This window comes from Zobellia barbeyronii (assembly GCF_018603515.1).
Classification (GTDB): domain Bacteria; phylum Bacteroidota; class Bacteroidia; order Flavobacteriales; family Flavobacteriaceae; genus Zobellia; species Zobellia barbeyronii.
Map to the genome: position 1 here is coordinate 980,415 of NZ_JACATN010000002.1, position 45,662 is coordinate 1,026,076.

Annotated in this window: 33 protein-coding genes and 1 other RNA gene (1 of these 34 only partly in view); 18 read left to right on the forward strand and 16 right to left on the reverse strand. The window is 38.6% G+C overall.

What is annotated here, in order from left to right; translation table 11 throughout:
• The 5 genes from HW347_RS08610 to HW347_RS08630 all read right to left on the reverse strand — a co-directional run.
• Nucleotides 1–254, reverse strand: partial view of a sugar phosphate isomerase/epimerase family protein gene (locus HW347_RS08610; protein ID WP_214611465.1) — the 5' portion only. 568 nt of this gene lie to the left of the window's left edge; the window shows 254 of its 822 coding nt (coding positions 1–254); its start codon is at nt 252–254; the stop codon falls past the left edge of the window.
• 49 nt (nt 255–303) lie between these two features.
• A complete protein-coding gene (locus tag HW347_RS08615) occupies nt 304–1,023 on the reverse strand; it encodes a gluconate 2-dehydrogenase subunit 3 family protein (RefSeq protein ID WP_214611530.1) in 720 nt (239 codons plus the stop codon).
• Nucleotides 1,024–1,025: 2 nt separating this feature from the next.
• Nucleotides 1,026–2,744, reverse strand: a complete 1,719-nt coding sequence (locus HW347_RS08620; RefSeq protein WP_155595635.1) for a GMC family oxidoreductase — start codon at nt 2,742–2,744, stop codon at nt 1,026–1,028.
• 90 nt (nt 2,745–2,834) lie between these two features.
• Nucleotides 2,835–4,853: a thioredoxin domain-containing protein gene (locus HW347_RS08625; RefSeq protein WP_317195306.1), complete on the reverse strand. Its 2,019-nt coding sequence runs from the start codon at nt 4,851–4,853 to the stop codon at nt 2,835–2,837.
• A 161-nt stretch (nt 4,854–5,014) separates the two neighbouring features.
• The gene (locus HW347_RS08630; protein WP_214611467.1) at nt 5,015–6,403 is read right to left on the reverse strand and encodes a sialate O-acetylesterase; all 1,389 of its coding nucleotides are present in this window, start codon (nt 6,401–6,403) and stop codon (nt 5,015–5,017) included.
• 119 nt (nt 6,404–6,522) lie between these two features.
• On the opposite strand from HW347_RS08630, the gene HW347_RS08635 reads away from it, so the two are divergent.
• From HW347_RS08635 to HW347_RS08645, 3 genes are all read left to right on the forward strand, one after another.
• Nucleotides 6,523–7,899, forward strand: coding sequence for a Gfo/Idh/MocA family protein (locus HW347_RS08635; RefSeq protein WP_214611468.1), 1,377 nt, complete (start codon nt 6,523–6,525; stop codon nt 7,897–7,899).
• Between the two features lie 207 nt (nt 7,900–8,106).
• Nucleotides 8,107–9,219, forward strand: coding sequence for a GDP-mannose 4,6-dehydratase (gmd, locus tag HW347_RS08640; RefSeq protein ID WP_214611469.1), 1,113 nt, complete (start codon nt 8,107–8,109; stop codon nt 9,217–9,219).
• Nucleotide 9,220: 1 nt separating this feature from the next.
• A complete protein-coding gene (locus HW347_RS08645) occupies nt 9,221–10,306 on the forward strand; it encodes a GDP-L-fucose synthase family protein (RefSeq protein WP_214611470.1) in 1,086 nt (361 codons plus the stop codon).
• Between the two features lie 88 nt (nt 10,307–10,394).
• On the opposite strand, the gene HW347_RS08650 is transcribed toward HW347_RS08645, so the two are convergent.
• From HW347_RS08650 to HW347_RS08680, 7 genes are all read right to left on the reverse strand, one after another.
• Nucleotides 10,395–11,546 (reverse strand): Gfo/Idh/MocA family protein, encoded by a 1,152-nt coding sequence (locus HW347_RS08650; RefSeq protein ID WP_214611471.1) that lies wholly within the window; start codon nt 11,544–11,546, stop codon nt 10,395–10,397.
• A 39-nt stretch (nt 11,547–11,585) separates the two neighbouring features.
• Entirely contained in the window at nt 11,586–12,398 is an 813-nt protein-coding gene (locus HW347_RS08655) for a sugar phosphate isomerase/epimerase family protein (protein ID WP_214611472.1), read from the reverse strand.
• Nucleotides 12,399–12,484: 86 nt separating this feature from the next.
• A complete protein-coding gene (locus HW347_RS08660) occupies nt 12,485–13,297 on the reverse strand; it encodes an alpha/beta fold hydrolase (RefSeq protein ID WP_214611473.1) in 813 nt (270 codons plus the stop codon).
• A gap of 24 nt (nt 13,298–13,321) precedes the next feature.
• A complete protein-coding gene (locus HW347_RS08665) occupies nt 13,322–14,350 on the reverse strand; it encodes a sugar phosphate isomerase/epimerase family protein (RefSeq protein ID WP_214611474.1) in 1,029 nt (342 codons plus the stop codon).
• Between the two features lie 91 nt (nt 14,351–14,441).
• Entirely contained in the window at nt 14,442–15,653 is a 1,212-nt protein-coding gene (locus HW347_RS08670) for a class I mannose-6-phosphate isomerase (RefSeq protein ID WP_214611475.1), read from the reverse strand.
• A 17-nt stretch (nt 15,654–15,670) separates the two neighbouring features.
• Nucleotides 15,671–16,741 (reverse strand): aldose 1-epimerase family protein, encoded by a 1,071-nt coding sequence (locus HW347_RS08675; RefSeq protein WP_214611476.1) that lies wholly within the window; start codon nt 16,739–16,741, stop codon nt 15,671–15,673.
• Between the two features lie 36 nt (nt 16,742–16,777).
• Nucleotides 16,778–19,555 (reverse strand): c-type cytochrome, encoded by a 2,778-nt coding sequence (locus HW347_RS08680; RefSeq protein WP_214611477.1) that lies wholly within the window; start codon nt 19,553–19,555, stop codon nt 16,778–16,780.
• Between the two features lie 386 nt (nt 19,556–19,941).
• Between HW347_RS08680 and HW347_RS08685 the strand changes: the two genes are divergently transcribed.
• The 13 genes from HW347_RS08685 to HW347_RS08745 all read left to right on the forward strand — a co-directional run bounded on the left by HW347_RS08685 (nt 19,942) and on the right by HW347_RS08745 (nt 39,310).
• A complete protein-coding gene (locus HW347_RS08685) occupies nt 19,942–20,826 on the forward strand; it encodes an AraC family transcriptional regulator (RefSeq protein ID WP_214611478.1) in 885 nt (294 codons plus the stop codon).
• A gap of 151 nt (nt 20,827–20,977) precedes the next feature.
• Nucleotides 20,978–22,279 (forward strand): GntP family permease, encoded by a 1,302-nt coding sequence (locus HW347_RS08690; RefSeq protein WP_214611479.1) that lies wholly within the window; start codon nt 20,978–20,980, stop codon nt 22,277–22,279.
• A 147-nt stretch (nt 22,280–22,426) separates the two neighbouring features.
• Nucleotides 22,427–23,434, forward strand: coding sequence for an L-rhamnose/proton symporter RhaT (locus HW347_RS08695; RefSeq protein ID WP_214611480.1), 1,008 nt, complete (start codon nt 22,427–22,429; stop codon nt 23,432–23,434).
• Nucleotides 23,435–23,468: 34 nt separating this feature from the next.
• Nucleotides 23,469–24,635: a mandelate racemase/muconate lactonizing enzyme family protein gene (locus HW347_RS08700; RefSeq protein ID WP_214611481.1), complete on the forward strand. Its 1,167-nt coding sequence runs from the start codon at nt 23,469–23,471 to the stop codon at nt 24,633–24,635.
• Nucleotides 24,610–26,052: an aldehyde dehydrogenase family protein gene (locus HW347_RS08705; RefSeq protein ID WP_214611482.1), complete on the forward strand. Its 1,443-nt coding sequence runs from the start codon at nt 24,610–24,612 to the stop codon at nt 26,050–26,052. The genes HW347_RS08700 and HW347_RS08705 overlap by 26 nt, the downstream gene beginning before the upstream one ends.
• Nucleotides 26,053–26,057: 5 nt before the next feature.
• A complete protein-coding gene (locus HW347_RS08710; RefSeq protein ID WP_214611483.1) occupies nt 26,058–27,011 on the forward strand; it encodes a 2-dehydro-3-deoxygalactonokinase in 954 nt (317 codons plus the stop codon).
• Nucleotides 27,001–27,648 (forward strand): bifunctional 4-hydroxy-2-oxoglutarate aldolase/2-dehydro-3-deoxy-phosphogluconate aldolase, encoded by a 648-nt coding sequence (locus HW347_RS08715; RefSeq protein ID WP_214611484.1) that lies wholly within the window; start codon nt 27,001–27,003, stop codon nt 27,646–27,648. Before HW347_RS08710 ends, HW347_RS08715 begins: the two co-directional genes overlap by 11 nt.
• Nucleotides 27,649–27,677: 29 nt before the next feature.
• The gene (locus HW347_RS08720) at nt 27,678–29,753 is read left to right on the forward strand and encodes a DUF5696 domain-containing protein (protein ID WP_214611485.1); all 2,076 of its coding nucleotides are present in this window, start codon (nt 27,678–27,680) and stop codon (nt 29,751–29,753) included.
• 40 nt (nt 29,754–29,793) lie between these two features.
• Nucleotides 29,794–31,575 (forward strand): arylsulfatase, encoded by a 1,782-nt coding sequence (locus HW347_RS08725; protein WP_214611486.1) that lies wholly within the window; start codon nt 29,794–29,796, stop codon nt 31,573–31,575.
• A gap of 251 nt (nt 31,576–31,826) precedes the next feature.
• Nucleotides 31,827–33,908, forward strand: a complete 2,082-nt coding sequence (locus HW347_RS08730) for a glycoside hydrolase family 127 protein (protein ID WP_214611487.1) — start codon at nt 31,827–31,829, stop codon at nt 33,906–33,908.
• 39 nt (nt 33,909–33,947) lie between these two features.
• Nucleotides 33,948–35,522, forward strand: a complete 1,575-nt coding sequence (locus tag HW347_RS08735) for an MFS transporter (RefSeq protein WP_214611488.1) — start codon at nt 33,948–33,950, stop codon at nt 35,520–35,522.
• A 51-nt stretch (nt 35,523–35,573) separates the two neighbouring features.
• On the forward strand, nt 35,574–37,562 hold the full coding sequence (locus HW347_RS08740; protein WP_317195307.1) for a glycoside hydrolase family 127 protein: 1,989 nt from the start codon (nt 35,574–35,576) through the stop codon (nt 37,560–37,562).
• Nucleotides 37,563–37,828: 266 nt separating this feature from the next.
• Entirely contained in the window at nt 37,829–39,310 is a 1,482-nt protein-coding gene (locus tag HW347_RS08745; protein ID WP_214611489.1) for a sulfatase family protein, read from the forward strand.
• Between the two features lie 72 nt (nt 39,311–39,382).
• Here the strand turns inward: HW347_RS08745 and rny are convergent, their stop codons facing one another.
• The 4 genes from rny to HW347_RS08765 form a co-directional block, all read right to left on the reverse strand.
• Nucleotides 39,383–40,951 (reverse strand): ribonuclease Y, encoded by a 1,569-nt coding sequence (gene rny / locus HW347_RS08750; RefSeq protein ID WP_214611490.1) that lies wholly within the window; start codon nt 40,949–40,951, stop codon nt 39,383–39,385.
• Between the two features lie 122 nt (nt 40,952–41,073).
• A non-coding RNA gene (ssrS, locus tag HW347_RS08755) (6S RNA) lies at nt 41,074–41,184 on the reverse strand.
• A gap of 55 nt (nt 41,185–41,239) precedes the next feature.
• Complete coding sequence (locus HW347_RS08760; protein WP_194535733.1) at nt 41,240–41,536, reverse strand: cell division protein ZapA; 297 nt, start codon at nt 41,534–41,536, stop codon at nt 41,240–41,242.
• 15 nt (nt 41,537–41,551) lie between these two features.
• A complete protein-coding gene (locus tag HW347_RS08765) occupies nt 41,552–41,842 on the reverse strand; it encodes a hypothetical protein (RefSeq protein WP_214611491.1) in 291 nt (96 codons plus the stop codon).
• Nucleotides 41,843–42,035: 193 nt separating this feature from the next.
• On the opposite strand from HW347_RS08765, the gene HW347_RS08770 reads away from it, so the two are divergent.
• Both HW347_RS08770 and HW347_RS08775 read left to right on the forward strand, forming a co-directional pair.
• Nucleotides 42,036–43,727 (forward strand): M23 family metallopeptidase, encoded by a 1,692-nt coding sequence (locus HW347_RS08770; protein ID WP_214611492.1) that lies wholly within the window; start codon nt 42,036–42,038, stop codon nt 43,725–43,727.
• Between the two features lie 7 nt (nt 43,728–43,734).
• Nucleotides 43,735–45,657 (forward strand): TonB-dependent receptor, encoded by a 1,923-nt coding sequence (locus tag HW347_RS08775; protein ID WP_214611493.1) that lies wholly within the window; start codon nt 43,735–43,737, stop codon nt 45,655–45,657.
• Nucleotides 45,658–45,662 lie beyond the last annotated feature (5 nt).

Here is a 45,662-nt window from a genome sequence, read left to right on the forward strand (position 1 = left end):
TCGCCAAATTTAGCTCCTACACTTACCACATCCAGACTATTTGATTTCAATAATTTCTTGAATTCATCTAGCGGCAAACCGTAAGTTTCGCCTCCTTCAATTTTCGTGATTCCCCACCCCTGAATAGTTTCAAGTGTTCCGGGTACATCTGTCTTAAACTGATTTCGTAAACTATAAAGTTGCAAACCTACTTCTTGTGCCGATAGTGATACCGTGAAAAGGGCGGTTGCAATAAAAATATTTATTTTTTTCATTTTCTTGTATTTTGATTAAAAGCTGATGGTTGTTCTAAACCAGGTTTATCTATGTTAGTAAATTTCCCTTTTCGTCCCATTCAGCAATATCGTTTCTCTTACTTTGATCCACACATTTTGCAATCCATTCTGGATCATATGCTACACCATGCTTTTTAAGAACCTCATCTGGAACACCGTCCCAAACATTGGGTGAATTACCCTTGTACCCCAAATCTGCAATTCCCACTTTAGACGTGTAGTAACCTGTAACCACAAGATTACGCATCAATGCGAAAAATTGAATTTCTAAGGGTTGTTCATCCAATGGTATATCCAAATCATGGTTACAGATTGTATCCAAAATCTGTTTTTGTTGCTCCAAGGTAGCTTCTTTAAACTCTATTTCATTATCTGAATTAGATCTGTGGTCTAACCACATTAGACCTCCCAATAACGTATTCTGCATATCGGGCATATCTTTACCAATAAATTCAATAAATGCTGGAACATCTGCTTCAATAGGACCACCGTGCGGTTCTTTTGGCGGAAGGATAACGGTGCTTAAAACAGCAATGGTTTCCATCTCATGTTCGTTGAACAATTGCTCCGCATTCAATTTTTCTACACGCTCAATTTCTTTAGGCGTCCTGCCATAATAATTGGTATCTGTAGTAACTGCTGTTTCTGGCAATACGGGCTCGTCTCCTTCGGTCTTACATCCGTGAAAGGCAAGCGCCGAAGCTCCTGCACCAAGAATCATGGTCTGTATACTCTTTCTTCTGTCCATCATTACAGGTTTTGTTGTTTCAATTGTTCAATAATATAATCCGATGCTCTCCAAGACAAGGCCAAGATGGTCCAAGTACAATTTTTATCGGCTTGAGAAACGAATGGTCCTGCATCAACTATAAAAACATTGTCCACATCGTGCAATTGGTTGAACTTGTTGGTTACAGAAGTTTTGGGGTCATTACCCATTCGGGTAGTTCCTACCTCATGGATAATTTCTCCTGGAGCATGAAGACCATAGTCCTTATCCTTGCCTGGTTTATTCAAATAGATTCCACCCATATTATGGGAAATCTCTTCAAAAGTATCCTGCATATGCTTCGCTTGGCGAACCTCAATATCTGACCATTTATAATTGAATTTTAGTACAGGAATACCATAATCGTCTACAGTAGTCGGGTCTATCTCACAGTAATTTTCCTTTACCGCTAAACCTTCTCCTCTACCGCCAAAACCTACTATTGCTCCATAATACCGCTTAACGTCATCACGCAGTTTATCTCCATAACCACCAGTGGGTTGTCCCACCAATTTATTAAAACTGTCCTGATCAAAACCGAAGCCGTAATTAGGTTGCCCCATACCGCCCCAAACTTCAATATGATATCCTCTAGGAAAACCTAATGCTTTATTGTCTCCCCACCAAGGTGAATAAACGTGCATACCTCCTACACCATCTTCGTTATAAGAAACATCTCGATCCATTAAGTCTGGTACGAAAGCCATACCACTACTACCGGTAGAATCATGTAAATATTTACCAACAAGGTCACTACTATTTCCTAGACCGTTTGGATGTTGCTTGCTCTTACTATTTAAAAGAATACGTGCCGAACTACAAGCCGATGCTGCCAGTACAACTACTTTAGCTTTTAACTTATACTCTTTTCTATCTTCTTTATTGATGTACGAAACACCAGTTGCCTTACCTTCTGCATTGGTAGTTACCTCACGTACCATAGCATTCACGAAAATCTTTACTTGACCACCGTTCTTTTGAGCAGGAAAAATTAAACAACTACCAGCTGAGAAATCTGCATATACAGAACATGACCTTGAACATTGTCCGCAATAAAAACAGACTCCACGCTCATTATTAATTCGTTTCGTAAGCATTGAAAGCCGACCAGGAATTACAGGAATACCAGATTTTTTAGCTCCTTTTATATAAAAAAGTTCATGTAACCTTGGTTTTGGTGGAGGGAGAAAAAAACCGTCTGGGTCATTTTCTAAACCTTCGTTGGTACCAAAAACCCCAATTAATTTATCAACTTTATCGTAGTATGGTTTTACATCATCATAACCTATTGGCCAATCCTCACCATGACCATCACGTGTCTTTCCTTTAAAATCTTTTGGTCCAAATCTTAATGAGATTCTTCCCCAGTGGTTCGTTCGCCCACCTAGCATTCTAGAACGCCACCATCTAAAATTAGTGCCCTCTGCCTGAGTATACGGTTCACCGTCAACCTCCCAATCACCATAGGACATATCCCACTCACCAAAGGCACGTGTGGTACCTGCACCACGACGTGGAGAATCATAAGGGTTCTTTAATTGAGTCATTGTTTTGGGATCTGCAGGATCGAAGAAAGGACCTGCTTCTACAACGGCTACTTTTAAACCGGCATCTGCCAGTTGTTTTGTAGCCATACCTCCACCTGCCCCGGAGCCTACGATAATAACGTCGTACTCCTCAGGGTTTTCCTTTATTTGCATATGTTGTTTGTTAGTTTGTTTGCACAATTTAAAATAAAAAGTGTATCCCTACCACTTTTTTAACACTGGGTTTCACGTCTACTTTTACAACTAGAAGTTTTTTAATTGCCTAAGAGCTTCATCTATAGTTTTTACAGGAAGTTTACATGTTGTATTCTGACATACATAGATAAATGTATTATCTACCACATAACGATCTTTAAAAAGAGGCGCTTCACTCTTTGCTTTGCTTCCCACTATCAAAGAATTTGATAATTGAATTTCGTTTAAAGCCTTCACCAAAATATCTGCGTCTTTACCCACTACTGCAATCTCAAAATAAGGATACGTATTATTTAATAGAAGCGAATTCCATTTTGAATAACTTGGTGCACTTTCTTTAATCGCTGGCACCATTGCAGATAACATTAGTTTTGACTTTGCAGTGTAGTCCGTATTATACTCCAAATGCCCCAATTGAAAAAGATTATTTGCCATGACTGCATTGGGAGAAGGGATTACACCATCATCGGTCTTAATTATTTTAGCGATGAGATTATTGCCTTCATTATAATGGTACATACCGGATGCTTCATCTGCAAAATCTTGTTCTACCGTCTTATTCAACTCCTTGGCAAAATTGAGGTATTCCGTATTTAAAGTAACTCCATAAAGTTGAAGCGAAGCATCTATCATGAAAGCATAATCCTCAATAAAACCTTCTTTACGCTGACTTCCTTTTTTATACGTATGTACTAGATTTCCGTTTTGATAGGAATTCGATTTTATGAAAGAAAAAACACTTTCGGCTTTTTCTAAAAATTCATTCTGACCAAAAGCCTTGTAAGCATCTACCAATCCATTAATTAAAAGAGCATTCCAAGATGTTATAATCTTATCATCGCTTCGTGGGCGTACTCTTTTACTTCTTGCTTCTAACAGTTTTTTATTCCATTCGGATTTTATAAAATTTAGCTTACTCTGCTCTATACCGTGCTCCTTTACGAACGTAACATCATCTACCTTTCTGTGTAAAACATAATTTTCATGCTCCCAAACAGCTTCTTTGTTTATAGTGTAATAGTCCGAAAAAAGTGCAAAACCATCTCCCAAAACCGACTTTAATTCTTCTTCTTTCCAAACATAGAATTTACCTTCTTCCCCTTCACTATCTGCATCCAAAGCGGCATGGTAGCCTCCATTCTCATCTTTCATTTCCCTGTCTAGAAAGTCTATAGTTTCCCAAACCACATCTTTGTACGCATCATCTTTAAAAATAGTATATGCTTTGGAATACAGACTTAATACCTGAGCATTATCGTAAAGCATTTTTTCAAAGTGTGGCACTTTCCAAAAGGCATCTGTGCTATATCTATAAAATCCACCACCTATCTGGTCGTAAACACCACCCAAGGCCATTTTATCTAACGTATTTCTAACATGATTCTTGGCTTTTTCGTCTTTTACTAAATCAGCATAATTTAATAGAAAATCTAGATTTGTGGGAATCATAAATTTCTGAACGCCCTTTTCTCCACCTTCTTCTAAATCCCAGTTCTGACTCCAATTTTCAACACTGGTTTTTACAGCTTCTTTGGTTATAGCTTCAAAATCCTTTGCAGGCTCTACTAAATTAGCTTCGGCAATACCAGCTGCCACCATATCCGAATATTCTTCGGCCTTTTTAGGATCATTTTTATATAGCTCGCTTATTTTGGTCAGTACTTTTGTCCACTGGTCTTTAGTATGATAAGTTCCCCCGTAAAGAGGTTTTCCGTTGGGTAATGTAATGACATTTAAAGGCCACCCACCATTTCCTGAAATCAATTGCAATGCAGTCATATACACTTGATCAACATCTGGGCGTTCTTCACGATCTACTTTAATATTGATGAAGTTATCGTTCATGATTTTTGCGACCTCCTCGTTCTCAAAAGTCTCGTCTTCCATTACGTGGCACCAATGACATGAAGAATAGCCAATACTAACCAATACCAATTTGTTTTCTTTTTTGGCTTCCTCTAATGCTTCTTGGCTCCAAGCTCTCCAATTTACAGGGTTATGGGCATGCTGCAGCAAGTAAGGACTTGTTTCCTCAGCAAGGGCATTTGTGTATTTATGTGTTTTCACTTCCTGCTCGGTTTTATTCTCTTTGCATGAAACATTAAAAAACATGACTAGCATTATAAAACCGGTCAAAAATCTAGAAAATATTAAGGTCATAGTACGCTTCTTATTCCACGAAATTATATGAATACCGTGCGTTGAATTAAAAATTAGTTACTTACCAATTACTCACTTTTAAAGGACGAAGCCGGCAAACCTGCTGCATTGAAAAGATTTGGTTCTGCAATATTGTCCCATGCAAAACGCACATTTAAAGGTTCCTTAACTTCTTTTGAAGACAAAATAACCTTATCATTTTTAATTATCGCCTTCGCGGGATGGTATGTTCCATCAGCGCCAGCTACTTCAAAATGAGTGACTTTTTTCCCTTTAGACATAAGTCCGGCTGAATGGTCAAAAATCACCTCTATCTTTTTTCCTTGCGGATGCACCTCTTTAAAAAGCGGGCCGTAAACTTCTCCTTCAAAACTATTATAGGTTTCCTTTAAAGCTAAATTCGCAAGACGTAAACCTACGTCTTGTTTGTTGGTTGGATGAATATTATCTATTGTAGCTATATCACTTACGACTACCATACCAGAATTTGGTATCGTTTTCAGAACACGCCTCTGTGCATCTCTAATCAGTACCCCTTGTTCTGGTTCTTTATAGTTAAATGGCGCAATTTGCACGTAATAAAATGGAAATTCAGAATCCCACGCGTCTCGCCATGAGCCTACCATTTCAGAAAAAAGTTTACCATAAACATCAGACCTACCTCTATTAGACTCCCCTTGGTACCAGATAGTTCCGGCAATTTTAAAAGGAGTAATAGCATGTACCATTCCGTTATATAAATGTGATGGAGAAACAGGGCTCCATTGCGTTTCTTCCACACTTTCGGCAGAAGTTTTTAAATCTTCATTTTCATCAAAAACCGATTTAGGCGTCCAAACTTCGGCAGGAGTACCTCCCCAAGCATTATCAATAAGTCCAATTGGAACATTTAATTCCCCTTGTAACCTTCTTGCAAAAAAATAAGCAACTGCACTAAAATCTTTCATAGTCTCAGGAGCACAAACTTCCCAAGTACCCGGTATATTATCTTGAGGATAGTCTGAAGTACGTCTAGCAATTGTAAAAAATCTAATGTTAGGGTAATTAGCGTTTTTTATCTCCTCTTCTGCATTGTCAATACCCTTGTCAGTAGTTGCGCTCCACTGCATATTAGATTGGCCGGAAGCTAACCAAACCTCGCCAATCATAATATTTTTCAATACTATCTCAGTATCATTGCCTTTAAAGTTAATTTCATAAGGACCGCCAGCTTCAGGGGTATTTATTTCAAGATTCCATTTTGCATTTATGGTTGTTTTTACTTTGTATTCCTTGTTGTCCCAACTTGTAAGAACGGTAACTTCTTCCCCTGTATCTGCCCATCCCCAGAGCAAAACTTTATCATTTCGCTGTATCACCATATTATCTGAAAATATATTGGGCAATTCAATTTTAGCCCATATGGGTTGACAAGCGAGTGCTAATAAAAAAGTAACAATAAAAAATTTAGGTTTCATATAAATAGATATTAGTTTGATCAAGATTTAAATATACCAAATTATTAAAGTACCCCAATACTATAGTGATAATTGTAATGATTTAAATATCTTTAGAAAGCGAACCGAACACAAAACCAATGCACAAAAAAATCAGTTCTTTAAGCCGAAGGAATTTTATTAAAGGCACCTCTAGTCTCATGGCATTATCCACCTTTGGAGCTTATGGACTAGACTTTGCAAACAGAGAGAAACCATTACGAGTTGCACTGATAGGAACAGGTTGGTACGGAAAAAGTGATCTTTTCAGGCTTATACAAGTAGCTAATGTAGAAGTGGTATCATTATGTGATGTGGATCAGCACATGCTTGCTGAAGCAGGGAAATTAGTTGCCCTTCGCCAGAAATCCAAAAAGACCCCTCGCCTCTACGCCAACTATAAAGACATGCTTGCGGAGAAAGATTTAGATATCGTTCTTGTGGGAAGTCCTGACCACTGGCATGCGCTCCAAGGTATAGATGTATTAAAATCAGGAGCTCACCTCTACCTTCAAAAACCCATAAGTGTAGACGTAATGGAGGGCGAAGCTTTAATTGCAGCTGCAAATAAGTACGGAAAAGTTATTCAAGTGGGCACCCAACGGAAAAGCACACCTCATTTAGTAGAGGCAAAAAAGAATATAGTAGATGCCGGTTTATTGGGTAAAATCTCTCATGTAGAAATTTGTTGCTATTACCATATGCGGTCCAACAAAAACCCGCCTGTTCAAGAAGTACCCGATTTTTTTAATTATGATATGTGGACAGGTCCTGCCCCATTAAGACCTTTTGATGGATTACCTCATAGAGGGTGGTGGCGTGCTTTCATGGAATATGGAAACGGGATAATGGGTGACATGTGCGTTCATATGTTAGATACGGTACGATGGATGCTTGATTTGGGATGGCCAAAAAGAATAAGCTCTACAGGTGGTATTTATGTACAAAAGAATGGGAAGTCCAATATTGCCGATACCCAAACTGCCATTTTTGAATTTGATGAGCTAGATTGTGTTTGGAACCATAGGTCTTGGGGAACATCCTCCGACCCTGAATATCCATGGTCCTTTAAACTCTATGGAGAAAAAGGAACACTTTCTGGAGATGTTATGAAATATGATTTTGTTCCAACAGGCAAAGATCAAAAAATTCACGGTGACGTAATCTATGAAAGAGAACAATACCCCGAAGACTTAACAGAAAAGGGAATTGAACTACATGCCGCACCTGCTACAAGAGCTCACATGTTAGATTTTTTAGCGGCAATAGAAAATGGAACGCAACCAATAGCTAACATTCAACAAGCGCATATTTCCACTGCCAGTTGTATCCTTGCCAATATGGCCATGAAACTTGAGAGGCCTTTGATTTACGATCAAAAACAGATGATTGTAATGAATGACCCTGAAGCCACCAAATTGCTACAACGCAGTTACAGAAAAGGTTGGGAGCATCCTCTTCCGGAGATGTTTAGGTAAATATTATACACTGTTATCCGAATTGATAAAAAATCAATTCAACTTTTGACATAAAGCGAAGATCTTAATAGAGCTTTCTCAAAGTATGTACCTTACAACGATAATATCCTCATTTTTAAATAATTTTAAAGCCGATGTTACTCTTGTAAGAATATAAATCGACATCTTTGCGCAAGTAAATAAAAAAAACCATTAGAACTCGGCATTATGAAAAAATGTTTGATTACAGGAATTACAGGACAAGATGGAGCATACTTGGCTGAATTTTTATTAAAAAAAGGATACCAAGTTCACGGACTTAAAAGAAGATCCTCTCTTTTTAATACTGATCGAATTGACCACTTATATCAAGATCCTCATGTTGAAGGTAGAAACCTTCATCTTCACTACGGTGACATGACAGATAGTACAAACCTTATTCGCCTTATAAAGGAAATAGAACCAGACGAAATTTACAACTTAGCGGCAATGAGCCACGTTGCGGTTTCTTTTGAGACTCCTGAATATACTGCAAACGCAGATGGTATAGGTACTTTGCGTATTTTAGATGCTGTGCGTCTTTTAGGTCTGGAGAAAAAAACCAGAATCTATCAGGCTTCAACTTCTGAGCTATACGGAAAGGTACAAGAAGTACCTCAGTCAGAAACTACTCCGTTTTACCCTCGTAGCCCTTATGCTGTTGCAAAAATGTACGCATATTGGATTACGGTAAACTATCGTGAGGCTTACGGCATGTATGCTTGTAACGGTATACTTTTTAACCATGAATCTCCTATTCGTGGGGAAACTTTTGTAACTCGTAAAATTACAAGAGCTGCTTCTAGAATTGCATTAGGTCTTCAAGACAAGATATACTTAGGTAACCTTGATGCTAAAAGAGATTGGGGTCATGCAAAAGATTACGTAAGAATGATGTGGATGATTCTTCAGGCCGATGAGCCAGAAGATTGGGTAATTGCTACCGGTAAAACCACCACTGTTCGTGATTTCGTGAAAATGAGTTTTGCGCAAGCAGGAATAGAAGTTGAATTCAAAGGAGAAGGTATTGATGAAAAAGGAACAATTGTTTCTTGTAGCAATCCTGATTACCAAGTTGAAATAGGAAAAGAAATCGTTTCTGTAGACCCAAGGTACTTTAGACCTACAGAGGTTGATTTACTTATTGGTGACCCAAGCAAGGCTAACAATAAATTAGGATGGATTCCTAAATATGATTTGAAAGACTTGGTTGAAGATATGATGCAAAGCGATTTAAAATTGATGAAGAAAGACACTTACTTAAAAGAAGGTGGCTACAGAATCATGAACTATTTCGAATAGCATGAACAAGGACGCAAAAATTTATATTGCAGGACATAGGGGTCTTGTTGGTAGCGCCATTCTTAAAAAGTTGAAAGCAGAGGGTTTTTCTAATTTTGTATTGAAAACTCATGCTGAGCTTGATTTGATTGATGCTAACGCTGTCGCTTCATTTTTTGCCGAAGAAAAACCTGAATACGTTTTTCTTGCAGCGGCTAAAGTGGGTGGTATTGTTGCCAATAATACCTATAGGGCAGATTTTATTTACGCTAACCTTATGATTCAGAATAACATTGTTCACCAGAGTTATGTGAATAATGTGAAAAAACTTCTGTTTTTAGGTAGTACATGTATTTACCCAAAAGAGTGTCCGCAACCAATGAAAGAGGATTATCTTCTTACTGACACTTTAGAATATACTAACGAGCCATACGCCATTGCAAAGATTGCAGGTATTAAATTGTGCGAGAGCTACAATTTACAATACGGAACAAATTTTATTTCCGTAATGCCTACTAACCTTTACGGCCCTAATGATAATTTCGATTTAGAGAAGTCGCATGTATTGCCTGCTCTAATTAGAAAGATGCATTTAGGTAGAGCATTAGAAGCTCAAGATTGGGACAATGTTCGAAAAGATTTGAACGAACGTCCAATTGAAGGTGTAGATGGTAAATCTAGTGAATCTGATATCTATACAATTCTTGAGAAATACGGTGTAAAAAAGACCGGTGACAAGATGAGTGTGGAGATTTGGGGAAGCGGGAAGCCTATGCGTGAGTTTCTGTGGTCAGAAGATATGGCCGATGCATGTATTTTCATAATGAAAAGTAGAGATTTTAAAGACACCTACGATTCTGGTGAGAAAGAGATTCGTAATACCCATATCAATATAGGTACAGGTAAAGATCTTTCAATTCGAGAATTAGCCGAATCAATTAAGAATATGGTTGGTTTTGAAGGTTCTTTAAATTTTAATGCTGACAAACCTGACGGCACAATGAAAAAATTGACGGATGTCTCTAAACTTCATGGTCTAGGTTGGAAACATAGCATTGACCTTAAAGAAGGTATAGAAAAAATGTACAGCTGGTATCGTTCAGCCTAGTCATTAAAAATAGTAGATAAATAGAAATCCCGCTAAGCAATAAAGTTTAGCGGGATTTTATTTTGATAAAGAATTTGAAACTATCTTTCTAAACTAATCCGGTATCTTTCCAGCTTTTAGAATTGGCCGAGTTAATGACTGCTTCGCAAACCTTTTGTGTCATTAAAGCGTTTTCAAAACTAGGCTCGCAAGGTTCACCTGTTTCCAAGCTCTTTAGAAAATCGGCCACTTGGTGTACAAATGAATGCTCATACCCGATAGACGTACCTGGTATCCACCACTTATCCATATAAGGTTGGTCACTATCTGTAATTAGTATTCTTTTCCATCCTCTTACTATTGCATCATCTGCATGGTCATACATTTCAAGATAGTTCATATCATGCAAATCCCATCTCAGCGAAGCATGTTCTCCGTTTATCTCAAGGGTATTCAAAGCTTTGTGACCACGAGCATAACGAGTAGCCTCAAACACCCCTAAAGCTCCATTCTCAAAGTGACAATGAAAAATACATGCGTCATCTATAGTCACTTTTTGAACTTCCCCAGTTCCTTGGTGTACGCGTTCTTTGATAAAAGTCTCGGTAACTGCAGATACATCTTTTATTACACCATTCAACCACATGGCACTATCAATACAGTGTGCCAAAAGATCTCCCGTTACCCCAGAACCAGCTGCTTCTGCATCCAAACGCCATAAAGCTTCACCTCCTTGTGGTAATTCCGGACTAATAGTCCAATCTTGTAAAAAGTTAGCCCTATAATGGAATATCTTACCCAACTTACCGGAATCTACAATTTGCTTAATCAAGGTTACTGCGGGTATACGACGGTAATTATAAAATACGGTGTTTGCTACACCCGCTTTTTTAATTGCATCCACCATAGGTTGCGCTTCTGCTACAGAGCGTGCCAATGGTTTTTCACATAGAACCATTTTACCTGCTTCTGCAGCTGCAATTGCAATATCAGCATGCATGTCATTGGGAGTACAGATATCCACAGCATCAATATCATCTCTAGCGATAACTGCTTTCCAATCTGTTTCATAAGATTCAAAACCCCATTGCTCAGCAAAAGCTTTCACCTTTTCCTCTGTCCTGGCACACACCGTTTTTAAGACCGGGCGATATTCAAGTTCAGGGAAAAAATCACCACTACGCTTGTAGCCATTTGTGTGCGTCCTTGCCATTAAACCGGTCCCTATCAATCCTATACGGAGTTCTTTTTTGTGTGCCATTCTACTATAATTTTAAGTTTAAAAAATGTTCATATTCGTTTATATCAAAGGTCTAAGAACCTCTTCTATGTAAATACCATCTTTTAAAGTAACCCCATCTGGATCCGTAATTGCAGCATCACATTCGTCCTCTACAATAATCCATCCTTCAAAATCGGTTTCTTTTAGATAAGATGTTATTCCCTTAAAGTCAATTATACCATCACCCATTGCAGCCCATTTACCGTTGTCATACATATCCTTATAATGGACACAGTTAACCAGTTCACGGTACTGTTTAATAATAGGTAATGGGTCCATACCACCTTTGGCCATGTGTCCAACATCTGGTGTGTATTTAATCACGTTACTATCCAGACCGTTCAACAAAATTTTATAATCCTCTTCTGTTCTATATATTGAACCCATTGGAGAATTTGGATGATACGAGCATATTACACCTTCTCCGGCCGCTCTGGTCGCCACCTCATTTACACAAGTCAACAAATTCTGTTGGCGCTCTTGTAGATGCTCACGATCTTGTCCCGGCATTTGTACTAACAGCAATACAGCTTCTGGAAAATACTTCATGAACTCGATCCACTGATCTGAATTTCTTTTTTCCGCATCAGTTTCCCTTGGATTTCTCCAGTCTTCCACATGACACAAGACAGATAATTCAATATTATTTTTATCTAAAGTTTCTTTAAAAACTTTTGGATTTGTAAACCCGTTCATAAAACCTGTATCAGGCTCAATACCTTTGAATCCTGCTTTTGAGGTTACCTCTATAATATGGTTTAAATTATTTTTATATTTTTCCCCGGACATTGCCCAAGTATAGGTCTCGCAACCAATTTTTATTTTTGACATCGTTGTGTTATTTTTAGTTAGGATTGGATAGTCATTTACATCAAAACGATATGAGTTATTCACAAACGTTCTGAAAGTAGTCTGACTTAATAGTTGGCTTTTAACCAGTTCAACACTCTCGGATTGAAATCATCCAATTTTTCCCAATGGAAAGCATGACCTGCATTATCGTAAAGATGGAGTTCACTATTTGGAATTCCCTCAGATACCTCACGCACCATCCATTCTGGCACGAACATATCCTGCTTACCTCCTATTACAAGTGTAGGCGATTTAATTTGAGGCAATTGTGCTACCACATTGTGGTTGATACAGGCTTCTGCCTGAGCTTCCAATCCATGTAACGGTTGCTGTATAGCTTCTAAAGCTGCCCCTTTTTGCCCGCTTACCAATCCTTCATACTCTGCATCATCATCAAATGTAGGCTTGTCAAAAATTAGCAATTGCATAAAATGCGCAAACTGCTCTGGCCTTAAATGTGCTTTTATATGTGTTATATGTCTAAAAATAGCTTCCCCTTTTCTATCGCAACTTGCCCAAGGGCACATTGCCACCATAGCCGAGACTTTTTCAGGATGTCTAATGGACATCTCTAAAGCTATTGCTCCACCCATAGAAACGCCAACAACGGCTGCATTAGGTATGTTCAAGGCTTCTAAAAGTGCTGCACTGTCATCGGCCATTTGAGCCGTAGTATAGGGTCCTTCTGGCTTATCGGACATTCCTACTCCGCGATTATCAAAAATAATACAGCGGTATTCCTTCTCCCAATACGAAACGTGTTTTTCCCAAACCGAACACGCAGCGGTAATCCCCATAATTAGCAATAATGGTTTAGCTTCAACCGGACCTCTAGTTTCGTAGTATAATTGTATTCCGTTAACTGTAACAAATGACATAGTATATATATTTTCGTTTGTTAGTTAACTCCATCCATGTAATTCACGAACCTTGATAAGGGTTGCCAAAATATCATTCCATGTCTGTTGTTTCAGCATCACATCATTATCAAACATGCAACCATCCCAACAAATATGCTTAACAGCTTTTGTCAATTCTCCATTCCCATCTCTTAACCAAAATCCGGCATCGTTGGCAACATCTAATTTACCATTAGGATCAGTGGCCAAACAATGACGTCCTGTTTTATCATGCGATCCAGTTCCATGAGCTGTACCATCATTTTGAGCAACATGAAAATCTATAGTCCACGGTCTTAATGCATCCGTAACTGTTTTCAATCCAGCTTCCAATGCTTTTCTATCGGACCAATCAAAATCCTTTGGCAGAATTCTATCCTCTGGTGCGTTATAACCCAATAGGTAAAGTAATGTATGAGACATATCTGCTTGAAAACCAATATTAGGTCTATCCACAGCTTCTAAAGTTTCTACCATAGCCTTCCAACTATGCATACCTCCCCAACATATTTCTCCTTCAGCAGCTAATTTCTCATCATAATCGGCAGCTACATCGCAAGCCTCGCGAAACGTTTTAGCTATCAACTTAGTATTGCTTACTGGATCTTTGGCCCATTCTTCCGGACTTGAAGCAGAGTCAATTCTAATAACTCCATATTGTCTTACGCCATGTTCTCGGAAAATTTTACCAAAATGACATGCTCTTTGCACCATAGCTACAAAGGTCTTACGATCTTCATCGGAACCTAATGTGGGTCCTCCCCATATAGGAGCTACCAAAGTACCAATGTTCAGATTACGACCAGCAACCTTATCTGCAAGTCTTTTTATGTCATCATCAGAACTATGAATATCAACATGTGGATCAAATAGCCCAATATCTATACCGTCAAACTTAATACCATTCACTTCTGCATTTGCAGTCATATCAAGCATTTGGTCAAAGGAAATAGGTGGCTCTGAATCTGGTCCTTTACCAACAATACCAGGCCAGGAGGCATTGTGGAGTTTTGGAAAAGTGTTGTCTTTCATACTTCTGTTCTTTTAAATTAAACGTAACTACTTTTTAAGTTTAGTGTGTTTTTAAACGTAAAAAATACACTTGCTCTAAAATACGGTTTATTTATAATTTAAGGTCAGGATTTTTAGGTCCAAAGTGTTTTAGCATTACAATAGGGTCTGTTTTACTATGATTTACGATAGTAACACCTTCTTTTGCAGCTTTTTCTGTCACAAAATATTCATCATGTGTTAATTGTCCGTATCTAATAAGCGACGGTGTTTCAATATCCCAAACACCCATCTTACCATGCCCTTGCATCATAATCATTCCGTAACAGGCACTATCTTTAATAGTAACCGTTTGCCCTGGCAACACAGTCAATTCTTTGGCACTAAAAGCATCGGAACGATAACAAATCCATTTGTCAACATAACCTTCTGCTTCCATTTCCTCTAAAGATTTTACCGGAATAGGTCTCATGAAACGTGTTTCCAACATATTTGGGTCTGTATTCAACTCCCAGTCTATCACCTCCATAAGCTGGTCAAAATCTCCCATTCTATCTTCTGGTGTTCCGTTCCACAATAGTTCCTCTGGAATAATGGCTTCGTTAACCAAAGACTGGTACATAGCAAAAACATCAGATGCTTTTTGAGGTTCATAGGTACACATACTACCAGGAGCATGAAGCATTCCTGGTGGTACATCCCAGCCTGTTCCCGGCTCCAACCTAAAAGCTGATGAAAAGTTAGTAATCTTATTATCGCCTTTTGTAAAATTCTTCAAACATTCTTTTATCTCTTCTTTGGTTGTACCTGGAGTTATCCCAAAGAAAGTATATGGAAAATCGCCTCCATGGTTGTTTACTTGAGGTGGAAAATAATACGCTTCCGGTTTTCCCTTTTGACCAATTTTAGCTGCATGCTCATCGTTATGATGTATGTGATGTGGCAATGGCCCCATATTGTCAAAAAACTTAGAATACATAGGCCAACTTTGATACTCGTCCCAAAGACGGTCACCAATAATTTCTCCTTTTAATTCATCAATAACATCTTTTAAAAGAATCTGCACTTCTTTGCCATCTTCCTCTAGAACAACTGGACTTAAACCTTCATTCTTGCCCGTTAAAGGACCATTTTCAGCGGGAGTCGTTGATGAAAACCAACGTTCATCTATACCGCCACGTTCTCCACCCAAAACGTAATAATCGTCTGGGTGCAATTTTATTCTTCTACCCGGAACACAAAAAGAACGCGGTACCCATGTTGGTGCCAAACGTAAAATTCCCTTCCCCTGTTCCAATGCTTTTTTAGCTGATGAATTTGCCATACTACTCAATATTTATTTTATAAAAAAGATGTTATAAATGATTTTATTTTTTCAGGTGATAGCACTTCTAATTCCAGTGAATAGCTCCTACTTTCATTTGGTTCTAGTAAAATAAGAGTGCCTTCTTCCCTTGCTTTTTTTTGACCTATTGGTGGATTTGTTGCTGGCTCCAGAGCTGTCACATATTCGTTTTCACCCCAATGTTGCCAATTAATCAACCAAGGCAATTGTTTTTTAGGAAAGCGAAGTGCTACAGCCAGATTCAATTTTTCGTTATAGATTCCGCAATTACAATTTCCTTCTGTATCCTCTTCTGCATCAATAAATGCCACATCCTCACCCGTTCCGGAATGCGCCTCCATAGGCTCAGGGCATTTTCGAAAATTAACTTCGTCCTTAAAAATTTTTCGTTCAGAATCCGGTGTCGGGGATTCCCAATTTCCTTTCCAAAGTAAATCAGTGCCTTCATCTACTAAAGGCCAACCAAAATTCACATGATATAAAAGCATATGTGGCGCCTTCTGATTTCCGCGATTAACCACCTCATCGTGTATACTAATTTTAGCTTCACCCAATTTACCAGAAATAGTTCGCTTCAATTCCAATACAGGTCCAAAAACTTGAGTTTCTCGGATGATACCCGTTATGCTCATTTCCATTTTTCCCGCAGCTGGGTTAGGTTGTTCAATAGAAATAATTTCTGCGGGCGTGTTACTAATAAGACCATGCAGTCCTCTTGTTCCGTGCTCATCTTCCTCTGGCCCACCTACGTGAGAAAGTCCACAGGTAGTTAAAAGTCCACCGCCAAAATTCCGTATCCAGCTCATACCCTTATCAGAAAAACGATTAGGAGGCACAACTCCTGTTTGACTCAACCACGCCAAACTATATTCATTATAAAAGGCATCTGCAATATCCATCCCTCGGTCAATAACAACCTTGTAACGAAGTCCAGTACCTGTATTAATCCACGCAATGCGTGTACCACGTCCCAAACCATTATCCAAAACAGAAGTCTCAATACCACCCACCTGAGTAGTGTTGCCTATTTTGTCTTTTCCGTTACGTATAAAATTTTCTGTGGACATTGCTATTTCAATTCTATTTCCTGAACTCTTAACTTATTATTTTTTAGAAAACATCTCATTCTCTGCATCAGCACCAGAAATAAGGTACGCCAACAAATCTTTCACCTCATCATCACTTAAACGATTAATACTACCCGGTGGCATCAAAGAAATTGAAGACATCTTCATTCCCGTTACTTCTTCTTTGGAAATGGATCTTATAATATCTGGTGCATACGGATTCTGAGAAACTTTATACTCTGCTCCTTCTTCACTTATCAACCTACCTACAACAGAGTTCCCATCTTTTAAAGAGAATACGGTTGTATTGTACTGATCTGAAATAACATCACTTGGATCAATAATTGCCCTAAGGATATCTTCTGGTGAAAACCTATTACCCACTTGACTTAATTCTGGACCTATATTCTGACCTTCGCCACGCATACTGTGGCAAGTCACACAATTAGTAGCCAAAAACATATTTCTTCCGGTTTCAAAATTTCTGTTGTTTAAGCCATCCGCCAATAAAGGTGAAATGTCTTTCTCTTCCCATCTCTTGCCTGGTCCTTTTGGTTGCACAGCACTTGAAGCCAATTCATTTCCTGACTTACTAAGCAAAGAATCGCCAGACATTTGATTATATAATTCCTTTTTATTTGCAGCAACATGGGTCAACGCTTTTTTCCTGGCCTTATCAATAAAACCTATATAGCTACGACCAGCTTTAAATGAGAAGGCTTTATAAAACCATTTGAAATACTTTTCTCTTAACTCTGGTGTCCAACCAGTAGTAGCATCCTGTAAAACTAAGCCGTAATAGGTATGCTGTGCCAATGGCATATTTTTTAATGTTTCCGCGATATCCATTCCGTATTGCGGATTTCTCAAGATTAAATCTGCTGCCTCGGTTGCCGTATTTGCCATTACAGAGGCATTTTCTCCCTCTTCAGATTCCAACAAAGCAAGTGTTTTTGATACTACAGAAGCATCATCTACAAACACCAATGTTTTACTTAATAATTGATTCAGCACATCTGTATCTGCCGGATAATGAGCTGAAAGATATGAGCTGACTTTTCTTTTAACATCAGCATTCGGTTTTCCGAATCGTGACAATGTAAGTTCAATAGCACGAACTAAGTCTACCTGATTTTGCTCAGAAAGGCTTACATAATCTATGTTAACGAGTGAATTAATTACTCTGCCTTGTTGACTTTTATCCCCCTGTCTTGCTAAAGCAACTGCGCCTTGAATTTTCCTTACTGCATCTGTCTCTTTATAAACCTTTTCTTGCCAGCTACTCACCGGTTGATGCTCTACGGCAATACGTGCCGCATATTGAACAAAGCGGTCTTTACTATTTAAATAAGGCCAAGCAAATTCCAATGCTCCGTCTTGCGGTGCACCGTGATAAGTCTCTAGCTTTTTACGGATTTCATTTTCCGTAGTCTGTTCTAAATCCTTGACATTACCAGCTAGTTCTTCTTGATCATTGTAATACACGCGGTACAAATCAGATTCTAACCTACGTCCACCTGTCATGAAATACATGGCTCCATCAGGCCCTATAACACCGTCCGTTAAAGGAAGTGGAATACCCGATAGAAATTCTTCCTTCTCACCACGGTAAGATGAACCTTCTGTTTCCATCTCAATGGCATAGATAATACCAAAACTCCAGTCGAAAGCGAATATACTATGTTGATATTTCTCAGGGAATTTAGATCCTCTTCCTGACAATACGTTGGTTGGAGAACCTTGACCTATATTTAAAACAGGAGGCAGATTATCAGGATACGCTGCAGACCATTTTCCGTTACCGGTTCGCCATCCAAACTCGGCTCCACTGGTAACATGGCAAATTCGTGTTGGACGATACCATGGCATTCCCAAATCCCATTCCATATCCGAATCATAAACGAACATATCACCTAACTCATTGAATGCTAAGTCAAACGGGTTCCTAAAACCGGAAGCCATAAGTTCCCAATTCTCTCCTTCTGGATTAAGTTTTGCCACCCAACCCCCTGGAGCTCCACGGTCATTGGCGTGACCTCTTGGGTCTTTTATCTGAGGAAAAAGATTATCATCCTCCCAATTCCTAGGAAGATGGTATTCATCCATTTCGGGTAAATCTGTGTGGTTACCAGCAATTACATAAAGTGATTTACCATCTGGAGATAACACTATACTATGCGGACCATGCTCCCCTGCTCCATTCAATGATTTTAGAAGAGTTATTTTATCATATTGATCATCGTTATCTGTATCCTGTAAGCGGTAAAGTCCACTTGTTTTTTCAAATTCATCACTGCCCGTATGGTTTACCATAACATATAGACTGTTAAAAGCATACAATAAACCTTGAGCGTAGCCCATTTGTATTATTGAATCCGCAACCTGAGTACCGGTCTGGATTTTTAGCTTTTCTATTTCCGGCACAAGGTTATCAGAACCTATTGAAGCAACTTCCATGCGGTACAATGTACCATACTGATCAGAAGTAATTAACCTACCCTTATTATCAAAAGTCATGGCAACCCAAGACCCCATGTCATTATCTCCGGGACTATATAAATGTTCCGCACTAAAACCTGGTTGCAGTTTAAGCTTTGCTATTTTAGGGTTTTCAGATTCAGCATTTGCTCTTTCCTTCTTTGTATCGGTTGTACAAGAAGTTGCTAAAACTAAAACACAGGAGAGATAGAGAAATAACTTATCAATTTTCAACGTTTTTATGGCCATACCTTCGTTTTGTTTTAATAGAAATACATTGGTCAAAACCAATAAATCCTCTATTATGAGTTGGTTTGAATGAAAAGCATTGGTCATTTTTAATTAACAATCTATGCTTCTAAGTGTCTAAAACTAATGAAGCATTTTTTGTTTACTATCCTGTAGTGTACTGCTCAATTGGAGCTGAAAAAGTTAAAAAAGAAACTATTTAACTGAATATCATCCTACTAGACAAAAACCACATAACTACTAAAATTTATCTTCCCTTATTACATACTATTACTATACTAATGAACCTTGGAACAATAGATTTAAATGTAAATTCAATTTACACTATTCTATCTCTAAAAATTAATAATCATCAATAATTCAGGTAATTTTATATCTTTATAAGAATCTTCTTCTCATAAAAAAGAGATTATCCAAATTTTGAGAAGCCATCTTTTGGCTTTTAAATCGAGGAAATAAAAAAGAAAGAGACTATGAAGCTGACATACAAACAAACCGAAAAACGACCTGAAAATTCCTTTTTAGCACGACAAGACCGATTACCTTGTATAGAGCAGAACTGGCATTTTCATAAAGAACTAGAGTTAATCTACTTTATTAAAAGTAGCGGAACGCGCTATGTAGGCAATTCCATTGGAAGTTTTGCCCCCGGTGAATTATACCTTATTGGCAGTAACATTCCGCATCTGTTTAAAAATCATAAGGAGTATTATAATGACCAACAAGAAGCCGAAGCTGTTAACCTGATTGTCATAAAATTTGAACCCAATTTTTTAGGAAGCGAGTTTCTTGACTTAACGGAATCAAAACGTTTAAAAGGTCTTATGCAACGAGCAGACAGAGGAGTTAAATTCTCCGAATCTGCCACGTATATGGTTCATAACCTTATCTCTGGACTTGTTGGAGACCAAGGATTATCTAGTATTGTAGGGCTTTTAAAGATTTTGGACATCTTATCTATGAGTGAAAATTATGAGTCTTTATGTTCCGAAGTAATTGCCAATACTTACAACAGCAATGAAAAGGACAGAATGCGTAAAATCATAAATTTCCTGACGGAAAATTTCGAAAAGAAAATAGAGTTAGAAGAAATTGCATCTATAGCGCATATGACTCCAAATGCCTTTTGTAGGTACTTTAAAAAGAAGACAAGAAAATCATTTACGCAGTACCTAAACGAAATTCGTTTACGAAATGCTTGTAAACTTTTAATAGAAGGAGAAATGCAAATCTCAACTGTTTGTTACCAATCTGGTTTTAACACCCTCACCAATTTCAACAGACAGTTTAAAGCGCTAATGAATATTACTCCAACAGAATACATGCAAAAATACAATCAGCAGAAAGAAATGGTTTAAGCTAAATTAAATGCTAATGTCGCAACTTCATTTCTTTAGAATAAATCAGAAGGTTACAATAGTGCCTACAAAGGTTAATACACGCATTTTCAAGAACATATATTTCAATTATTTTTGTTTGGATAGCTTTACCTAACTTAAATACAACCGCGTGACCAGCCTTATATTTTTACTCCTTTGTATTGTTTTGCTCATTGTTGCGGTAACCGTATTCAAAGTACACCCAATTCCTGCATTGCTTATTTCAGGATTGATTCTTGGGTTAACCACAGGCAGTTCCGTAGAATTGGTTACTGACAGTTTGTTGAGCGGTTTTGGAAACACCCTAAAATGGATTGGCCTTATCATTCTATTTGGCACTTTATTGGGTGAAATTCTGGCGCAAACCGGTGGCGCAGATGTAATAGCAAATACCATTATAAATTTATTTGGCACAAAGTACCTTCCGTTGAGTATGGCCGTAATCGGTTTTTTAATTGGTATACCTGTTTTTATGGATGTTGCTTATTTGACCTTATTACCAACCATATTCGTCCTATCAAAAAAATCTGGTCATTCGGTTCTTACTTTAGGACTTTCTTTAGCTATAAGTCTTACCGTTGCTCACGCATTGATTCCTCCAACACCAGGACCACTTGCCGTAGCGGCCATTCTTGAGATTAATATTGGAGACATGATTCCCATTAATATTGTGGTAGCCTTAGCCGCAATAGCTGGAGGTTTACTATGGATAAAACTGAACAAGAAAAACCTTGACCTTAAATTACCCGAGACAAATATTGATGACACACCCCAAATAAAAGAATTGACAGGGCTCAAAAGAGTATTACCTTTTGCCGCTTTATTAATACCCTTATTTCTGATGTCCATTGGCACTATTTTCCCATCGGAAAACGGATTTATCTCATTTATCAAAAACCCTGTATGGGCACTTCTTATAGGTGTCCTTTTCGCACTCCCTTTACTCCCTAGAAAAGATTTTTCTACCCGTTTGAATACGTTTTTTAAAACTTCGGGAGAGAAATCAGCTATTGTTATTCTCATAACAGGCACGGGTGGCGCTTTCGGGCAGGTAATTAAAGACACGGAAATAGTAGGTTCTATGTTTTCCGATGTAGGTGATATTGCTGCTATGGGCGTGGTTATTCCTTTCTTACTGAGTTTTCTCTTTACTACCGTTACAGGGTCAATTACTGTTTCGCTTATCACTACGGCCTCTATTGTTGCACCATTAGTTTCTAATGGCACCCTGCACCCTACTTTTACCGCTGCGGCAATTGGTGCTGGTTCTCTTGGGATTATCCATGTAAACAGTAGCTTCTTTTGGTTATTTAAAGAAGTACATGAGGTTTCTGTATCGCGGTTGCTAAAATCTTTCAGCCTATTATCTGGCGTGGTGGCTTTAAGTGGTGGACTTCTTGTGTTAGCATTATATTATTTCACCGAACTCTAACCTACCCACAACTCGGTTAAAATAATGTCACACTAGGGTAAAATCCGAGAATCCATCTGCTTCATATTCAATTTTCTTTGTGTCATATGAGGATTTGAGCACATCTCTCTTCAGTATTACTGATTCCAAAGAAAATAAAAAACACATATGGATACCTATCTATTAGCTATCGTTTTAATACTATTCGCTAGTTTCTTTCAAGGAACTTTCGGATTAGGAATGAAGCACATTGCACCTTTAAAATGGGAAGCTTGGTGGTTAGTCCACGCATTTACGGCCATGATATTATTCCCAATTATCTGGGCATTAATAGTGATGCCCAACCTTTTTGAAATCATTTCCAAAACAGATAGTAACACTTTATTCTTAGCTGCCTTCTATGGTTTCCTTTGGGGTATTGGCGGTATTCTTTTTGGTGTTAGTGTAGAAAAAACCGGTATCTCCATTACATATGGTATTGTTATGGGTCTTGCTGCATCAGTTGGCTCTATTATTCCTCTTTTTCAGATTGAAGGAGCGTTTGACCAACCGTCTTTCCCTATCATAATGGTAGGAGTTGCATTGCTGCTTGTGGGCGTTGCAATTACCGCGGTAGCAGGTGTCCAAAGAGATAAATTACATAGTAATTCTACAACAACTACTAAATCTATAAAAATTGGGGTATTAATTGCCGTAGCATCAGGTGTGTTATCCGCCTTTTTAAACGTTGGTTTTTCTAACGCGGCACCGGTTGCAGCAATAGCTGTAAACGATTATGGTGTAGGTGCCCAAAATGCTAGTTTAGCATCATGGGTGGTTGTTTTATTGGGTGCGTTTGTTATGAACGGTGGTTATGCACTCTACCTTTTTATCAAAAATAAATCATGGAACGCCTATTCAATTCCCAACAAGGGCAAGGCTTTAAAATGGGCCATTGCAGCAGGTATTTTTTGGTTCGCAGCACTCGGCGTCTATGGTCAAGGGGCAGCACTTATGGGCAACTTAGGTCCTGTAGTGGGATGGCCTATACTTTTAGGGCTCGCTTTGATTATTAGCAATATTTGGGGGTTTAGAGAAGGGGAATGGAAAAATGCAGACAAACCATTTAAAATTTTACTCACGGGTCTAGCCGTTCTCATCATCGCCATTTGTATTTTAGGGTACGCCAATTATTAAGCCAACCATTAATTAAACTATAAGCACTTTTATTATGAAAATCCAGAAGATAGAGCCTTTTGTTATTACACATAAATTAGACACACCCTTCTATTTTTCGCAATGGCAGTATGATACCCGTAAAATATGTATCGTAAAAATAACACTGGATGATGGCACTTACGGATGGGGAGAAGGCTACGGACCTGCAGCGGTCATAAAATCCGGGATAGACTTTTTTACTCCTTTTCTTTTAGGAAAGAGTGCTTTAGAACATGAAATCCTTTGGCAAGAAATGTACAGGCGCTCTATGGATTACGCTAGAAGTGGTGCTTTCCAAGCAGCTATAAGTGCTATAGATGTTGCTTTATGGGATATTAAAGGGAAATTACTAAATCAACCGGTATCTGTTTTATTGGGCGGAATTAAAAACCCAATTATTGAACCCTACGCTACAGGACTTTATTTTACACGAAACGAAAATCTTGAAGAGCTTTTGGTCAATGAAGCCTTATTGTATAAATCCCAAGGGTTTAAGGCTACCAAAATGAAAGTCGGACTGGGTATTCAGCAAGACTTAAAATACATTGCCGCAATTCGCAAAGCCATTGGGCCAGATATGCGCTTAATGATAGATTCCAACCACGCTTATTCTTATAAAGAGGCCATAGAATTAGCTCGAAAAGCTGAAAAATATGATATTTCTTGGTTTGAAGAACCGGTATCACCAGAGGATTATGATGGTTACCGCAGACTAAGAGAAAACACAACTATACCTATTGCAGGTGGTGAATGTGAATATTTGAAATTTGGTTTTAAACGTCTTTTTGATAATGATTGTGTAGATATAGCACAACCAGACATTTGCGCTACGGGAGGCTTAACCGAAGCTAAACGAATCACCAATCTAGCACAAGCGTATAACAAAGATGTTGTACCACATACTTGGGGCACTTGGATTGCCATAAGTGCAGCTATTCATTTAGTGGCCAATTTAGATAAGAATCCAGGCAGAATGTACAACGACCTGCCTACAATGGAATTGGACCGAACAGAAAATGCCCTTCGCGACGAGGTTACCCTTCACAATGTAAAACTAGAAAACGGACATTTAGAAGTTCCGCGTACACCTGGCTTGGGCGTTGATGTTGATATGGACAAATTAGAATACTATTTAGATAAAGAAATACATAAAGATGGAGCAGTTAAAATTCGGTCATAAAAAATTATATATTGATGGTGCACTTGTTGAAGCCTCAAACAATAAAACTTTTGAGGTTATTTGCCCAGCAGACGAAAAGCCCACTGCCACAATTGCTTGGGCTAGTTTAGAAGATACCCAAAGAGCTTTAAAAGCTGCAGAATCAGGTTTTAAAACTTGGTCAAAACTTCCCATACAAGAGCGCCTAGATTGGATAGATAAGCTTAGAAATAAAATTATAGAAAATAGCGACTTGCTACGTGAAAGCATCATGTATGAAATGGGCAAAACTTGGGAAGGTTCAGAAGAAGACCTTACCAGTATCACCAATTCACTGCAGTACTACTCTGAAGAAATATTAAAGCGCAATGACATTCCTATTAAGGATAAGGAAGGCACCCATGAACACCATTTTGTTTCACAACCTCTAGGCGTTGCGGTTGCTTTTCTAGCCTACAACTTTCCGTTGTTGAACTTAGGTTTTAAACTAGGGCCTGCGCTAGCCGCTGGCTCAAGTATCATTTTAAAACCTTCAGAATTTTCACCTTTATCGGCTTATATTATTGGAGAATTATGCGCTGAAATTAATTTTCCCAAAGGAGCCATAACCGTTCTTTGCGGAGATTTAAACGATGTTGGTATTCCGCTTTGCGAAAGTAAAATTCCAAGACTGATTACCATGATCGGTTCTACGGAAACTGCGCAAAAGCTTATCGCACAAAGTGCAAAAACCTCTATAAAAAGATACAGCATGGAATGCGGCGGAAATGCCCCGTTTATTGTTTGTAAAGATGCCAATTTAGAGCTGGCCATAAACATTGGTACAGCTCTTAAAGTTGGTAACTCAGGACAAATCTGTGTAGCTCCTAATCGTTTTTTCGTTCACGAATCGCTTATAGAAGAATTTGCCGCTGGCATGGTAGAAAAGTTTAAAGCGACCAAACTTGGGTTTGGACGAGAAAACAAACCTGATATGGGTCCGTTGACCAATAAGCAATCCGTCATAAAAGTCCAAGGTATTGTAGATACAGCAGTTAAACAGGGCGGTAAATTACTATATGGCGGAAATGCCTTAGAGGGTCCTGGTTATTATTTTCAACCTACGGTTATTACATTCGACAAAAACGAAGTTGAAATACTTCAACATGAGATCTTCGGCCCTGTAGCCCTCATTGTTCCATTTAAAACAAAAGAAGAAGTTATTGTACTAGCCAATAATACAGATGCCGGACTAGCGTCTTACGTATTTTCTAAGGATGAAGAAACGCTTGATTTCTTTGCCAACTCCCTAGAATTCGGTGAAGTGCAGCTCAACGGTGTAAAATATGATATATACTTACCACACGGTGGTGTTAAAAACAGTGGTATAGGAGTGGATTGCTCTACTTATGCGCTAGATGATTATCTTGCCAAAAAAAGAGTAACCAAAGCTTTATAATGTCAATGAAACTACCAGAAAAATTTATTAGCTGCGATTGGGGTACTACCAATTTTCGGCTGCGTTTAATAGAAACGAAATCGCTCAAAATTCTCTCGGAACACACGACAGATATGGGCATTAAAAAGCGCTTTCAAGAATTTAAAGAACAATCTAGTATTTCTCAAGACCAGTTTTTTGCAGAATACCTGAAAGATCAAATCAAAAACCTAGACGGCACAATCAGTAATGACTATGTCATAGTAGCATCCGGAATGCTCTCGTCTTCAATAGGCATGCACGAATTAAATTATGCAAATATGCCCTTAGCTTTTAACGGCAAGGACTTGATTAGCAAGTATATCCCTTTTGATGATATGCCAGACCTATTATTGGTTTCTGGCGCTAAAACAGATGCAGATGTTATGCGGGGTGAAGAAGTTCAGGCCATTGGTCTATCTAAAGCGCTTTCTAAACACGAAAAGGGTATTTTATTATTACCCGGCACGCATTGCAAACACATTACTTTTGAAGCAGGTGTTTTTAAAGACTTCACCACGTATATGACCGGTGAACTTTTTGATACCATTAGCAAGCACACTATTTTATCGGCTTCGCTAACATCAGCTGCTTGGGATGTTTCTTTTCAGGATATTTTCTTGGAAGGGGTCAAAAAGGGACTAGCAGATCAACAGATGCAATCTTTATTCTCTATTAGGGCAAATACCCTGATCAATCAGGTTTCTGGTGAACAAAACTTTTACTTTTTGTCCGGTCTTATGATTGGTGGCGAAATGGCCAGTTTACAGCATAAAGATGGAACCATCTTTCTTGCAGCTAGTGGTATTTACAGTACGCTTTACAAACTGGCACTAGAATCTTTTTTACCAGCAGAACGGATTGTTTGCTTTGAGGAGCAAGTATTGGAACAAGCATTATTAACAGGACAACAACAAATATTACACACGTATGCAGAATAAAATATTTTCATGGGATAAGTACAACCAAAATCCAATAGTAGGTATCCTAAGAGGCTTAAACACAGAAGAAGTACTTCAACTTATTCCTTCCTATATTAAAAGTGGTTTCTATACTATAGAAATAACTATGAACTCTCCTGAGGTTGCCCAAACCATCGCAACCTTGGCAAAAGAATACCCTGAACTAAATGTAGGTGCCGGTACGGTATGTACCATGCAAGATTTGACCAAAGCTTTAGAAGCTGGTTCTCAATTTATTGTAACCCCTATTATTGATGAAGAGGTAATAAAACATTGTGTAGCCAATAAAATTCCAATTTTCCCTGGCGCATACACTCCAAGTGAAATTTACAAAGCATGGTCTTTGGGGGCATCTGCGGTAAAAGTATTTCCAGCAACGCAACTGGGTATTCAATACATAAAAGATGTGCTGGCGCCTTTAAACGAAATAAAATTGTTGCCTACAGGAGGTGTTTCCGTAGATAACATTAAATCATTTTTTGAAGCAGGAGCTGTTGGTGCCGGTATGGCCAGTTCTTTATTTGATAAAAAAATGATTCGTGAAGGGAATTATGCCGATTTAGAAAAGCACTTTGCAAAGATGAAAAATGAGATTAAAGATTTCATAAAAGAATAAAACTCTCCACATCATAAACTTTTTTGAAAATGAAAAACAATAGAAAAATGGCTAAACGGAACCTCATATTTTTACTTATGATTGGCCTGACTGTATTTAATGGTCTCGCTTTGGATACTTATAAATCAGACCCTATTGTTTTAGAAAATGAAAAGTTGAATGTGAGTGTTGATTCTGAAACAGGATGCTTTTCTGTTACCGAAAAAACTTCTGGTCACGTTTGGAAATCGGACCCGTGGGAAAATGCCGCGGGTCTATTGACCATAACCGATTCTAAAGGAAAAAAACATACGGTTAACATTTCCAAAAGTAAAAAAATTGAAGTTTCAAAAAAGGCTAACAATACGGTATCTCTCAAATTTATAGACCCCGTTTTTGAAGATGGCTCCGTAGCTACAGGAGTTTCTATTGTTACAGAATTAAAACTAGACGCAAAAACAGCTCTGTTAGATGTTGAAGTTAAAGAACACAACGCCGGTAATTTAAAACTATCGGATTTACGTTATCCTGCACGGGCTTTCAGCTTAAAAACAGATGAAGATAAAGGCGCAGCTGTAATTCCACAAAAGCAGGGAATTATCTGTCCGTCCTATATTTTTCCTATGAACGGAGGTCGTTTTTGTAAATGGGATGATGCCACTTACAACAATAAATCACAAGGTTTTTTAGAATTGTTCAACAATGGTACCGGACTTACCATGCCTTGGTGGGGTACGTATAATGAAAAATCTGCCGTAATGGGTATTGTAGATGAATCCGCTAGACCCCAAATGCAATACAATATCAATAACAATGGTCAATACCTTTTTAAAGGTGAAATGTCTACTTTCCAGCGTATTGTTTTTCTTGACCCTATTTGGAAATTAGATGAGGAGAAAGGTAAGATGCGGATGAGCTACCATTTTATTCCAGGTGGTGATTACGTAGATATGGCCAAAGAATATCAAAAGGAGGCTAAGGCTCGTGGACATTTTGTTTCTTTAAAAGAAAAACTAAAAAGAAACCCGAATGTAGATAAGCTTCCAGGAGCTATCTATTTCGGAATCTACGGCGGCTATCCTCATTATGTGAACATGCCCGGAATGGCTTTCACTTTTGATGAATTAAAAAATACTATCCAGACCATTCATGATGATTTAAAAGTGGATAAAGCTTTTGTTCATGCATGGGGAACCTTTTCTAATTTTGTTCCGCACAACTCCCCTATCAGTGAAGCTTTAGGTGGACCTAAAAAATTAAAGGCCGCGGTAGATTTAGCAAAATCTTATGGGTACTTGTATTCTTCATATCACGCTTATTCGCCTATGTTAGAGAATGACCCTAATTTTACAACGGACCTCATTCAACGTGATGCCGAAGGAAAATTGATGAACGCAGGGAGTCGTTGGGCACGAGTTGACCCAAAATTTCAAAAAGCATTAGCTCAGGAAAATATTGAAAATGAAATTTCTTATTTAGGCCTAGAGGCCGATATAACCGATATTACTTTTGCCGCATACCGTGAAAACGGAAAAGAAGGGCGTATTGAGCTTGCTAAATATATAGACAGCTTTAACTTGGTAAATGGAACCGAACATGGTCAAGAACAATGGATACCTTATTTTGATATGTTTGAAGGGATGACCTATTTAGAGGACCGTCCACTTTCTGTAATCTCCCACCCTGCTCCGCTTTTCAATTTGGTGTACCATGAAGCTATAGCCAATTTCGGAAAAATCCAAGATCCAGATAATGAGATTACTGCCAATGGAGATTTCAGAATAAAAGCCTTAAGAAGTATGTTGTTTGGAAGAGGTACTACCATATTCTTTGCTCCTTACGAATTTGAAGGCATGCGCCCTATGATAGAAATGGCTAGAGATTTGGTAAGCCCAGTTCATAAAGAAACATTTTATTCGGAATTAAAAAGCCATGAATATTTAAGTGCTGATTACAAAGTACAGAGAAGTCGCTTCTCTAGTGGAACCGAAGTAGTTGCCAACTTAGGTCCTGTAGCACAAAAAATTGAAGGTGGCGCTTCCATTCCCGGATACGGTTATAGTATAAAAATGAAAGATGGTACTGTAAAAACGGGTCATTTCCAAGTGAGTCTTCACATGGATTAACAGAAGGTTTTCATCAAACAAATACAAAAGACAGGTCATTATGAAATATGTTGCAACAAAAATAAAATCAAATCAGACTAGATTTAGTTCAATTATATTCTCGTTTTGTCTTTGTACGATTTTTTGCCACAACACGCTTCTTATAGCCCAAGACCGTCCTAATGTATTGATTATGCTTACCGACGACCAAGGCTATGGTGACCTAGGTTCTCACGGCAATCCCTATTTAAAAACACCAAATATTGAAAAAATAGGCAAGCAAGGGCTTGAAATGACTCATTTCTTCTCCTATCCAAATTGTTCTGCTACTCGTGCAGCCATCCTAACAGGCAGGTATCCGTATCGCACAGGAGTCACAGGAGTTACACAAGTTGATCACTTTATGAATACTTCAGAAGAAACGCTAGCCGAGATTCTGAGTAAAAACGGCTATCGTACGGGAATTTTCGGAAAATGGCATTTGGGAGACAATGCTCCCATGCGCCCTACGGACCAAGGGTTTCAAGAAGCTTTGGTTCATAAAGGTGGAGGAATCGGGCAAGCTGCGGGACCAGCTGGCAACACCTATTTTGATCCCATTCTTGAGCACAATAATCAATCTAAAAAGTACGAAGGATATTGCGATGATATTTTTACGGATGCCGCTCTAGATTTTATGAGCGAGAAAAGTGAGAAGCCTTTTTTTACATATCTAGCAACCAATCTACCACACTTTCCACTTGAAGTACCCGATGAAAAAGCCGACCCCTATAGAAAAATAGGACTTCACGAAGACAATGCCAAGACCTACGGCATGATTGATAATATTGATGCCAATGTAGGTCGCGTTTTAAAACGGTTAAAACAACTGGGCATTGAAGACAATACAATAGTTATTTTTCTTTCGGATAATGGCCCCAGAAATAGACGCACAAAAAATGACGTTTACCCAGGAAGATGGGTAGCAAATTTACGAGGAACAAAAACAAGTGTTTATGAATGTGGTACTCGTGTACCTTTTTTTGTTAGATGGCCAAAACATATTGAAAAAGCACAACAAAACAGTACTATGGGTGCAGTAATTGATGTACTGCCCACTATCTTAGATGTCTGTAAAATTGAAGCTCCTGAGCATATTAAATTGGACGGTAAATCATTGCTGCCCCTATGGAAAGGTGAAAAATCGGACTTTAAAGACAGGGAGTTCATTGTCCAAATGCATTACGGTCCAACCGTGTTTAAATACATGCATTTTGCAGTGCGGACCCAAAAATATAAATTGGTAAGTCCGCATGATGACCCACACCATATTCTTTATCAACCTAAAGATGAAGAATTAAAAGAGGTCCTTGCTAACTTAGAATTATACGATGTAGAAAATGACCCAAGTGAGCGTATAAACTTAGCCCATAATCACCCTGAAATCGTAGAAGACCTTCTGGCACGTTATGAAAATTGGTTTGACGAGGTTACTGAAGAAAGAGATTCAAAAGGTATTCAGCGTATTTATCTTGGTAGCAACATACAACGCGCTACTAACCTCTCTCAGTTTGATTGGGGCGGCCCTAGAGTCCTATCCAAGAATGATCTTGGCCACTGGCGGGTAAAAACGGAGGCGGGCATATACAATGTGAGCTTTGATCTTCCGGAACTGGACCATGAAGGTGTAGCGCATTTGAAATACAAAGACGTGCATTTAAAACTTCCGGTAAACAAAGAGCAGAAGAAAATCACCTTTACAGATGTTATACTTCCTGAAGGAACAGGAAACTTCCATGCTTTTTTAAAAACAGAAAGATTAGCAAAAGGACCTTTATTTGTTGATGTTGAACGTATTAATTAATGCTTAAAAATTTCAATGTTATTGGTTTTCGCATTTTTTAAATCACACTCAAGTACCACATTTTTTAGCATTCGTTAGTAAACAAGGTTAAAATAGTGCCGTAACCGGATAAAATCTACAAATCGCCGTTTCTCCTATTACCCTTTATTTGTATGCTACACTGCAATACAGTATTCGTTCTATGGCCCATACCTATTTACACGACGAATTCTAGACAATAACACAGCGGTGTACTATATAAATATTGGATTATGAAAAAAATAACCTTCTCCATTTGTCTCTTATTAACCGTGCTTTCTTGTAAACAAGGCACACCCGACAAAAACCTCAGCACAGATACAACAAAGCCAAGAGACTATGCTGCCAATTTAGACACAGGAAAAGGTGTCATCAATAACACGAACAGTCCACATGTTAAATTGAAAAGTATTGACATAGGCGACTGTAGATGGACCGAAGGTTTCTGGGCCGATAAATGGAAGGTTGCCGAAGAAACTATGATTCCTCACATGGGCGAAATCCTAAAAGGAGATATCGGTCACGGTTATAATAATTTTAAAATAGCAGCCGGACTCAAAGAAGGTGAACATAAAGGTTTTTGGTGGCATGATGGCGATTTCTATAAATGGATGGAAGCCAAAATGTACATATATGGCGTAAATAAAGATGAAAAAATTGTTGAGGAAATAGATGAGATTATAGACGTCATAGCCCAAGCACAACAAGCAGATGGCTACCTCTCCACACCTGCAATTATAAGAGATGATATAGACCCTTTTACCAACAGAAGGTACCACGAATTATACAATAGCGGTCATTTATTGACTAGTGCTTGTATTCATTACCGCCTGACCGGAAAGACCAACTTCTTGGACATTGCCGTAAAGCATGCCGATTATCTGTATAAATTGTTCTCTCCAAAACCTGACCACCTAAAACGTTTTGGTTTTAACCAAACACAGATTATGGGCTTGGTAGAATTGTACCGTACCACCAAAGACAAGCGCTATTTAGAGCTGGCCGAGCAATTCATAAATATGCGTGGTACGTATAAAATTGAAGATGACGAGACTACAAAAGGGTACCCTATTGGTGATATGGTTCAGGAAAGAGTTCCGCTTCGTGAAGAAACAGAAGCTGTAGGCCACGCCGTACTGGCACTTTATTTTTATGCAGGAGCTGCCGATGTATATGCTGAAACTGGTGAAAAAGAATTGATTGATGCTCTAGAAAGATTGTGGGACAACGTGACCAACAAAAAAATGTACATTACAGGAGCCATTGGTCAAACCCATTATGGTCGTTCTTCTCGCCTTGATAAAATTGAAGAAGGTTTTATTGATGAGTACATGATGCCTAACATGACTGCCTATAATGAAACTTGTGCCAACATTTGTAACTCCATGTTCAACTACCGCATGCTTACATTAACAGGAGATGCTAAACATGGTGATGTTATGGAGCTTGTACTGCACAATAGTGGTCTCTCGGGCATTAGTCTTGACGGAAAAAATTATTACTATTCCAATCCACTTCGGAAAATTGAAGGCGCGCTAGATTATGAAAAAATGAATGTTGAGTTTCCGGAAAGACAACCCTATCTTAAATGTTTTTGTTGTCCTCCAAACTTGGTGCGTACCATTGCAAAATCTCCAGGTTGGGCATATAGCAAATCTGAAAATGGAATTGCGGTTAATCTATACGGAGGAAATGAATTGAACACTACCCTATTGGATGGTTCAGCCATAAAACTCACCCAAAAAACAGACTACCCATGGGACGGTGCCGTTAAGATTACGGTGAATGAATCCAAAGCCGATGCTTTTGATATTCTTCTTCGTATTCCCAGTTGGGCGAAGGGTACTCAAATTTATGTAAACGGCACAAAAGCAGCCGAAGCCGTGCCTGGTACTTTTGCTAAAATTGAAAGAAAATGGGCAGCCGGTGATGAAATCACTATTGACATGCCAATGGAAACCAAATTCATTGAAGGACACCCTCGCATTGAAGAAGTCCGTAACCAAGTTGCCATAAAAAGAGGTCCAGTTGTGTACTGCATAGAGTCCGCAGATTTACCTGAAAAAACCGATATTACTAATGTTTATCTTTCTTCCGCCAAAAAACTTAGTCCTACCTCCAGACCAGACTTCTTGGGAGGTGTCACCACTTTAGAAGGCGAAGTTTTAATACGAAAAGATAAGCTGGGTGAAATGTACCAAGAAGTAAGTGCACCGGAATTTCAATCTTTTAAAACCAATTTTATACCTTACTATGCTTGGAGCAATAGAGGCCAGGGAGAGATGACGGTTTTTCTTCCGGTAATCTGGAATTAGCATTTATGATAGCTCATCACACCTTAATTTAAACAATTTATGGGTTCCTATAAACAGAATGCTTTTAAGTATGCCACCATTGTAGCTATGGGAGGTTTTGTCTTTGGATTGGACGCAGCGCTAATATCGGGAACGGTGAAATTTATCACACAAGAATTTTCACTCTCGGAACTAGAATTGGGTTCAGTAGTAGGAGCTCCGGCCATGGGGGTACTTTTAGCACTTGTGTTTGTGGGATATGCTTGTAATAAATATGGTCGCAGAACCACTTTAATGATTGCTGCGGCCCTGTATCTTTTTTCTGCAATCTCTTCTGCACTGGCTCCATCCTATGCTTCTCTTCTGGTAGCTCGGTTTATGGGGGGATTGGCTTTTAGTTCTATCTCCTTGGCATCTATGTATATTGGCGAAATAGCGCCTCCAAAATGGCGTGGAAAATTGGTTTCCATGACCCAAATAAATATAGTAGTAGGACTTTCCGCCGCCTACTTCATAAATTACCTCATTCTAGGTTGGGCTAACACAGATGCTCCATGGGTTCAAGAATGGGGACTGGACACCAACACATGGCGCTGGATGCTAGGTACTGAAGTTATTTTTGCTTTCTTATGGTTTGTCCTACTCTTTTTTGTTCCCAGAAGTCCGGCTTGGTTACTATATAATGGACGCGAACCAGAAGCCATAAGGATGCTACAAAAAGTAACTCCCGAAGATGAAATTCAGGCCAAAATAAACCAAATGCGCTCTAGTCTTGAAAATAGTAATCAAGACCGCTCAATGCTTACTCAGCTAAAGGAAATTTTTGGTAAGCCAATGCGTGTTACTATGATTATTGCAATGACCATTGCTATCGCACAACAGGCCACGGGTATAAATGCCATTCTGTTCTACGCTCCTACCGTATTTGAGCAATTGGGCATAGGAACAGATGCTGCATTTGCACAGGCCATTTATATTGGACTTACCAGTGTAGTGTTTACAGTCTTAGGTTTATTATTAGTTGATAGAATAGGTCGTAGACCTATGATTATCTGGGGCATGCTTTGGATAATCTTAAGTCTTGGTGTTTGCTATTACGGATTTGAAACCGCCAACTATACCATTAGTGAGAATGCGGTTTCCGAATTGTCTGAAATTCCTAACTCAGAAAGGTTGAATGCCCTAGTAGACGTACCTTTTGATAGTGATATAAGTTTTAAAACGGCGTTAATTGAAACCTTAGGAGAAACGGATGCCAGAGATTATTCAGGTCTACTTTTACAGAAAGCAGCGGATATAAATGCCCTCCTTATTTTATTAGGCATACTCAGTTTTATTGGTGCCTTTCATTTTTCCATCGGCCCTGTTATGTGGGTCTTATTTTCAGAGATTTTTCCTATTTCACTTAGAGGTGTTGCCATTCCATTTTTCACTTTGGTCACCAGCTTTGTGAGCTATTTGGTACAGAAATTTTTTCCCTGGCAATTAGCAACCATGGGTATCAGCTCAACACTCTTATTCTATGCCATTGTCGTAAGCATTGGTTTAGTTATTCTTTATATCTATTTAAAAGAAACCAAAAATATGACCATAGAAGAAGTGCAATTGGCATTAGCCACAAGACGAAAAACCTAATAGATATACAACATCCATATAAATAGATTTTTTATTTAAATCGATTTCTTTTTGAATAACACAGTACAGATGAAACAAGCTACTCCCGCAAATAAAAACAGCCCGTATACCCAACTTAAAAGCATGAACATTGGCGATTGCCAATGGACCACTGGTTTTTGGGCCGATAAATTTGAACTTTGTGCAAATGCCATGGTACCTTATATGGGTGATGTATTATGTGGAGATGTAGGTCACGCGCTTAATAATTTTAAAATAGCTGCAGGTGAAAAAGAAGGCGAACACCAAGGCATGTTTTGGCATGATGGGGATTTCTATAAATTCATGGAAGCCAAAATTTACGTTTACGCCCACACAAAAAACAACGAACTTCTTGCTGAATTAGATGAGTACATAGCCATAATTGGCAAGGCACAGGAAAGTGATGGATACCTTCAAACTCAAATTCAACTTAGAGATGGCGTAGACCGATACGAAAATCGCAAGTACCATGAAATGTATAATACTGGGCATTTACTAATCAGTGCCTGTATTCATTTTAATGTTACCGGACAGCGTAATTTTCTGGACATCGCCATAAAACATGCAGATTTACTGTACACTATTTTTATGCCAGACACCAAACACTACGGTCGCTTTGGTTTTAACCAAACGCAGATAATGGGCTTGGTGGAATTGTACCGTACTCTGGGTGATAAGAAATATTTAAAGCTTGCTGAAAAATTTATTGATAACCGTGGGAAATACGAGGTAAAACATCATGCTACTACCGAAGGTTACCCTATTGGCGATATGGTGCAAGAACGTACTCCGTTACGAGAATCTAATGAAGCGGTAGGCCATGCCGTGCTTGCTTTGTATTACTACGCAGGTGCTGCGGATGTCTATGCCGAAACAGGAGAAAAAGCCCTGCTTGATGCACTAGACCGTCTTTGGGAAAACGTAACAACCAAAAAAATGTATGTTACCGGTGCCGTGGGCCAAGCCCATTATGGCGCTTCGGTAAATCGTGATATGATAGAAGAAGGCTTTATTGATGCTTTCATGATGCCCAATATGACGGCCTATAATGAAACCTGCGCCAACCTTTGTAATGCTATGTTCAGCTATCGCATGCTAAATCTTCACGGTGAAGCAAAGTATGCAGATATCGTTGAGTTGGTTCTTTATAATAGTGCACTATCCGGTATTAGCGTAACTGGTAAAGAATATTTTTACGCGAACCCATTGCGGATGCTCAACAATACCAGAGACTACAATGCACATGAAAATGTAACCGAAACACCAAACAGAGAACCTTACCTGAGCTGTTTCTGCTGCCCTCCAAATTTAGTGCGTACCATTGCAACAGTTTCTGAGTGGGCGTACAGTCTTTCTGAAAACGGATTTACCGTAAATCTATACGGTGCCAATACATTAAACTCAGAGTTAAAAGATGGTTCTCCCATTAAAGTTTCACAAGAGACTGAATACCCTTGGCAAGGAAAGGTTAAGTTAAGAATGGAAGAATGTAAAGCAGATGCTTTTGCAATTAGTTTGCGTATTCCAAAATGGGCAAAAAATTCAAAACTAACGCTCAACGGAGAAGAATTATCTAAAACCTTAGAACCAGGAAGCTTTGTCAAAATTGAACGAAATTGGAAAAAAGGAGACGTGCTCGTTCTTGATATGCCAATGGAAGTTGAGTTTATAGAAGGCCACCCAAGAATTGAAGAAGTACGAAACCAAATAGCCGTAAAACGAGGACCAATTGTCTACTGTATTGAATCGCCAGATTTACCGGAGAACACAGACATTTTGGATATCTACTTCAACGGAAATAAAAGCTTGGAACCAACTCATCAACCTAACTTTTTAGGAGGAATCACTACACTAGAAGGCGAAGTATTGATACGAAAAGATAAAGGTGAAGGCATCTACAGAACCGTTCAAAAACCCGAATGGACACCGCACAAAACTCAACTTGTACCCTATTTTGCATGGAGTAATCGCGGGCAGGCCGAAATGACCGTATTCATGCCCGTTGTATGGGAAGATTAAATTACCGTCCTCACATACCACAACAAACTGACCAAACCGTACCATATAGATAAAATAGTGCCAATAGCGGTTAACCCATGTAAAAAGATTTTTTTGCTTTAGTCCTTTATTTGTAATACTTGGAATCCTGAAAAATTCTGTTAAAGGCATGAACCATGCTCCCGGAAATTCATAGCCTATCTCTTTAACAATTCAGAAAAAGGAGAATCGGCTCACAATACATTCAAAAATATCGCTTTGCAAAAACCTAAATTAAATTTATAGCTATGGCAATTCACTTTAATCATTTTAAACTATTTCTATACGCTTCCGTTCTGGCTGTTACGACCACAGGAATAGCTCAAGAAACTCGTCCTAATATTCTTGTTGTTCTATGTGACGACCTCGGTTATGCAGATGTAGGCTTTAACGGCTCTACGGATATCATAACACCGGAACTTGATAAATTAGCTCAGAACGGTTCTATTTTTACTTCAGCCTATGTTGCTCATCCTTTCTGTGGGCCAAGCCGATCGGCAATAATGACTGGCAGATACCCTCACCTAACTGGTACCGCTTACAACCTGTTTCACAACAGTAGTCAAAATGACGATGACAATATGGGCATTCCTGTAGAGGAGACTTATATGGCCAAAGTCTTGCAAAAAGCAGGATATTACACCAGCGCTATTGGAAAGTGGCACCTAGGATCAGCTCCAAAATTTCACCCTAACAAAAGAGGGTTCGATAATTTTTATGGCTTTTTAGGAGGAGGTCACGACTACTTCCCACATGAATATAACAAGACCTATGATGCACAAATGCAATCTGGTAATAAGAATATTAGAGATTATGTATTTCCGATGGAGCATAACGGAAAGCCTGCCAACGAAACAGAATATATAACGGATGGGTTTTCTCGCGAGGCGAGTAACGATATTAAAATAGCGGCTAAAAAGAAACAACCTTTCTTTATCTACTTGGCCTACAATGCACCACACGTACCACTTCAAGCTAAGGCTGAAGACATAGCCAAGTTTGCCAATATAAAAGACAAAGACCGAAGAACTTACGCTGCCATGGTTTATGCAGTAGACCGTGGTGTTGGAAAAATTGTAGAGACTTTAAAAGAAACGAACCAGCTGGACAATACTTTGATTGTTTTCTTGAGTGACAATGGAGGTAACTTTGATCACGGCGCAAATAACTACCCTTTAAAAGGAACTAAAGGCGATACTTGGGAAGGTGGTTACCGCGTACCAATGTTCTTTCATTGGCCAAAGAAAATTAAGAAACAACAGCGTTTTGATTTCCCTGTTTCTTCTCTTGACCTCTACCCTACTTTTTCCGAACTCGCCGAAGCGAAACTTCCTGAAGGCAAAAAATTGGATGGCAAAAATATCATGGATGATGTATTACAAAATACAGAACCCTACAAAGACGATTTTATTTATTCTCTGCGATACCGTGAAGGTTACAATGATGTGGGTGCAAGACTTGGCGATTGGAAAATTACAAGAATGGGCAATGAGCCATGGAGTCTTCATAACATAACGAAAGATATAGGCGAAAAGAAAAACCTAGCAGGCCGTTACCCAGAACGTTTAAAAGAAATGATAGCCAGAACCGAAGAATGGACAAAGAGCTTTGTAAAGCCTTTATGGTATTATTCCGTAAAGGATAAAGAGTTGTGGGAGAGTGGTCAAATGCCGAATTATGAAGCTACTTTTGAAGTAGATAAACTGGTTGATAGTCCTTATCACAAATAATAGTTACAACTACTAAATAAAAAGAGCCCCGTATGTACGGGGCTCTTTTCTATTATACAAGAATATTATATTCTATTTTGCTACGTTTACTGAACGGGTTTCCCTTATTACAGTAACCTTTACCTGTCCAGGATATGTCATATCCGTCTGTATCTTCTGTGAAATCTCAAAAGACAACTGAGCCGCTTTCTCGTCATTCACTTTTTCACTTTCAACGATTACCCTTAGCTCACGTCCTGCTTGAATAGCATAGGCCTTTTGAACTCCACCAAAACTGAAAGCAACCTCTTCAAGGTCTTTTAAACGTTGAATGTATGAATCTAACACTTGTCTACGTGCTCCTGGTCTTGCTCCGCTAATAGCATCACAAACCTGAACGATAGGCGCAATAAGTGTCTTCATTTCTATTTCATCGTGGTGAGCACCAATAGCGTTACACACGTCTGGTTTTTCACCATATTTCTCAGCCCATTGCATACCTAAAATAGCATGTGGTGTTTCTACCTCAGCTTCGGTATTAGGCACTTTACCTATATCATGTAAAAGTCCAGCACGTTTGGCCAGTTTTGGATTTAACCCAAGCTCTGCAGCCATTACACCACATAACTTAGCAACTTCTCTAGAGTGCTGTAATAAGTTTTGACCGTAAGAAGAACGGTATTTCATTCGGCCAACAGCACGAACCAATTCAGGATGCAAACCATGAACACCCAAATCAATAACGGTACGTTTACCGACCTCTACGATTTCTTGTTCTATTTGATTCTCTGTCTTTTTAACTATTTCCTCTATACGTGCCGGGTGTATTCTACCATCCGTTACTAGCTTGTGTAAAGAAAGCCTTGCAACTTCACGACGAACAGAATCAAAACAAGAAAGAATAATAGCCTCTGGCGTATCATCTACGATAATTTCAACACCTGTAGCTGCTTCCAAAGCTCGGATGTTTCTTCCCTCTCTACCAATAATTCTACCCTTAACATCATCAGATTCCAAGTTAAAAACAGACACACAGTTTTCTACTGCTTCTTCCGTTCCTATACGTTGAATTGTATTTATTATGATTTTCTTGGCCTCTTGTTGAGCTGTTAACTTAGCCTCCTCTACAGTAGTTTGTATATAGGCCATAGCATCTGTCTTGGCCGTTTCCTTCAACGACTGCATTAATTGCCCTTTAGCATCATCTGCTGAAAGTCCAGAAATAACTTCTAGCTGTTGTACTTGATTTTTGTGAAGCTTTTCTAGTTCGCTTTGCTTCTTTTCAAGAAACTCTTCTTTGTGGGTAACTTCTTTTAATTTACCGTCAAGTTGAATGTTGAGTTTTTTGCTTTTTGCCAATTCATTACTAACCTGAGACTCTTTATCACGAGTACGCTTTTCTGCCTCACCAATTTTTTTATCCTTGGATATAATAACTTTTTCGTGCTCTGCCTTTAACTCTAAAAATTTCTCCTTGGCTTGAAAAATTTTGTCTTTCTTAATATTTTCGCCTTCTGTCTTGGCGGCACTAACTATCGTGTTCGCCTCGCTTTTAGCGTTGGAAAGAGTTTTTGAGGCTTTTCCCTTTTCCATGAATTTTGCGATGGCAAATCCAATCGCAAGGCCGACGATGCCGGCTATTATAAGTGTTGCACTATCCATATATCTAACAATTTAGGTTTGAACGCGCTTGAGTACTTAGAGCTGTACATGAAGAATGATGTACCGACCACAGTTGCTCAAACAAATCCATAAAAAAAGCCCACATCAGAGAAGTTTTGTACAAACTCCAATAAACAGGTTTAGGGCTACAAGACTGATCAAGAATCCCTATACGAGTAGGGCCTGCTTTTACAATCTAAACTCACCCTTTTTAAACAAAATTAATGTTGAGTTTGTCAAAAGGTAATACCAATGTGGGCAGTAACTTATGTATTTTAAAGAACGTATTTATTTTATACCAAGCTTGGAGGTAACCAAATCATCTAACGCTTTAAGGCGTTCAGTTGCGTTTAGGGTTCCTTCGGACTGATCAATACCGCGTTGCTCTATTTTAGATGCAAATTGTAAGGCACACATGGCCAAAACATCTTGTTTATCTCGCACTGCGTAACTCTGTTCAAACTTTTTTGCCAATTGCTCAATGTTCTTCGCTGCCTTTCGCAAGCCTTCTTCTTGGCTTGGATCGATAGTCAAAGGGTACACCCTATCTGCTATGGAAAGCTTAATTTTTAGCTTTTCTGACATTTTATCTTTTGAACATTATTCCGAAAGTTGTGCTATGCAATAGTCCAACTCTCTGATCAATGTATTTATTTTAAGCTTAGCTTCAGTTTTATTTGTATTACTGCCAAGCATTGAGTTTGCGAGCTTCAACGAGTTGTATTTCTCTTCCCACATAGAAACGGAATCCAACACTTTGTCCTTGTCCTCTTTAATATCATTAAGCTCCTCTTGCAATCTATTGTTGGATTGGTGAAGCACCTCCAACTTGTGCAAAAGCTTGCTTATTTTATTCTCTAAAGAGTCGACAACTTTGACTAATTCACTCATAAATCAAACGCAATGCATTTTACACAAAGTTAACATACCTGCCCTTACTTAGCAATACTTTTTTGAATTATTCTTCAAGTAATACTTTAAGGCCTTAAATAACGTTGGTTAAAGAAGATGTGTCATTTTTCGTGCTAGATATTTTCAAGAATTCAAACGGTTTGGCTAATTTCGTATCACTGTCCAAAAAATTATGAGAAAACTTTTTGTAGCCCTTTTATTATTCATAACCGCTATTGGTACCTCCCAAGAGAAATATCCGCAAGATGCGTTTAGATCTCCGGTAGACATTCCCTTAGTTCTTGCGGGTACATTTGGCGAACTGCGTTCAAACCATTTTCATTCTGGTATTGATATTAAAACAGAGCAACGTGAAGGACTGCCTATCTACGCCATTGCAGACGGTAGTGTTACCCGTGTTAAAGTCTCTCATTGGGGCTACGGAAAAGTACTATACATTGCACACCCAAATGGCTACACCTCTGTTTACGGGCATCTTCAGAAATTTGCTCCTAAAATTCAAGAATTTGTAAAGAAGTTACAGTACAAGAAAAAATTGTACGAGGTTGAAGATTTTCCTGAATATGCCGAAATAAAAGTCGAAAAAGGAGAAATTATCGCCTACGGCGGAAACACTGGAGGATCTTCCGGACCGCACCTTCATTTTGAAATTAGAAGCAGTATCTCAGAAAAACCTACAAACCCTCTACTCTATGGTTTTGATGTTAGAGATGCTACAAACCCCACATTACAGAAAATATACGGTTTTCCATTATCTGACGATGCGCAAATCAATCAGAATAAAAATACTACCGCAATTAATTTTACCAGACAAAAAGACGGAACTTTTTTAGCGGACCCTGTTTATGCTACCGGAACTATAGGACTTGGTTTTATTGGTTATGATCGTCAAGATCTTGCCGCCAACCATAACGGTTTATACTCCGTACAGCAATTGGTGAATGGAAAAGTTTATACTGATTATGACCTGGAGTCCTTCTCTTTTGGTGAAACCAGGTATATTAACACTTTAATAGATTACTACTACTATGGCAAATACCGCCAGCGAATTCAATTGCTTTATAAAGCTCCCGGAAATAGATTAAGCATCTATAACAAACTTGAAAATGACGGGAAAATAGTGGTTCGTGAAGGACTGAGCTATAAAGTAGAATTATTGATAAAAGATTATGCGGGTAATCTAACAAAAGCCATCATACCTGTAGAGGGCAAAAAAGAACCTGTAAAAGTTGAAAAGGACGAAAAAAAGACGGAAAACTATGTCATTGCCAAAAAACCGAACAATTACGATTTAGGTGCTGCAAAAGTATATTTTCCTTCAAATACTTTTTATGATGATTTTTATATCGATCTAAAGAAAGATGACGATACCGTTAGGATACACAATTCCCGTGTGGCCGCTCACCGGAATTTCACTATTACTTTTGATGTAACAAAATATACCGAAGCAGAGAAAAAACAAATGTTCATTGCAAGACTTAACAGTAGATTACGACCATCACATGCCTCTACTTATAAGCGCGGCACAACGTTTACCACTAGAACCAGGAACTTGGGCACCTACACTCTTGCGAAAGACACAATCGCCCCAAAAATTCAAACCAAAAATTTCAAAGAAAAACAGTGGTTAAATAATTATCATTACCTCAGCGTACGTATTACGGATGACCTTAGCGGTATAGACACCTATTCTGCTACTATTAATGGGGAATGGATTCTTATGGAGTATGAGCCAAAGACCAACACACTTACCTATAATTTTGACGATGTTATTCTTGACAAAAAAGAATGCAAACTTGAAGTTACAGTAACCGACAATGTTGGTAATACAAACATTATGACCAGTACTTTTTACAGAAAATGACACCTCTTTGAAGTGCACTAGACTTATTCTGCTTTTTGTACTATTCGGTTTTACACTTCACATAAGTGCGCAGACCGCTACCCTAACCGGCATTGTACTGAACAACGAAAATGAACCTTTGCAAGAGGTAAATATTGCAATTGGGTCAATTGGCACTTTTTCTGACGAAAACGGATTTTACTCACTTCAAGTAACCGCCGACGAAGCCATTACCGTAACTTTCTCTCATTTAGGTCATGAGAATGTAGTGCTGGAAAACCTAGTTCTTAATACCAACGAAGTTTTTGAATTCAATCCCGTTCTAAGTACGAATACCATACAAATTGCTGGAGTAACCATTACGCCCACAGGCAAAAAATCCGTTACAGGAATCATCACTGTGAGTCCAGAAATCGTACGTAATATTCCAGGTGCAAATGCAGGTGTTGAAAATATTCTAAAGCTATTACCTGGTGTTTCTTCAAGTAATGAGTTAAGTACCCAATACAACGTGAGAGGTGGTAATTATGATGAAAACCTGGTGTATGTTAATGAAATTGAAGTCTATCGTCCTTTTCTAGTTCGCTCTGCCCAACAAGAAGGAATGAGTTTTGTAAATAGTGATATGGTTCAAAATGTACGGTTTTCTTCGGGAGGGTTTCAAGCTAAGTATGGAGACAAACTTTCTTCCGTATTAGATATTACCTATAAAAAACCTTCGGAAACCGGAGTACAAATAGACCTTAGCTTTTTGGGAGCGAGTGCAACCGTGGAAACCGTTTCTAAAAACAAAAAATTAAGCACCATAAGTGGGGTGCGTTATAGAAATAATGGTTTGCTCGTTAATAGCCAACAGACCAACACCAACTTCAACCCTACTTTTGCAGATGCCCAGACTTTTACGACCTATCGGTTTTCGAACAAATTCCATCTAGATTTTTTAGGTAACATTTCTATCAACGATTACCAAAACGAACCTCTAAAAAGGCAAACTAATTTTGGAACCATTTCAGAACCAAAATCTCTTGTGGTCTTTTATCAAGGTGAAGAAAACAACAGATACAATACAGTTCTAGGAGCCTTAAAGGGTAACTATTTTTTAAACGACAATACGACCTTAAAGCTTATAGCTTCTCTCTACCACACTACAGAAGAGGAATACTCAGATGTAATTGCTCAGTATGCTTTGGGCAGTGTTGATAGTGATTTATCTAGCGATTCTTTTGGCAGCGCAACCAACCTACGAGGGATTGGCACACAATTTAACAGAGCCAGAAATGAACTAGATGCTTTGATTTTTAATCTATCACACAAAGGCAATCATACCTCAGAAAACAAAGTGCTGGAATGGGGTTTAAAATATACCCATGAAGACATTCGTGATCAATTACGAGAATCAGAATTTATAGACTCTGTCGGCTTTTTTGTTCGCCCACCTTTACCTGAATTCAGTAATAATCAACCCGAAGAGCCTTTTGAGTCTCCCCTTGTTGCCTATGACGGTGTAAATGCAACAAATTTTGTAAAAACCGACCGGTTTTCGGGATTTGTTCAATTTAGCAACCGTTTAAATATAGCAACACACAACGTTTACTACAATCTTGGAATTCGCGCGCAATATTGGTCCGTTAGTGGCAAGGATATTAAAACTTCATCACAGACAGTAGTAAGTCCGCGTGGGCAAGTTTCCTTAAAACCCAATTGGAAGAGAGACATGCTTTTTAGGCTCTCGGGCGGTCTTTATCACCAACCTCCTTTTTATCGTGAGCTACGTGATCAAACCGGCACTATAAACCCAGATGTAAAAGCACAAGAATCTATTCACTTCGTTTTAGGCAATGAGTATTCCTTCAATCTATGGGAACGTCCTTTTACACTAATGAGTGAAGTATATTATAAGAAACTCAATAACGTGAACACCTATACTCTAGAAGACGTGCGCATACGATAGGTGGC

Bases quoted from the DNA above. Each gene is read 5' to 3' on its own strand.
- HW347_RS08715 (WP_214611484.1), top strand. From the start codon at position 27,001: ATGCAGAATAAAATATTTTCATGGGATAAGTACAACCAAAATCCAATA.
- HW347_RS08695 (WP_214611480.1), top strand. From the start codon at position 22,427: ATGGATACCTATCTATTAGCTATCGTTTTAATACTATTCGCTAGTTTC.
- gmd (WP_214611469.1), top strand. From the start codon at position 8,107: ATGAAAAAATGTTTGATTACAGGAATTACAGGACAAGATGGAGCATAC.
- HW347_RS08745 (WP_214611489.1), top strand. From the start codon at position 37,829: ATGGCAATTCACTTTAATCATTTTAAACTATTTCTATACGCTTCCGTT.
- HW347_RS08675 (WP_214611476.1), bottom strand. From the start codon at position 16,741: ATGTCCACAGAAAATTTTATACGTAACGGAAAAGACAAAATAGGCAAC.
- HW347_RS08685 (WP_214611478.1), top strand. From the start codon at position 19,942: ATGAAGCTGACATACAAACAAACCGAAAAACGACCTGAAAATTCCTTT.
- HW347_RS08650 (WP_214611471.1), bottom strand. From the start codon at position 11,546: ATGGCACACAAAAAAGAACTCCGTATAGGATTGATAGGGACCGGTTTA.
- HW347_RS08765 (WP_214611491.1), bottom strand. From the start codon at position 41,842: ATGAGTGAATTAGTCAAAGTTGTCGACTCTTTAGAGAATAAAATAAGC.
- HW347_RS08725 (WP_214611486.1), top strand. From the start codon at position 29,794: ATGAAATATGTTGCAACAAAAATAAAATCAAATCAGACTAGATTTAGT.
- HW347_RS08705 (WP_214611482.1), top strand. From the start codon at position 24,610: ATGGAGCAGTTAAAATTCGGTCATAAAAAATTATATATTGATGGTGCA.
- rny (WP_214611490.1), bottom strand. From the start codon at position 40,951: ATGGATAGTGCAACACTTATAATAGCCGGCATCGTCGGCCTTGCGATT.
- HW347_RS08710 (WP_214611483.1), top strand. From the start codon at position 26,058: ATGAAACTACCAGAAAAATTTATTAGCTGCGATTGGGGTACTACCAAT.
- HW347_RS08615 (WP_214611530.1), bottom strand. From the start codon at position 1,023: ATGGACAGAAGAAAGAGTATACAGACCATGATTCTTGGTGCAGGAGCT.
- HW347_RS08645 (WP_214611470.1), top strand. From the start codon at position 9,221: ATGAACAAGGACGCAAAAATTTATATTGCAGGACATAGGGGTCTTGTT.
- HW347_RS08620 (WP_155595635.1), bottom strand. From the start codon at position 2,744: ATGCAAATAAAGGAAAACCCTGAGGAGTACGACGTTATTATCGTAGGC.
- HW347_RS08735 (WP_214611488.1), top strand. From the start codon at position 33,948: ATGGGTTCCTATAAACAGAATGCTTTTAAGTATGCCACCATTGTAGCT.
- HW347_RS08730 (WP_214611487.1), top strand. From the start codon at position 31,827: ATGAAAAAAATAACCTTCTCCATTTGTCTCTTATTAACCGTGCTTTCT.
- HW347_RS08670 (WP_214611475.1), bottom strand. From the start codon at position 15,653: ATGGCAAATTCATCAGCTAAAAAAGCATTGGAACAGGGGAAGGGAATT.
- HW347_RS08760 (WP_194535733.1), bottom strand. From the start codon at position 41,536: ATGTCAGAAAAGCTAAAAATTAAGCTTTCCATAGCAGATAGGGTGTAC.
- HW347_RS08770 (WP_214611492.1), top strand. From the start codon at position 42,036: ATGAGAAAACTTTTTGTAGCCCTTTTATTATTCATAACCGCTATTGGT.
- HW347_RS08630 (WP_214611467.1), bottom strand. From the start codon at position 6,403: ATGAAACCTAAATTTTTTATTGTTACTTTTTTATTAGCACTCGCTTGT.
- HW347_RS08655 (WP_214611472.1), bottom strand. From the start codon at position 12,398: ATGTCAAAAATAAAAATTGGTTGCGAGACCTATACTTGGGCAATGTCC.
- HW347_RS08660 (WP_214611473.1), bottom strand. From the start codon at position 13,297: ATGTCATTTGTTACAGTTAACGGAATACAATTATACTACGAAACTAGA.
- HW347_RS08665 (WP_214611474.1), bottom strand. From the start codon at position 14,350: ATGAAAGACAACACTTTTCCAAAACTCCACAATGCCTCCTGGCCTGGT.
- HW347_RS08700 (WP_214611481.1), top strand. From the start codon at position 23,469: ATGAAAATCCAGAAGATAGAGCCTTTTGTTATTACACATAAATTAGAC.
- HW347_RS08635 (WP_214611468.1), top strand. From the start codon at position 6,523: ATGCACAAAAAAATCAGTTCTTTAAGCCGAAGGAATTTTATTAAAGGC.
- HW347_RS08720 (WP_214611485.1), top strand. From the start codon at position 27,678: ATGAAAAACAATAGAAAAATGGCTAAACGGAACCTCATATTTTTACTT.
- HW347_RS08680 (WP_214611477.1), bottom strand. From the start codon at position 19,555: ATGACCAATGCTTTTCATTCAAACCAACTCATAATAGAGGATTTATTG.